Below are 45,829 nucleotides of genomic sequence, written 5' to 3' on the forward strand. Positions count from 1 at the left end.
TCAAAAAGTACACTTTATGAGACAATTTCCATAACGCAAAAGAAAAGCCAGCCACACAGGAAACTATGTAGTAACCTGTGTGGCTGGCTTTTTATCCCTTATTTTATTGTATGGTCCGATAGCGCTGATTTCTGCTTCGTGGTTTGTCTGGCAAAGTGAGTTCCAACTGACCAGCTTCAACCAATGGCACTATATACCGATTATAGATATACGTGAACGTACTTATATTCATGTAGTCTTTAAGTTCTGCTCTTGTACGTGGCGTTCGGCAAAAATCCAACAGAGAAGCTTTTACCGATTCCGGTGTATTCTCCGCTGTATTTTCCTGTTGCTCCTGCGTGTTATAGAACGTCACGACAAATTCATTTCGGCGATTTTCAAAAACAGGCTCTGGCAATCCACTGAGCTTCATCTCTCTTCGCATCGTCGGTATCCCTGAGTAACGATTTTCGGCCCGAGTCAATGCTTCGGTCATCGTCGCTAAAGCAGGATTTCGGAGGTCTGGTTTAGCCACCCCCAATTGGTCTACGGTCATCCGCCCATATAAATTTCCCGGACTGTGAACCTCCAACCGATTTCGATACATAACCACTTGTATCGGAGTCCCCTCTGTATAGATACTATAGTCTCGATGGATTACCGCATTTAGAATTGCTTCTCGGATTGCTGCTACGGGATATTCATCAATATCCCTGCGCTCGCCAGTTTGCTTATCGATGACCGTTTTGGTCTTCATATTTCGTTTGCAAAAAGCTATTGCTTCACGGACCTGCTCGGCTAAGGTTCCCTCAATTCGCTTATTATCACTAAATCGAATATCGTGGTCATCCGTATCGCCAATATTCTCCCCAGGAACTACCACTGCCGTGATACAAAGCTGCGGCATAAATCCCTGCGGATAGATTCCCATATTCATAACAGCAGCCAAAGTTGGCTTACCATCACGCAGAATATCCATTAATTCATAGGCCCGTGCATCAGTCAGTTGAGCAAACCCAGGACGCTCTGCCTTTTTTTCCTGCATGTAAGAATTCAGCATTCGTGCATCTAAATCCTCGATAATTGCCCGTTCAACAGGACGCTCGTCATCATGAAGATGTTTACGAAATGCTTCGTAACTATACAGTTCATACTCCGTCATTACCATATCGGCATCGCCCACGCGGGTGTAAGCTCCCTTTAGACGCCCTGCCCCTTTGTAATAACAAGGACGTTCTGATAACTCCAAACCGGGAATTTCTGCCGAACACACATCAAAACCGTTTACCTCCGCTACCGTAAAAACGGCCCGTACAGGCGGAACCATCTGATTACACTGTTCCACTACTTTTTTCTGCAAATCCTGCAAGTCATATACTCCCGATAACTTAAATCCTTCTTTTTCATCTATCCCAAAAAAGAGAATACCGCCGCCATCTTGATTGGAAAAGCTAGACAATGTATCATAAAGCCGTTTGGGACAACCGCCATGAGCTGTTTTGATTTCTAAATCCTGTCTTTCTGTCTTTTTTTCTAAAATCCACTTTGTTAATTCAACAAGTTCTTCGGTTATCATTTCGCTTTCCCTCCTTTTCACTTTAAATAATAGCGCAATAACTAAACAAGTTCAAGTTTTTGTTACGTTATTTGTTAACTTATTTCCATTTCGCGAACTCTTCGATAGAATGTCGCTTTACTTATTTGACATATTTGCAAAATCTCTTCACATGTGATTTTGTTGTTACGCCATTTGATGACTAGTTGTTGGAAGTTTTTCGGCATCTTCGCTTCTGGGCGGCCAAAACGGATTCCTTTGGCTTTCGCCACAGCGATGCCCTGAGCCTGCCGTTTGCGGATGTTATCGCGCTCAGATTCTGCCACGAAGGACAGCACTTGCAAGACGAGATCTGAAATGAACGTCCCCAGCAGGTCTTTATATCGGCGAGTATCCAAAAGCGGCATATCGATGACACAGATGTCAATCTGGCGTTCTTCGGTCAGATAGCGCCATTGTTTCTGAATCTCCCGATAATTACGGCCCAGCCGGTCAATGCTAAGGATATAGAGTAAATCTCCCGGCATCAGCTGATGTAGCAGCTTTTGATAGTTTTGACGATGGAAATCCTTCCCCGACTGCTTGTCGATGTAGATCTTATCCTTCGCAATGTTCAATTCTTCCATCGCCTTCATTTGCCTTGATTCATTCTGGTCTATGCTAGACACCCGAATGTACCCATATTTTTTCATAGTATTCCTCCTATCGATCGAGAAAAATATCCCTCTATAGGAATACATGAAGTGACCGGTCAAAAAGCAACCAATCCCAAAAATTTTAACAAAAAACGAGCCCGTTCTCATCCTTAGAGAGCGGGCTCGCATTTCATACGTTATATATTGGATTATTTACCAGCCAAAGCTTTGTAGCCTTCATAGCGGGTCTTCGCATCGTTCTGCGTCTTCTCGAAGAGAGCCTCTGCTGCCTCTGGGAAGGAGCGCTTGAGGTTGATGTAGCGGTTCTCGCCCATGAGGAATTCCTGGAACTTGTCGAAGTCCGGCTCTTTAGAGTCGAGGCTGAACGGATTCTTATCCGTGCCGACGAGCTGCGGGTTGTAGCGGTAGTTTGCCCAGTAGCCGCACTCGACAGCGAGTTTTGCCTCGAGCTGGCTGCAGCCCATGCCTTTGCGGATGCCGTGGTTGATGCACGGTGCATAGGCAATGATAAGGGACGGGCCTGGATATGCCTCAGCTTCGGTGATTGCTTTGAGAAGCTGATTCTGGTCAGCGCCCATAGCGACCTGTGCGACATAGACATAGCCATAGGTACGAGCCATCATGCCGAGGTCTTTTTTCTTCGTCTTCTTACCAGCTGCTGCGAACTGAGCGATAGCTGCGGCCGGCGTAGCTTTCGATGCCTGGCCGCCCGTGTTGGAGTAAACCTCGGTATCGAATACGAATACGTTGACGTCTTCGCCCGATGCGAGGACATGGTCGACACCGCCGTAGCCGATATCGTAAGCCCAGCCGTCGCCGCCGAAAATCCACTGCGAACGTTTGACGAAGTAGTCTTTGTTCTCATAGAGCTTGTTCAGCAGCTCATCGCTGCCTTTTTCTGCTTCGAGCAGATCTGCGAGCTTATCAGCGCGCTCACGCGTACCGTTGCCGTTGTTGAGGTTCTCGACCCAGTCGGTCAGAGCGGCCTGCAGGTCCGCGCTGCCCTTGCCAGCCTCAACGGCTGCCTTGGCATCAGCTGCCAGGCTGTCGCGGACCGATTTCGTGCCGAGGAACATACCGAGGCCGAACTCTGCATTATCCTCGAACAGGGAGTTTGCCCAAGCCGGGCCATGGCCCTTGTGGTTCTTCGTGTACGGCATAGCCGGAGCACTGCCGCCCCAGATGGAGGAGCAGCCTGTAGCGTTAGCTACCATCATGCGATCGCCGAAGAGCTGCGTCAGAAGTTTTGCATACGGCGTCTCGCCGCAGCCAGCGCAAGCACCGGAGAATTCGAACAGCGGCTGTTCGAACTGGGAGCCGAGAACCGTTTCTTTCTTCATCGGGTTCTTCTTCGGTGCAACCTTCGCTGCATCGACACCATAATCGAAGTATACCTGCTGCGCCTTGAGCTCATCGTCAAGCGGCTTCATATCGAGCGCCTTGACCGGGCAGACCTGCGCACAGTTGCCGCAGCCGAGGCAGTCCATCGTGGATACTGCCACCGTGAAGTTGTAGTCCTTGATGGCTTTCGTCTTCTTGGACGGGAATCCTTCCGGAGCTGCTGCGAGCTCTTCTTCCGTTGTCAGTACCGGACGGATCGTAGCATGCGGGCAGACATAGGAGCACTTGTTGCAGCCAATGCACTTTTCCGCATCCCATACCGGAACGCTGATCGCCGTGCCGCGTTTCTCATAGGCCGTGCCACCGAGCGGGAACGTGCCGTCAGCCATCTCGCCAGCGAATTTGGAAACCGGCAGCTTGTCGCCTTCCTGACGATTCATGACATCCTGAATCTCCGTGATGAAGGCCGGAGCGTTCTTCTTCTCTACTGCCTCATCCTCGGCATTCGCCCAGTCTGCCGGTACGTCTACGCGATGCAGGGCCTCAATACCTTTGTCGATGGCACCATTGTTCATATCGACAATCTTCTGGCCCTTCTTGCCGTAGGATTTAACGACAGCATCCTTGAGGTAGTCCACAGCCGTATCGATAGGAATGATGTTTGCAATCTTGAAGAATGCAGACTGCATAACCATGTTGAAACGGCCGCCAAGGCCAAGTTCTTTCGCGATATCTACGGCGTTGACCGTGTAGAACTCGATGTTGTTCTTGGCAATGAAACGTTTCATGTAAGCCGGCAGATGTTTCGTGAGCTCTTCATCCGACCAAGTTGTGTTCAGCAGGAACTTGCCGCCCTTCTTGAGGCCTGCCAGCAGATCGTATTTATAGACATAGGACTGCTGTGAGCAGGAAATGAAGTCTGCCTTGTTGATGAGATACGGGCTGTTGATTGGCTGCTTGCCGAAGCGCAGATGGCTCATCGTGATACCGCCGGATTTCTTGGAGTCATAGGCAAAGTATGCCTGGGCATACATATCGGTCTTGTCGCCGATGATCTTGATGGCACTCTTGTTGGCGCCAACCGTACCGTCAGAACCGAGACCCCAGAACTTGCAAGCCGTCGTGCCTGCCGGCGTCAGGTCAACATCGCTCATGACCGGTGCGAGGCTCGTGTTCGTGACATCGTCCTCGATACCGATGGTAAAGCCATCTTTCGGCGCATCTTTCTTGAGTTCCTCGAATACCGCAAAAATCTGATCCGGCGTCGTATCTTTGCCGCCGAGACCGAAACGGCCGCCGATGATAATCGGATTCATGTCGGAGTTGTAGAACGCAGCCTTGACATCGAGGTAGAGCGGCTCGCCCAGCGAACCCGGCTCTTTCGTATGGTCGAGGACAGCAACTTTCTTGACCGTCTTCGGCAGGAACTGGAAGAAGTGCTTGAGGGAGAACGGACGATAGAGATGAACGTTCATGAGACCGACTTTCTCACCGTTCTGGTTGAGGTAGTCGACCGTCTCCTGGACTGCCTGGCAAACCGAACCCATAGCGATGATGATGCGGTCTGCATCCTCGGCACCATAGTAGTCGAAGAGATGATGCTCACGGCCCGTGATTTTTGCCATGTCAGCCATGGCTTCTTCGACGAGATCCGGCAGCGCCTGATAGTATTCATTGGAAGCTTCGCGGCTCTGGAAGTATACATCCGGGTTCGTTGCCGTACCGCGGATAACCGGATGATCCGGGTTCAAAGCACGGCGGCGGAATTCTTTCACCGCATCCCAATCGAGAATCTTCGAGAGGTCCTCGTAGTCGACCATTTCGATTTTCTGGATTTCATGGGACGTGCGGAAGCCGTCGAAGAAGTTGATGAACGGAACGCGGCCCTTGATGGCAACGAGATGTGCCACGGCCGAAAGGTCCATGACCTCCTGTACGCTTGCCTCAGCCAGCATAGCGCAGCCCGTCTGGCGGGCTGCCATGACATCCTGGTGGTCGCCAAAGATGTTCAGCGAGTTAGCGGCCAGTGCACGTGCCGATACATGGAACACGCCCGGCAGCAGCTCACCGGCTACTTTATAAAGATTTGGAATCATCAGCAGGAAGCCCTGGGATGCCGTATAGGTAGTCGTCAGCGCACCAGCTTGCAGGGAACCGTGAACGGCACCTGCTGCGCCAGCCTCGGACTGCAACTCGATGACACGGACCGTCTGACCGAAAAGGTTTTTCTTGCCTTTGGCCGCATCCTCGTCCACATGCTCAGCCATCGGAGAAGACGGCGTAATCGGATAGATTGCCGCAACGTCCGTGAAAGCATAGGAGATGTAGGCGGCAGCCTGGTTGCCGTCCATCGTTTTCATCTGTTTGCTCATGTTTTGTTTGCTCCCCTCTATTAATATAGAATTGCAATATATAGCTAGGATAACGCGAAAATCGCGTCGTGGTCAGTAATCTATGTTACTGAAGATAATAACATAATAAATTTTGCGTATATCCCCACGTAAATAACATTATATATCGTAAATGGACAAATGTAAATATTATGTTACATGTTTACAAATAGCAAAAAACGGATGAGATATACACCTCATCCGTCAGGCTTCGTCTGTCACCTTCCCCCAGAGGAAAGGCTTTTATACATTTTCTTTGCTGTGCCGATATCCATAGGCGAAGTAAATCAAAACACCTACAGCACTCCACACCCAGAAACGCTCCCAGGTCATGGAGGAAAGATTGTACATGATGTAGGCGCAGCTTGCAATAGCCAGCGTCCCCATGACGTAGATAGCCGGGCAGCGGAACGGCCGCTTGATGTCCGGATATTTCCGGCGCATAACCATGACACCGATTGACGAAACGATAAAGGCAAAGAGCGTTCCGACGCTGCACATCTCAGCGACTACATTGATGGGCGTAAAGCCACTGATAAGCATGACCGCCAGGCCAACAATGACCGTGATGCGATGCGGTGTGGCGTATTTCGGATGAACCTTGCAAACGCTCTTGGGAATCAAGCCGTCACGGCTCATCGCATAGAACGCACGGGTCTGGGCATACATCATGACGAGCAGCACCGTAGTAAGCCCGGCAATAGCACCGGTACCCACTACAGCCGAACCGAACCGGTACCCAAGTTCCCGGAGCACGAAAGCCACGGGCTCCGCGTTGTCAAGTTCGGTATAGGAAACATTTCCCGTCATAACTGCTGTTACCCCGATATACAAAAGCGTGCAGATCAAAAGCGAGGCGATGATGCCGGTCGGCATATCATGTGCCGGGTTCTTGGTCTCTTCCGCCGCTGTTGCAATCGAATCGACACCGAGATACGCAAAGATGATTACGGCAGCTCCAGCCGATACACCAGAAAAGCCGAAGGGCATAAAGGGTTCCCAATTGGCAGGATTCACCGTAGGCGCAGCCAGGAACAAGAAAATAAAGATTGCCAGCAGCTTGACCCCAACGAGAATCTTGTTGACCGTAACACTTTCCCTCACGCCGCGCACGAGCAAAAACGTTAAAAAGCCCGTGATGAGCACGGCAGGCAAATTCACGATGCCCCCTTCAGCCGGCACCATCGTATACTGCGCGGGCAGGGTAATCCCGGCCGACTTCAAAAGGCCCACGACATAAGCCGACCAGCCGCCAGCCACCGCACTTGCACCCACCGAATATTCCAGCACGAGGTTCCACCCTACTAGCCATGCCAGGAATTCGCCAACGGACGTATAAGCATAGGCATAGGCACTGCCCGCCACGGGAATCATCGATGCCAATTCCGAATAGGCCATGCTGACGAAGCCACAAGCAAGACTCGCCAGCAAAAAAGAAAGCATCAGTGCCGGTCCGGCATATTTGGCCGCCGCAACGCCTGTGAGCACGAAGATTCCCGTTCCCACAATAACACCAATACCTAAAAGCGTAACATCAAGTGAGCCCAAAGCCCGCTTCAGATGGGATTTTGACGCATCACTTTGATACTCGGCAATGCTTTTTGTGCGAAAAATTCCCACACAATCACTCCTCAAATTGTTTTCTCTGGATAAACATACTGTTGTATTATACCACACTAAAGGACAGAAGCAAATATAAATTTTGTAATGCTGTAAGCAGGATTCCACTATAGCACGTCGAATAAATAAGCATTGATAGGGACCAATAGGCAATTGTGGGATAAAGCAAGGAGTGTGGCGACCTATGATCAAGAACATGGCTATCTATGTCATCCTCAAAGTCGAGTACGGAAAAGGGCAGGAAAACGTCTACACAAGTATCCTCAACGTATCGTCCAGCAAAAGCACTGCCCAGACTTTCAAGGAACACTATGAAGAAGAATTTGCCGATGAAATTGAACATGAACACGATGGCCGCTTCGTCTCCATCCATCTGCATAAAGCCTTGATTCAATTAGATGATGAAATTATTGCACCAGATATGTTTATCCGCTTTATTGGCGACAAGAATGTACGTGACTATTGATTATGCAGATGAAAAAAGACCAGCTCACTGAGCTGGTCTTTTGTATTGTCGTTATAATGGTCGGGATGACAGGATTCGAACCTGCGGCCTCTTCGTCCCGAACGAAGCGCGCTACCAAACTGTGCCACATCCCGACAACAGAAACTATTATAACGCAGTCTCTGAATTAATGCAAGTCTTTTTTTCCTTTTTTTGATAAAACCACAAAAAAATTATTGGAATGATGATGAGCGTAAACACGGTCGAGGTCAAAAGACCACCGATGATAACCCAAGCCATGGACACGCGTGTCTCCGAACCTGCGGTCATAGCCAATGCCGTCGGCAACATGCCAACCATCATCGTGATGGTGGTCATAAAGATTGGCTTGAGTCTCACCCGCCCTGCTTCAATAATGGCTTCTAATGCAGTTCTCCCACGGTCCATCAAGGTCAGCGTGTAATCAATCAGCAAGGTGCCATTCTTTGCCACGATACCATCCATGACCAAGATGCCAATCATCGAATAGAGGTTCAACGTATTATGGGTGATGAATAGCATCAGAATCGAGCCGATGATGCCAAGCGGCAAGGAAAACATGCGGATGAACGGCGTGATAACCGACTCATAAAGCACCGCCAGCAGCATATAGATGAGCACCAAAGCCAGGAACAGCGCACTCAAAAGATCGGAAAAGGTATCGTTCATCCGGGTTGCCTGCCCCTTGAATTGATACGTAACCGTATCGCCAAGGCTGGCCTTCTTCATGGCTTTTTTTACATCACGCATCACATCGCCAATTGGCCGGCCGCTGATGTTGGCACCAATAGCGATAGCCCGCTGCTTATCCACCCGGCGTATGGACACCGGCCCACGGCCGTTCTTTATCTCAGCCACATCACCCAGATAAATGAGCTTGCCACCAGCAGAAATCGGCACATGCGCAACATCGGACGGCTTATAGCCATCCGCTCCTTTAAAACGGACTTTGATATTGGTATCCAGCCCACTATTGGCCGCGTCATTTTTCAGCTCGCCAGCCGACAATCCCGAAATCGCCGACGCAAAAGCCGTATCGACGTCAGCCAGCGAAGTACCATAGGTCTTCAGTTTTTGACGATCAACGGTCAATTGCAGCTCGGGCATGCCTTCCGTATAGGAGCTGTTAATATCCGTAACCCCTTTGACATCGGATTTCAAGATATTCATAACGCGCTCAGCAGCTGCGTTTAATTCCTCCGTATTGTTGCCGCGAAGTTCAATCTGCAGGGCGCCACCGCCATTCCGGGCACCACCGCCGCCTGAGATTCCCGCTACATTACTCTGCGTCTCCGCCACACGGATGTCGGCCTCCTTGATGCCCCCCGCAAAACGGCGGACTTCATTAGCTACCTCCCATACGGAACGAGACCGATCTTTGCGGTCATAGAGTTGGACTTTGATACGGCCTTCGTAGGCGGTAGAGCCACCCGCCTGGGTCATGTAGTTCTTGACCTCCGGGATTTCCGCCAGTTTCCCCTCCAGTTTTTTGGCGATGCGGTTGGTCTCCTCCGCCGAAGAACCAATCTGCCCCTGGATGTTGATGGTAAAACTCGATTCATCCGTCTGTGGCATATACTCAGAACCCACCAGTCCCAAAGGAACCATCGAGACCACTCCGATAAAAATCACCGTAATGATGCCGATTAATTTCTTTTGATGGCCCAGACTCCAGCGCAGGATCTTCTCATAATATTCCACCGCATTGTTTTCCAACCGATCCATGTAATCCCACAGCTTCGTCTTTTGCGGATGATAGCCATGTTTATAAAGCCTTGATGCCAGCATCGGCGTCAAAGTAAACGAAACAAACAGCGAGAAAAATCCAGCAAAGACAATGGTCAGGCCAAACTGACGGAAATATTGACCGGTCATGCCTTCCATGAACGCGATTGGCATGAAAACCGCAGCATCGCAAAGCGTTATGGCGATTGCCGCCATACCGATTTCATTTCGTCCCTTTTCCGCCGCGAGTTTTGGTTCCTCGCCCATCTTCAAATGGCGTGTGATATTTTCGAGCACGACGATGGAGTCATCGACCAAGATACCAACGCAAAGCGTCATACCCATCAACGACATCATATTGAAGGTAAATCCCGCAATATACATGACGAAGAACGTGGCAATCAGCGAAGTAGGAATCGCCACCATAACTGCCGCCGTAGAACGCCAGCCGCGCAAAAACAAAAACAACACCAAGCCCGTCGTTATGAGGCCTTCCACCAAAGTTCCCAATGTATTATGAAGGGAATCCTCCACATAATCGGCATCGTTGGAAACCACCACAAACTGATAATCTGGATAATTCTTCCGCATTTTTTCCACGGCTTTTAGGATATTGCCTGCAGTCTCCACCACATTGGCATCACTGTTTTTATACACCAGCACATTTATGGCATCCTCGCCATTGAGGCGGCCATAGCGGGCAATCCGCGCATCCTGTTCCCGGACAGTTGCCACTGCCGTCAGCGGAATCAGCTTGCCTTCGGTATTCTGCACCTGTACTTTTTCGATGTCCTTGGCCGTCTTGTATTGGGCAATAACGCGGACATCGGATTTCGTCGTCTCCGTGTAAACTGAGCCGGATGGCAGCAACTGGTTTTCATTGCGTATTGCCGAGCTGATCTTGCTGAGGGTCAGCTTATACGCGGCCATCTTGTCGCGGTCAACTTCGACCGCCACCTCTTTGTCCCGGCCACCATGGAGCTCGATTTCCGAAACACCACCGGCCTGCTGCAGGACTTCTTGAAAAGTATTGTCCGTCATGGAATAAGTATCCGCTAAGCTATGCTGGCTGATGACCGCCAGTTCCACGATCGGCTTGGCATTGATATCGCGCTTGATGACGACCGGCGAATCCGCCTCATCGGGCAATTTGTTTTTGATGGCCTCGACTTTCTTGGTCGCATCGATCGCTGCCGTATCGGCATTTGCATCAAAATTCAACTCCAGCATGATGCGTGCCCGCTCATAACTAGCTGTTGACGTGATCTTCTTGACATTTGACACCGAGGACAACGCGTCTTCTACTGGTTTAACGATCTCCTGTTCCACAGAATCCGCACTGGCTCCCGGATATTTTACCGACACCGTAACATAAGGCGTGTTGAGTGCCGGCAGCAGCTCGACACCAATGCGATAATAGCTGTACAGTCCCAGCACCACAAAGAACATGACGATCATCGAAATGCCAACGGGTCGGTTAATCGAAAAACGTGTCAGATTCATGCTGCTGCCTCCGCCTCATCCTGCTCCGCTACATCGACCTTCGTACCGGTCTGGAGTTTGTCCTGATTGGACAGGATAACCGTATCGCCATCTTCCAAGCCATCGAGGATCTCTTCATCTTCATCATTCATAAGGCCAATTTTAACCTCCCGCTCTTCGACCGTACCATCGTCACGCAGTACAAAAAGCGTCTGTCTGCCATTTTTCGAAAGCACCGCTGCCTTTGGAACGAACAGAGTATCCCGCCGCTGAAGAATATCAACCGCCGTATGGGCAAAGAGTCCGGCTTTAATGGCATCCTTGCTCTCATCAAGTTCAATGCGCACCTGATACGTCTTGGAACTGTCATCCATCGCAGGGCTCACATAAACAATCCGTCCGACATAGTCCTGCCCCATCGCATCAATCGTCACATTGACGTCCATGCCCGGTTCCAATATCGCCGCATCGCTTTCCGAAAGGGTACAGTCGACATTGATATGGCTGTTGTCCACAAGAGAAAGCACCTTCGTGCCCGCCGATACGATTGCTCCGACTTCGGCGTTCCGATAGCCGATGATACCATCCCGCGGCGCTCGCAAAATCATATCCTCCCGCTGTTTGCGCAAGGCGTCCGTGGCATGCCGCTGTTTTTCGGCCGTATATTCTTTGGACTGAACGCTGGCTGCATCGCCTCCCTGCACCTGATTGGCCAATACATCAAAAGCAGCTTTACTGGCCATGTACTCCTGCTCCACCGAATCGAGTTTATCCTGCGAAATAGCGCCAATCGAAAAGAGATACTGATTGCGCTGATAACGTGCCAGTTCCAGCTCATAGGCATTTTTCGCCTTGATGTAGTTTGCATCGTAGGAAGCAGCTGCCTCGCGGGCATCTGCCTGCGCCGCATTGGCTGCCGCCGCATTCTGATTGATGGAAATATCCAAATCCGCCGTATCTTGAACCAGAAGCACCTGACCAGCCTTGACCACATCTCCCAATTTGACATGGATTGCTGTAATGCGTCCCGTGTATTTTGGCGCCAGCGGAATATTGGCATCGGCTACCGTCTGCCCCGACAGGGCGATATGCCGCATCATATCCTGGCGCACCACCTTCTGAACTTTAACGAGCGGATTGCCATGCCGCATCACCTTTTTCGTATCCCTGGCATTGCCAAAATAAACATAAAGTGCAACGAATAGTACCACCAAACAGACCACAGCCGTGATGAGCTGCTGCTTTTTACTCATATCCTGAAACTTATGACGCATGGTCCTTCACCTTACCTTATCATGATAGCTTTATTTTAACACGCCGAGCAGGTAATTGCATACATTTGCAGAATATTTTGGTATAGTATATTTTCCGAGTTGAAAGCGAGGCAATATCCATGAAAGCAGTTGAAATCAAGAAGAACATCTATTGGGTTGGTGCCATCGACTGGTCCATGCGCAGTTTTCACGGCTACGAGACCGGCCGAGGCACGACCTATAACGCTTACCTGATTCTCGATGACAAAATCACTCTGATTGACACCGTAAAGGAGCAGTTCGCAGCCGAACTGCTCGAACGGATTTCCTCGGTCATAGAGCCTGCGAACATTGACTATATTATTTCCAATCATGCTGAGCCAGACCATTCTGGATCCCTCGGCATTCTTTCCCAGCACTGTCCCAAGGCCAAGATTATCACCACTCTGCCCAACGGCTTGAAAGGACTCAAGGCCCGCTATGGAGAACTCGCCTACGAAGGCATAAAAGCTGGCGATTCTCTTTCCATCGGAGCACGCAGCCTGCAATTCGTACCGACCCCCATGCTTCACTGGCCAGACAGCATGGTCACCTATTGCCCCGAGGAAAAAATCCTATTCAGCAGCGACGCCTTTGGTCAGCACCTTGCCTCCAGCCAACGCTTCGATGAAGAAAACGACCTTTCCACCGTTCTCTACGAAGCCAAGAAATATTATGCCAATATCCTCATGCTCTACGGACGACAGGCACAAACAGCACTCCAAGCACTAAACGGACTCGACATCGAGCAGCTGGCCACCGGACATGGCATTATCTGGCGTAAGCACATCTCCCCCATCATGGCCTGCTATCAAAAATGGTCCCGCTGTGAAGTCAAGGATCGGGCCGTTGTCGTCTTTGACAGCATGTGGCATTCCACCGAAGCCATTGCCCGCACCATCGCCGAAGCTTTCGAAACGCGCGGTATCCCTTGTTCCTTCTACGACATCAAGAAAACTCCTCTTTCGGATATCATCACGGACATCTTCACCAGCAAATACCTGGCCGTCGGCTCCCCGACCATCAACAATCAGATGATGCCGACCATCGCCAGCTTCCTGTGTTATCTCAAGGGACTTGCCCCGAAAAATCACGCTGGCTTCGCCTTTGGTTCCTATGGCTGGGGCGGACAAAGCATCGCTCAAGTAGAAGCCGAGCTCAAAGCCGCTGGCATCGAAATCATCCTCCCCAGCATCCGCATCGCCAATATCCCCACTGCAGAACAGCTGGCAAAAATTACCGAAACCATCCAAACCATCGAATAGACGAAAAGAGGACTGTCACCAGTCCTCTTTTTCATGTTTTAATTACCTTGAAGTTCTTCAGGAGTTCCCTCTTCTCAGCTGCTGACATAGCCGAACGCTTATTTTCCCCCTCGACCATTTTCAGATAGGATTTCTTCTTCTTCGCCTTATGCTCGTGCTTGTGTGAAGGCTTGGGCAGATTCTCCCCCTTGCCGTGCTCCAATAGCTCCAGCATATTAATCTGCTCCAGAAAATCCTTGAGATACCCTCTTAATCTTGCCTTGCGGATAGCCCTGGCTAATGCGACGACCGCTTCATCCTGAAGTTCCAAAAGGCTGCCGCGCGCCAAGAGCGAAGGCTCCAAAAGCTGTCCTAATCCGATGCGATTCAGATAAGCAGACAAGTTCCCCCGAGTATACGCCAGCCTCATCCTCTCCTGAAGACGAATGGCAGCCCGTACAAGAATTCCATCAAGGCGTTCATCAAAACCATCATGCTTCATGAACACACCTCCGCTGCGAAAACTTGCGCATACCTAACTACCTTATAGTTCGCTATCCTCAGGAAAAAATCCTGCTAACATATTTTAGATAATTATTCTTTTTAAATCATATTGAGTGGCTTTGCTTTCCCCTTGACCTTCGTCTTGAGCGTGACAATAAAGGTCGTACCTTTGCCTAACTCACTTTCAATCCGAATATCCCCCTGGTGGAGGTTGACAATCTCTTGAGCAATCGCCAGTCCCAGGCCATTCCCTCCCATTTCACGGGAGCGAGCCTTATCCACGCGGTAGAAGCGGTCAAAGACCTTTTCCTGATCTTCCGGCGATATTCCGATTCCCGTATCAGCTACCGCCAAGCTTACCTTGCCCTTCTCCGCCTTGCGGAACTCGACGGTTACCGTCCCGCCCTCCGGCGTATACTTCACGGCATTGTCCACCAAAATCAGAACCAGCTGGCGAATCTTTTGCTCATCGGCATGAATTACCGCCTTAGGCAAACGCTCCGCCACGAGGGTAATCTTTTTCTGTTCTGCCAGCGGTGCCATGAGCCTTGCTGTCTGTGCTACCACAGCACCAAAATCAAACTTCGACGGCTTGAGTTTCAAGGCCTTATTATCGCTGCGGGCAACCACTAAAAGGTCCCCGACAAGCTTCGTCATTTTCTTGACTTCATCCCGTACATCCTCAATGACCTGTTTGAGGAACGGCGACTTTATGGATGGATCATTCTGCAAAAGTTCTGCCGACGCCATGACAACCGCGAGTGGCGTACGCAGCTCATGGCTGGCATCGGCGGCAAACTGACGCTGTTTCTCATAGGCAGCTTTCAGCGGAACCATCGCCTTGCCCGAAAGGATATGACCGACAATCGTAGCGACAATCAGTGCCAGCAAACCAAGTCCAGCCATGATTGTCGTAGCTTTTTCCATACCATTGTAGAGCGCGGTGACATCTTTTCCGACATAAACCGTCTGTGAGGTCATTCCCGGCTGCTCAATCTTCTGCATGGTCATCATAATTTTCGTCTTATGACCATTTTCCCGCGGTTTCGTGACGACCGCCACTTCCCCCTCCGCAGAATTCCACTGATTCATGACATCCAAGATAAAGGGTTCAATGCGAAAAGATGCCCGGGCAAAATTCAACAACCGCCCATCGTCATCGAACACGTAAAAGAACAAGCGGTCATTCGTACTCTTATAGGCCACCGTATCATCGATGACCAATTCCGGATGCTGATTGAGGTATTTCTGGGCTTCGGCAACATTATCAGCAGTATCCCAAAGCTCCCTTGCCTGTTCCGAGCGAATGGACCATTCCATCGATTGGTGCATGGCAAAAATCAGCACAGCCAAAAAAATAATCATGACCAGCGAATACAGCATCGTCAGTTTTCGCCGGCTCTTACCAAAAAGGTTCTCTGTCATTACTTATGGGCCTCCAACTTATACCCAACGCCACGAACCGTCTTGATAATCGTATCTCCATCACCAAGGTCAAGCTTTTTGCGCAAAATCTTCATATACGAATCAATATTGTTGGAGCTGACATCCGATTCCAACCCCCAAATGCGGTCAAGAATGATATCACGCGGAACGACAATACCGATGTTCTGAGCCAACAGATCGAAAATCTGGAACTCACGCGGCGACAACTGAATGACGTCGTCCTTTTTTTTGAGGACCTTGGCCGTGCGGTTCAAGGTAAAATCGCCGACCTCGACCACATCCTGCTGGATTTTCTGTGTACTGCGGCGGCCCAAAGCGCGCAGACGCGCCAGCAGCTCGGCAAATTCAAACGGCTTCACCAAATAATCATCCGCACCAGCATCAAGTCCAGTCACACGATCTTCTACCGAATCGCGCGCCGTCAGCATCAGGATTGCCTTCTCATAGCCTTCGTGACGCAGGCGGCTGCAAGCTTCCACGCCAGTCACCCCCGGCATCATCCAATCCAGCACTAGGATATCATAGTCACTGTACTTGGCATATTCATAAATATCGCTGCCATTCGTTACCCACTCTACCTGGATATCATTCTGCTCCAGCATGTATTGAATCAGCTTTCCCAGCCGCTTATCATCCTCAGCTAAAAGTACGCGCATGTTAAATGCCTCCCGAAAATTTTATCTTATCTACTATTATATCCTGCTTTTCTTGAAATTCCTATGAAAAAGAACGGATTTCCGAAGAAATCCGTTCGAGATGAACCAATATGTACTTACAATATCGTATTCTGTACCTTACTCACGGCCAAGACGGTCTCTGAGGATGACGTCATGAGAACCGCCCTCGACAATACTCGTAGCCGATACCAGCGTGAGTTTTGCCTTATCACGGAATTCCGGGAGGCTCAGCGAACCGCAGTTGCACATCGTGCTGCGAATCTTGGCGAGCGTCGTCTGAACGTTATCCTTGAGCGGACCAGCATACGGTACATAGGAGTCAACGCCTTCCTCGAAGGAAAGTTTGCGAGCGCCGCCGAGGTCATAACGCATCCAGTTGCGGGCACGATTGGAACCCTCGCCCCAATACTCTTTATAGTAGGTGCCGTTGACTTTGACTTTGTCCGTCGGGCTCTCGTCGAAGCGGGAGAAATAACGGCCAAGCATCAAGAAGTCAGCGCCCATTGCCAGGGCCAAAGTCATATGATAGTCATGGACGATACCGCCATCCGAGCAGATTGGGATATAAATGCCCGTCTCTTCATAGTATTTATCGCGCTCACGGCAGACATCAATCAGTGCCGTAGCCTGACCACGGCCGATACCTTTCGTCTCACGCGTGATGCAGATGGAGCCGCCACCGATACCGACTTTGATGAAGTCTGCACCAGCCTCAGCCAAGAAGCGGAAGCCTTCGCCATCAACAACGTTGCCAGCACCGACTTTGACATCTTCGCCAAAGTTTTCATGGATGTATTTCAGCGTGATACGCTGCCACTCCGAGAAGCCTTCCGAAGAATCAATGCAAAGTACATCAGCACCAGCCTTCAGGAGAGCGGGAACGCGCTCGGCATAATCGCGCGTGTTGATACCAGCACCAACTATGTAGCGTTTATTTTTGTCGATGAGCTGCAGTTCATGCTCCTTATCGCTGGTGTAATCCTTGCGGAATACCATGTAGCGGAGGTGCTGATTTTTATCAACGATTGGCAGCATGTTGAGTTTGTTTTCCCAAATCATGTCATTTGCCTGGCTGATCGTTGTTACTTCCTCTGCTTTTGCATAAACCAGTTTATCAAACGGGGTCATGAATTCTTTTGCCTGCGTGTCCAAAGACATGCGGGAAACGCGATAGTCACGGCTCGTAACGATACCCAGCAGTTTACCGTCCGGCGTACCATCCTCAGTAACGGCCATCGTAGAATGACTCGTTCTCTGCAGGAGATCCAAAATCTCACCCAGCGTCGTCGTCGGCTTGATATTCGAATCGGAGCTTACAAAACCGGATTTATAGTTTTTGACGCGAGCCACCATTGCTGCTTCTTCTTCAATCGTCTGCGAACCATAAATGAAGGATACGCCACCCTCCTGAGCAAGTGCGATTGCCATTTTGTCGTTCGAAACCGCCTGCATGATAGCAGAAGTCATCGGGATGTTCATGGAGATTTTCGGCTCCTCACCCTTTTTGAACTTTACCAGCGGAGTCTTGAGCGATACATTGTTCGGAATGCATTTGTCCGAAGAATATCCCGGAACAAGCAAATACTCGCCAAAAGTGTGTGATGGTTCTTTGAAATAGAATGCCAACGTAACCCCTTCTTTCTTGATACCTTTGAATCTACCTAAAGCAATAGTACACTGTGCCTGTGTATATTGTTATATATGTTAATATAATTGCGAATCTGTGTCAATCTCAAAACTGCAGTTCGCTTTACAATATTACAACCTTGTAGCAAAACGAAAAATAGCAGCCAACGATGCGTTTCATCCATTGACTGCTATTCGTCTCTATTTACTTTTTTCGTCTTCATTTGGTTACCTTTTGGGTGCTCTTACGGGCCCATCGGACTCCCCTCCTTAATCAAGCTCGTGTACACATTAGGAAACTGACCCTCCGTTGGCTAGCTATTACCTTTTCAGAATAATCAGTTCCTTTATTTGGTTCTATTATAGCGCGCTGTTTTAAGAAAGTCAATAATTTTCTGATTTTATTAATAACGTATTTTTTTAAGTAACAAAAAAGGACTTAGCGAAACGCTAAGTCCTGTCATATTCAATGGTGGAGACGAGGAGAATCGAACTCCTGACCCCCTGCTTGCAAGGCAGGTGCTCTCCCAGCTGAGCTACGCCCCCATTGCGATAAACTGAAAACCTTGTTATGGTGGAGACAAGGAGGATCGAACTCCTGACCTCTTGCATGCCATGCAAGCGCTCTCCCAGCTGAGCTATGCCCCCAGGCTGTCCAGTTATTCATCAGCTTACTGCTGTCAACAGGTAATATTATAAGGGGTTGGCACCATGATGTCAACCCCTTATTTTTAAAATTTACCTACAATTAAATTTTCGCAAACTCCAATTTGGCCCGTGTATCATACATGCGTTCATAATAGGTCTGATAATCCCCGCTGATGATTCCCATCCACCAGTCGCGATTATCCAGATACCATTTTACGGTTTTCTTGATTCCATCCTCGAATTTCGTCGTTGGTTCCCAACCTAACTCCTCGCGAATCTTGGTCGGGTCGATGGCATAGCGGCGGTCATGGCCCTTGCGGTCCGTAACATATTCGATGTTTTCTTCGCCCTTCCCCAGTTCCTTCAGGATGGTTTTGACGACATCAATATTCGAGCGCTCATTATGTCCGCCGATATTGTAGACCTCACCGACTTTTCCCTTCTGCAGGATGAGGTCGATAGCCGCACAGTGGTCTTCCACGTAAAGCCAATCGCGGACGTTGAGGCCATCACCATAAACCGGCAGCTTCTTGTCCGACAACGCATTGATGATCATCAGCGGAATGAGCTTCTCCGGAAAATGGAACGGCCCATAGTTATTCGAGCAACGGGAGATTGTCACCGGAATCTTGTAGGTGCGATGGTATGCTTGAACCAGCAAATCAGCACCAGCCTTCGAAGAAGAATACGGACTCGACGTATGAAGCGGCGTCGTCTCCGTAAAAAACAAATCGGGACGATCCAGCGGCAAATCGCCATAAACTTCATCCGTCGATACCTGATGATAGCGGTCAACCCCATACTTGCGGCAGGCATCCAACAACACACTCGTGCCGATGATGTTGGTCTGCAAGAAGATTTCCGGATTTTCGATTGACCGGTCAACATGGGATTCGGCAGCAAAGTTCACGACGATATCCGGTTTTTCCGTTTCAAACATCTTGTAAACCTGCGTGCGATCCGCAATGTCTCCACGAATAAACTTGAAGTTTTCCTTCGTCAGTGCCTTTTCCAGCGTCTCCAGATTCCCGGCATACGTGAGCTTATCAAAGCAGATAATCTTATCCGCCGGATGCTTCTTGAGCATATAATACACAAAGTTTGAACCGATAAAACCGGCTCCACCAGTTATCACGATATTCATATCATTACCTCTTTCCTATCAACCCTCATACACAAAGTTGAGGTGATTTGCCGCTCTTTCCTTGAGCGTTGGTGCCTTCTGATCCTTATCCGACAAAATGACCGGCTCGATGGGCCACTCGACCCCAATCTCCGGGTCGTTCCAGCGAATATTGCCATCACATTCCGGGGCATAATAATTGTCAGCCTTGTACTGCACTTCTACGTCATCGGTCAAGGTAATGAACCCATGGGCAAATCCGCGCGGGATAAAGAGCTGTTTCTTGTTCTCAGCCGAAAGCTCCACCCCTACCCATTTTCCATACTGTGGCGAGCCCTTGCGGATATCAACGGCCACATCAAAAATTTTGCCACGCGTGCAGCGAAGGAGCTTTGCCTGGCATTTCGGATTCAGCTGGTAATGAAGACCACGAAGCGTTCCCTTCTGCGCCGAGAAGGATTGGTTGTCCTGCAGGAATTCCACCTGGATGCCTGCCTCTTCCATTTTACGCTGTGACCAGCTCTCCATAAACCAGCCGCGTTCGTCCCCAAACACTTGCGGTTCCAGCACAAATACGCCTTTTAATTTTGTTTCGGTTGCTTTCACGATTCATTCACTCTTTCAACATATTAATCAAATATTTTCCGTATTCATTTTTCAGCAACGGCTGTGCCAATTTTTCCACCTGCGCCGCATCAATATAACCCATGCGATAGGAAATTTCCTCCAGGCAGGCAATCTTCAAGCCTTGGCGCGCCTGAATCGTACGCACGAAGGCGCCGGCATCCAGCAGCGATTCATGCGTGCCGGTATCAAGCCAAGCATAGCCGCGGCGCATCTTTTCCACCTGCAGCGTCCCACGTTCCAGATAGACCTTGTTGACGTCAGTAATCTCCAATTCCCCACGAGCTGACGGCCGGATGGTCTTGGCGATGTCGACAATATCCTTGTCGTAAAAATACAGTCCCGTAACTGCATAGTTCGATTTGGGCGCTTTTGGTTTTTCCTCAAGGCTCAAAGCTTTTCCTTCCGCATCAAATTCCACTACGCCGTAGCGTTCCGGGTCCGATACATAGTAAGCAAACACCGTCGCCCCCTCATCAAGGGTAGCTGCCCGCTGCATAGCTTGCGCGAGATCTGAACCGTAGAAGATATTATCGCCCAGAATCAACGCACACGCTTCTCCGCCTATAAACTGCTCACCAATCAAAAAAGCCTGCGCCAGTCCATCGGGACTTGGCTGAACCGCATAGGAAATCTGGATTCCCAGCTGACTGCCATCCCCTAACAACTGCTGAAACAGTCCCTGATCCTCCGGCGTCGTAATAATCAGGATGTCGTTAATCCCCGCCAACATCAAAGTGCTCAGCGGATAATATATCATTGGCTTATCGTATACCGGCATCAGCTGCTTGGAAACAACTTTCGTGAGCGGATAGAGCCGGGTGCCCGAACCGCCTGCCAGTATTATTCCCTTTTTTATCAAAAGAAAATCACCTCCGAAATTCATTGCATCTTTAATATTATACAACAAACCGAGGTGATTTTCCTTCTTTTGTATAAAGTTGTTACTTAAATTCGACAAACTCATCGATGCGGGCGCCGCCCTTTATCATGGGCTCGACAAAACTCCGCCAGACGTTGAGTACAATAACCCTTGGATGTTCCTTATCCTCCAAGGCCCGCTGCAAAGCTTCCGCAAATTCCTCCTGCGTAGATACGCTTTCGGCTTCAATCCCGAAGCTTCGCGCATAAGCGGCATAATCCATCGGATAGTCAAACTCACAGGCGATATAGCGCTCCTTGTACATGACCTTTTGCAACTGGCGGATCATGCCCAGGCTCGTGTTATTCACGATCAGGGAAATAATCGGCAGCTGCAATCTCGCAATGGTGTAATACTCATTGCCAGTCATCTTGATGCCGCCATCGCCGGCTACATGGATAACCCGCCTGCTGTCACCATAGGCAAGCTGAGCGCCCATCGCCGCAGGCAGGCCAAAGCCCATCGTTCCCAAGCCGCCAGAAGTCAACCAGGTCCGCGGTTCCTCAACGCGAAGATGAAGCGCCGCCCACATCTGATGCTGCCCGACATCGGTGGCATAGGCATAGCGTTTGCCTCTCGTACTGACCGCTACTTGATGCATCGCCCAAGGAACCGTCAGACGGTTCAAATGATAATCGTATTCGTAGGATTCCTTCCACTGGCGGATTTTCTTCCACCACTCTTCAAGATTTCCGCCCGGCTCATGCCGCATGAGCAAAGCCAGTATCGTTTTCATATCACCAGCCAACCCTAAAGTATTGCGCACATTCTTGTCAATCTCCGCCGGATCGATATCGATGTGAATGAACTTCGTATCCTGCGTATACTTTTTAAGATTTCCCGTCTGACGATCGCCAAAGCGGCTGCCGATCGCCACGACCAAATCAGCGGCTGCAATCGCATGATTGGCGGCTTTTTCACCATGCATGCCCGCAAACCCTAAAGACTGCGGATGCGAACTCGGAATTGCCCCCAAGCCCATCAACGTATGTACCACGGGCAAGTGGAATTTTTCCACGAAAGCCGTAACCTCTGCCGATGCTCCCGCAGAAATGACTCCGCCCCCCACGATAACCACCGGATGTTTCGCGTGAAGGATTTCCCTGGCTGCCTCAGCAGCACAAATCAGGAAATCCGCATCCGGCTTACCGCACCGCTTTTCCTCCGGCCCAGGTTCCGCATAACTCACCTCGGCAAAGAACAAATCCCGCGGAACATCTATCAGCACTGGTCCCGGACGCCCTTGGCGGGCCAGCTTAAAGGCTTCGCGAATGGTCGGCACCAAATGGCGGGCATCCTTTACCTTGTAATTGTGCTTTGTGATTGGCATGGTAACATCCAAAATATCCGTTTCCTGAAAGGCATCCTTACCGAGTAAAGTCGTGTCAACCTGCCCAGTAATCGCCACTAAGGGAATCGAATCCATGAAGGCCGTGGCGATTCCCGTTACAAGATTCGTCGCACCGGGCCCTGACGTAGCAATGCATACACCGACTTTACCTGTTGCCCTTGCGTACCCATCCGCGGCATGAGCCGCATTCTGCTCATGGGTTACCAACACCTGATGAATCTCTTTGTCCTCATAAAACGCATCGTATAGCGGCAAAATCATACCGCCGGGGTATCCGAAAACCGTGGTGACGCCCTGCTCCTTGAGGCAGGCCGCTACTGCTTGTGCACCTTTCAAACAATCGCCTCCTAACAGCCTACCCCCAGTGAGGAAGACTTAAATCCGCTCGCAGATTACCCGTGTAATCTCTTCGGTATTCGCCTTCGAAAATCCTTCTTTCCAGAGATCCGGCGTACGATAACCATCGACAAGAGCCTTGTCCACCGCCGACTCTATAGCTCTGGCAGCCTCTTCCTCATGCAGGGAATAACGCAGCAGCATGGCCGCCGACAGGATCGTTCCCATCGGATTGGCAATCCCCTTGCCGGCAATATCGGGAGCACTGCCATGAATCGGCTCATAAAGGCTCGTGCAGGTACCAATGGATGCCGACGGCATCATGCCAATCGAGCCGCCGACAACCGCCGCTTCATCGGAAAGGATATCGCCAAACAGATTTCCGGTCACAATTACATCGAATTGCGTTGGCCGGATAGCCAGCTGCATCGCACAATTATCGACATAGAGATTATTGAGTTCCACATCTCCATACTCTTCGGCCACCTTAGCTACCGTACGGCGCCAGAGACGTGACGTAGCCAGCACATTTGCCTTATCGACTGACGTGACTTTGCCGCGGCGCAATTTCGCGGTCTCGAATGCGAGCTTGGCAATGCGTTCCACCTCTGGGACGGAGTAATTCTCAAGGTCCCAGGCGCGCTCGGCACCGTCGTGCTGCTCCGATTCACATTTTTCTCCGAAATAGATACCGCCCACCAGTTCACGCACAATAACAAGATCTACGCCCTTTACCAGCTCCGGTTTGAGTGGGGAATAATCGACCAGCGCATCGGCCACTTTAACGGGGCGCAGGTTCGCATAGAGATCCAAATTCTTGCGCAGCCCAAGGATTGCCTTCTCCGGGCGAAGCGCGGGATCGACATTATCCCATTTATCGCCGCCCACAGCTCCGAACAGGACCGCGTCCGAAGCCTTGCAGGCATCAATCGTTTCCTGCGGCAGCGGCGTACCGAATTTATCATACGCCGTGCCGCCGGCATCGTGATAATCAAAGGAAAGCCCCAAGCCAAAGTTCTCGTCCGCTTTTTTTAGAACTTCTACGGCCGAATCGGTGATTTCTTTCCCTATGCCGTCCCCTGGAATTACCGTAATCTTATAAGCCATAGTTATTTCTTCTCCTTTATGTAATCGATAAGTCCTCCCGCTTTCGCAATGTCCTGAATAAACCCAGGCAGTGGATTGGCGTGGAAAACATCACCGGTTGTGACATTTTCAATCGCACCAGTTGCGGTATCCACCCGCAGTTGATCGTCGGCACTGATTTTTTCCACATCATCACCGATTTCCAAAAGCGGCAGCCCAATATTGATGCCGTTGCGGTAAAAGATGCGGGCAAAATTAGCCGCAATAACTACCGGCACCCCAGAGGCTTTGATTGCTACTGGTGCATGCTCACGAGAAGAACCACAGCCAAAGTTCTTGCCACCCACCATGATGTCGCCAGCTTTTACATTCTGGGAAAAGCTTTCATCAATATCTACCATACAATGGCTGGCCAACTCCTTCGGATCAAACGAATTCAGATAACGAGCCGGAATGATGACATCGGTATCAATATTGTCGCCATAGCGCCATACTTTACCTTCTAATTTCATATCATTTTACCTCCTCTGGCGTTGCGATGCGTCCCAAGACGGCACTAGCTGCTGCTACATGCGGTCCTGCCAGATAAACTTCACTGTCGACATGTCCCATGCGGCCACGGAAGTTGCGATTCGTCGTCGAAACACATTTCTCGCCAGCCGCCATGATTCCCATATAGCCGCCGAGACATGGACCGCAGGTCGGCGTCGATACCGAACAACCAGCATCAATAAAAGCGTCAATATAACCCCGCTTCATGGATTCTTTATAAACAGCCGGACTGCCAGGGATAATGATACAGCGCACCCAGTCTGCCACTTTATGTCCTTTGAGGATTTCGGCCGCAATCTGCATGTCCTCCAAGCGCCCATTGGTGCAGGAACCAATGATTACCTGGTCAATGGCGATTGGTGCTTCGATATCCTCCACCCGTTTCGTATTCCCCGGAAGATGCGGAAATGCCACCACTGGTTTCAATTCGTCAAGATTGATTTCTACCGTCTGACAATACTGCGCATCAGCATCAGCCTCTACTGGCTCATACGGCTTTTTGACACGCCCCTCCACATACTCCTTACAAACTTCGTCAAAGGGGAATATGCCGTTTTTGCCACCGGCTTCAATCGCCATATTGGCGATTGTCAGGCGATCGGTCATCGTGAGTTCTGCCACCCCTGGGCCAGTAAATTCCAGCGATTTATAACGGGCACCATCTACGCCAATCCTACCAATTAACGTGAGGATAACGTCTTTGCCGTTGATATTTTTAGGTTTTTTGCCCGTTAAATTGACTTTGATTGCCTCGGGAACTTTAAACCAAGCCTCCCCCGTTGCCATCGCTGCTCCCAAATCCGTGGAGCCGACACCAGTAGCGAAGCCATTTACAGCGCCGTACGTGCAAGTATGTGAATCTGCACCGATCGTCAGCATGCCCGGCCCGACAATGCCCTTTTCCGGCAGGATAACATGCTCGATGCCAACGCGTCCCTGCTCGAAGTAATTGACGATATTCCATTTTTGGGCAAAATCGCGGACAGCTTTCGCCAGTTCTGCCGATTTGATGTCCTTCGCTGGCTGGAAATGATCCGGAACCAGTGCGATTTTCTCGTTGTCAAAAACCGGGCGACCGATTTCCTCAAATTTCTTGATAGACGGTGGTGCCGTTATATCATTGGCCAGTACCATATCCAGCTTACAAGTAATCAGCTGACCGGCCTTAACGGACTCCAATCCTGCATGACGGGCCAGGATTTTCTCACTCATATTCATGCCCATGTTATTGCCCTCCTAGTCATATATCCTAAAGAAAGCCTTCCCCTTCGGGGGAAGGCTTGTAAATTGTTCGATTGCGTCAATTAGTCTTTCGACAGATCTGCCCCATCGCGAAGCCACGGCATCATCTGACGAAGCTCAGCACCGACCTTTTCAATCGGATGTTCTGCATGGAGACGACGCTGAGCCATGAAGTTTGCACGGCCTGCTGCCCGATTCTCAAGCAGCCAGTTGCGGGCAAACGTACCATCCTGGATTTCCTTGAGGACTTTTTTCATCTCTTTCTTCGTCTCTTCCGTGATGATGCGCGGGCCTACCATATAGTCGCCATATTCAGCTGTATCGGAGATGGATTTGCGCATTTTCGTGAAACCGCCCTCATAGCAGAGATCAACGATGAGTTTCATCTCATGGAAACACTCGAAGTAAGCCATCTCTGGCGGATAACCTGCCTCAACGAGGACTTCATAGCCCGTCTGCATCAGCTGGCAAACACCGCCACAAAGAACTGCCTGCTCACCGAAGAGATCTTCCTCCGTCTCATCGCGGAAGGTGGTCTGCAGGACACCAGAGCGCGTAGCACCAAGGCCTTTGGCATAAGCCAGGGCAATATCAAAGCACTTGCCCGAAGCATCCTGATGAACAGCGAATACTGCCGGAACACCGGAACCTTCCGTATACGTGCGGCGTACGAGATGGCCCGGACCTTTCGGAGCGACCATGAATACATCGACATTAGCCGGCGGAACGATCTGCTGGTAATGAATGTTGAAACCATGAGCAAACGCCAGAGCACTGCCATCTTTGAGGTTCGGAGCGATTTCATTCTTATAGACATCGGACTGTTTCTCATCCGGAATCAGGACCATCGTGATGTCAGCCTCTTTGACTGCATCCGCGACATTTTTGACCGTCAGGCCATGTTCTTCGGCAACTTTCTTGGACTTGGAGCCCTCATAAAGACCGACTACAACGTCGACGCCGCTCTCTTTGAGGTTCAAGGCATGTGCATGACCCTGGCTGCCATAGCCAATGACTGCAACCTTTTTGCCGTTCAGAACTTCCCAGTTGACATCCTGATCATAATAAGTTTTTGCCATAATACTCTCTCTCCTCACAATGTTCATAAATGGTATGCTCACCGCGTTCCAATGCAATAAGGCCGGTACGGATGACCTCAGCGATGCCATAAGGCTCAACAAGCTTCAAAAAAGCCGAAACCTTATCATCGCTCCCCGTTATCTCAAAGACCAGCGTCGACGAATCCACATCGACTACATGAGCCCGAAAGAGCTCCGCCATCTTCAAGACATCGAGCCTGTTGGTATCCTCCGCTTTCACCTTGATAAGCGTCATTCCGCGGCACACAGCGTTCTTTTCATCCAGACGCTGAACCGCCTGCACGACCGGCATCTTCTCGAGCTGTTTTATCATCTGCTCCACAAGATTTTCGTCCCCCTGCACCACAACCGTGATGCGGGAAAACTCCGGGCGTTCGGTCACCCCCACTGACAAGCTGTCAATGTTGAATTCCCGTCTGGAAAACATACTTACAACCCGAACCAGTACACCGGTCTGATTTTCGACAAATACAGACAAAACATGTTTCATAGCAATTGCTCCTCTCCATATTGCCTAAAACCAAAGTCGTTGCTGCTTCTTTAAAATGTAATGTTGTAAAGCATGTATACATTATTACGCCGATAGACGGTTTTGTCAATAGAATTTTGTAACATTTTTGTATTTTGTCGATGTTTTTTAATATTATATTCCTCTATGCAAGCACAAACCTTAGGATATCCATTTAAAAATCAGCATATCTGTCCACCTAAAAAGGAAGCCAGGTTATATTCCTTGCTTTTTTCTGAATCCTCAAATGGTTTGCTATCTTTTTATGTTTTTCTTCCTGCTAGTTTTTCCGATTCGTTTGTGATACGATAGGTCGAACGTATAATTTCACTACTAAGAAAGGAAATATCTGTCGTGAAACCAGCACTAATCCTTGACCATACCGATATCATCCGCGAAATCCTCTCACCATTGCTCAGCTGGTATAAAGGCCAAGAAAAAACACGCCAGCTCCCCTGGCGGGAAGAGCCCACACCTTACCACACCTGGATTTCCGAAATCATGCTGCAGCAAACCCGAGCTATCGCGGTCATTCCCTATTACCACCGTTTTCTGGAGGAATTTCCGACAATTACCGCATTAGCCAATGCGGATGATGAAGTCCTGATGAAACTCTGGCAGGGACTCGGTTACTATTCGCGAGCACGAAATCTAAAAAAAGCTGCCCAAGTCATCGTGCAGGAACACCAGGGACAGCTTCCCCAAGACAAAAAACAACTGCTAGCCCTCCCAGGCATTGGACGCTACACCGCCAATGCCATTGCCTCCATCGCCTTTGGGATGCCACTTCCTGCCATTGACGGCAACGTACTCCGCGTCATCGCGCGTGTCATCACTTGTCGCGAGGACATCATGTCCGCCCGTACACGAACAGCCTTCGAACAACTGCTGGCTCCCCATTATCCAACCGGTGACGATGCGGGGGCACTCAATCAGGCCTTCATGGACCTCGGCGCTACCATCTGCCTCCCCCATGGAACACCGCATTGTGCCCACTGTCCCCTAGCCCAGCTCTGCCTGGCAAAGGAAACCGGCACGCAGCAGGATTTCCCGCAAAAAGCTGCAACTAAGGCCAAAAAACGCGAAGCTCATACCATATTACTGCTAAAACTGGGCAACCGCATCGCCCTGCACAAGCGTCCTAACCAAGGACTCCTCGCAGGACTATGGGAATTTCCGAATTTGACGGGTCAAGTTGACCAGTCAAAAGTCAACGAATATCTAAAACAACATCATCTGACCGCAACGCGAATGGAAGAACTTCCTCCCGCTAAGCATGTCTTTTCTCATGTCACCTGGCAGCTTACCGGCTGGAAAATCCAACTGGCCGCTTCCGCACTTCTTGTAACGGAAACAACGGACGCCTTTACCTGGGCAACACCAGAAGAAATTGCCAGCCAATTCAGTATCCCCACAGCCTTTGCCCACTACATTTCCTATATAAAATAACGAATTTTGCAGGAGAATCCTTTTACGTGGCGAAAGATAAACGTTAAAAGAATTACTCTAAGGATATTTCAACGTAGGTGTAAACGATGCATTTTACGAACAAGTACAGAGAGGTGTTTAGAAATGATGAAAATTTTTTCTTCGGGTATGAAAAAGGCCGAGGCTGCCAGCCCGGCAGCTTCCCGTGTAACTCCCACAGCACCTGTTGTCTCCACACAACAGGACATCAAAGTTGCCTATTTGGGCAAGAGTGAACTCACTGCGGTCCGTCTCAAGGATCTAGCCGATGTTGCCGAAGGCTGTGCCCTTATCATGGGATTTGTTTCCCCTGACCTCAATCTTTCCGATGTGGCTCAGGCGATCAAACGCGAAGTTCCCACCACGACCAAGGTCATCTTGATGACAACGTCCGGCGAACTTTGCCGCCCCCAGGGCAGCTCCTCCCTGTACTGCACAGCTCCTGACGGCCGCGCAAAAGTCCTATTACAGTCTTTCTCGAACCGAATGATTGAAGATGCTCATATCATGAGCATCCCACTTCCCAGCGAGGATCTTCGCGGCGGTGAAGTCAAGCTGACTGTCAACGAGCGCGTTGCTGCCATCCGACGCGAAATCGACAAATTGCCAGTTCCTTTCCGCCTAAGTGTGGCACATACCTTTGCCATGATTTATATCGATGGCGCTTCAGCCTGTGAAACTTTCGTCCTGCAAGCGCTGTTCGAGTCGGGCAAATATCCGATTCCGTTCATTGGCGGCAGTTCAGCCGGTGATATGACCTTTACTCATACTTACATCTACGATAACAAACAATGTCTGGAAAATCATGCCGTCATCACGCTCATCCGCCTCAAGAAGCCTTACCGTTACGGTATCTTCAAATCCCAGGCGGTCGAGCGCACTGGCGATGTATTCACCGTTGGCAGTGCCAATACCGCCCTTCGCTACGTGGAAACCATCGAAGGACCAACCGGCGAACCGATTTCCTTTATCGAGGCACTCAAAGACCACTTTAAGGTCAGCAGCACCGCTGACCTCCAGACAAAACTGCAGGGATATACCTTCGCCACCGATATTAATGGCGATGATTTTGTCCGTACGATTTCCGGTATCGATGATGTCAACGATCGTATCAGTTTCTTCTGTGACGTAGTTACCGGCGAGAAACTTTACCTGCTCAAACGTCAGTCCCTCGAAACAACACTTAGCCGCGATATTCGCAGTTACACCAATGGCAAGCCGAAAGCACTCGGCGCAATCCTCAACGACTGTATCCTGCGTCGTCTCGGCTATCCAGAAGAAGTCAAGCATATGGATTTCTTTAGCGACGTACCTGTCGCTGGTTTCTCAAGCTTTGGTGAAATCATGGGACTTCATGTCAACGAAACCCTGACAGCCATCTGCTTCTATCACGTCCCCGAAGGACAGCCTTTCTCCGATAGCTACGTCGACAATTTTGCCCGCAGCTATGCCAACTGCAATTCCTTCTTCTTTAAACGCGTCATCGACCGACAGAAACATACCGAGGTACTCAAAGACAACCTCATCAATATGTTCAAGGATTACCAGTCAAAGATGCCGGGCATCGTTCAAACTATCATGCGCATGTCGGGGGATGTTGACCTCATTCAAGAAGCCATCCAACAGCTTTCCAAAGGCATTGACGAGCAGAATGGCCTCTTCAATCAGCTTACCGACCGCAACCGCGAAATTACACCAAAACTCGACATGCTCTCCCAGAGCACGCAGAAAATCGACGATGTCATGAAGATGATCAACGAGATTGCCGCCCAAACAAACCTGCTCGCCCTCAACGCCGCCATCGAGGCTGCACGCGCTGGCGAAGCCGGCCGCGGATTCTCCGTCGTCGCCCAAGAGGTTCGCAAGCTCTCCGAAAACACCCAGACGAGCCTGCACACCTCTGATGAGGCCATCAAAGTCCTGTTGCACGATGTCGCTGAAATTGACAACATCCTTTCCGCCAACAAAGACTTCGAAGATAAGATCAATGAATTTGACAAACACTTCGCAGCGGAAATGAAAAATCTCCACAAGAGCCTCAACGAAGGCGTCGCTCATATCCAAAAATCCACGCAGTCGATTCAAGCCCTCGAGGCCATCAACGAACGTACAGCGGCAGAAATGGAAAAACTCACGACGATTATCCACAACATCGAAATGGGAATCTAACCCCCTTATAGCATAAAGAAGGCCCGATGGTGCTAATGCGCCATCGGGCCTTCTTATCTTTTCGATTAAATGCGTTCCACAGCCAATTCAGCCAGTTGCTGCTCCAAACGAGCTAGTTTCGGCTTCTGACGAAGCTGTTCGGGATCATAGGTAATGAGCAGCGATCCTGTTAGTGGCGTTATCTCCGCCGTTTTGACACCGGTAAAGGATTGTAGATAATCCTCCAAGGGCTTTTGCCACTGGGGATTGGCGGCTAACATACCGCTGCGCAGACGAATCCGTCCAGGGACATAAAACGGCACTTGGAAGCTGGCCGCTATGCGCAGCAGCGGGTCCGCTTCCTTCGCCCCTGCTTTATTGCAGCCAGCCAAGCGGCAGGCATCAGCCTGCATCTTTTTATGATGCTGCCAACCATGCCAAAACGACAAAACTGCCCAGGCAATGCCAAAGCCGACATGTAACCGCTTACCAACCAAAAGCGTAGCCAAGGTTCCTACGGAAGCTACAGTCATTGGAATTCCCAGCGGCAAATTCTTAACTCCATACGGCATAACCATCCCCCTATCCATCAAGCAGCTCGGCGATTCCGGGCAAAAAAGCCCGTCTTGTTCTGATTGAGTATCCGGCAGCTGTTGAGCACTACGGCCAACGTCGCCGTATTATGAATCACAGCCGCCCAAAGCGGACTAATTTTCCCTAAAGCTCCCAATAACATCGCCGACGAATTGACCAAAATAGTCGCCATAAAGTTTTGATGAACCAAATCCATCGTACGACGGCCCAGCTGCAGCGTCTCAATCAAGCGCTCCGGATCTTCCGAATGGATTGTCACAGCCGACGACTCTGCCGCAATATCCGTTTGGCGGCCGCCCAGCGAGACGCCCACATCAGCAAAAGCCAACGCGGGGGCATCGTTGATGCCATCGCCTACCATCATTACCGTACCACGCTGTTTGAGCTTGTTCACGTAATGGCTCTTATCCTCTGGCAGAATTTCCGCATGGTAGGAGTCAATATCCATATTGTGGGCAACTTCAGCCGCTACCGCCTTGCTGTCACCTGTCAGCATGACGATTTCATCCACACCATGGCGACGCATCTGATTGAGGGTCTTCTTCATCTTCGCCCGGACTGGGTCCTCGATGCCGATGACACCCAAAAGCGCAGTATCTCGCGCCACATACAAGAGATTCTTGCACTCGATGCCATCCAACAGGGATTCCTCAATGGCAATGCCATTTTCCTGCAGGAATTTCCGACTGCCCACTCGAATCGTACCGCCCTTATACCCTTCAAAGTCTGGTACTTCTGCCAGCATGCCCCGCGCCACAATGGTCTTTGAGGACTTATGCTGCGGCGAGGTCCATTCCTGTTCCTGCACATATTTCTGAATGGCTACCGCCAAAGGATGCACCGAATGCTGTTCGGCAGACGAAGCCAAGAGGATCATTTCCTTCTCTTCTACGCCCTTGGCAGTTTTCGTAAAGGCAATCTGCGGAATGCCGACAGTAAGCGTACCGGTCTTATCAAGCACCACCGTATCCGTCTCGGCCAGTGCCTCGATATAGTTGCCCCCCTTAACGAGGATACCACGCTTCGCCGCAGCGCCGATAGCTGCCGACATAGCCGTAGCCGTCGAAAGTTTCAAGCCACAGGAGAAGTCGATAAACAAGAGGTTCAACACTCGTTGCCAATCACGGGTGGCACCATAGACGATACCTGCCCCAATGAAGGAAATCGGCACCAGGAAGTTGGCCATCTTATCGGCAAAGTTCTGCACCGGTGCCTTGCGGTTCTGCGCCTCTTCCACCAGATGAACGATATGTGCGAGCGACGTATCCTCGCCCACCTTTTCGACCTTGATGACAAGCTCACCAGCTTCCACCACGCTGCCGGCATAAACCGGCGACTCGGCATGTTTCATGGCAGGATTTGACTCACCGGTGATGGATGCCTGATTGACAGCAGCATCACCAGAAATCACCCGGCCATCCACCACGATTTTCTCTCCCGTATGCGCCGCAATCGTATCACCGACCTTGACCTGTTCCACGGGAACTTTTTTCTCGGCATCGCCCTCCACCAGCCATACATAGCGCTGGTCCAGGGACAGCAATCCGGAAATATGGGTACGCGCCTTTTCGGCGGCATAGCTGGTAAGCATTTCCGCACCATTGGAAAGCGCCAACAGCGTCAGACTCGATTCCGGCTTACCGGCCAGCACTGAGGCGATAACGGCCGTAGCCGTCAGCGTATCCGCATTGGGCTGACGATCTTTTACGACGCCCTGCACGCCATTCTGGATAAACTTACGGGCAATCCCGAGCACGAGCAGGCTGCGCAATACTTTAGCACCAGCAAACAGTCCCGGCGATGTGCGCTTCAAAATTTCCATTCCAGCAAAACCAGCCAGGGAAATCAATGCATCCCGGCGATATTCCTCCAGCCGCTGCGCCGGCGTAATAGCCGCTTCCTGCAATCGTTTTACCGTGGCAATCATCAATTGCTGAAGATCGTGCAGCTGATAAGGCGGCATCTGCCGCTTGTACCAGATCTGCACTCTGCGCTCCGTCACCGACACCGCCACTACATAGCGGTTGCAACGTATCAAAGCCGCTAGTTTTGCCCGCTCTTCGCGATTTAACGCTGCCTGCAAACAAAAATAACAATTTCCGTATATCATACGGTCCGCCATCCTCTCATCAAAGTAACCGCCCACCAGAGCATCTGGGAACCAGACGGGTACTGACCTGTCAACAGCATCTTGCGCAAGCCCCGCAATAAGAACAGCATCGACGCCAGCGAACTCATATCAAACCAGCCACAGGTGTGATCCTTAATCCACTGACTGAATGCGCGCGCCGTGTTGCGAATGCTGCGCGTAATGCTTCCTGCATACGCTTCGCGGGTCATTTCTGAGCTATCGCTCTCCTGCTGGCAACATTTCGGAAAAAGATGCTGCTCCAGCCATTTGGCCAATTTATCCATATAGACCTCATCCTGCGGAGCAAAAGTCAGCAGAATGCTGCCGCTAACGGCATTTACCTGCACGGATTTTACATAGCTGAGTTTTGCCAGCTTCTCTTCCAGCAATTTGCCCAGTTCTGCCGAAAAAGCAGCCCGATAACGACGACGTCCCGGCAAGGACGAAATCAGCTGCAACCCATCAATGGGGGCACATTTTACTGTTTTATGAGCTTTAAGACTCACCCTAGCCGGTCCTTTCCGATGCATTTTCGGACCACCACCGGCCACCATTTGGCGGATACTTTTGCCAATGGCCGCCCCCATCATAAATCCTGATACGTATGACATTCGTTATTTCCTCCTCGCGTGCGTCATGATGTATTCCTCCACTTTGCGCAATTCAGCGTTGCAGCGGAGCTTGTCTGGCGTATAAACAATGAGAATCGAACCCGATACCGTATTCGTCGTTACCGCATCTATCTCGGCAAAGGCCGTCAGCTGGCTCTTTACCTGTTGCGCTAAAGCTTCATCGCCAATCATATTGTTTGAATATAACCGTACCCGTCCCGGCAAATACGATGCGATTTCCACGGAACGAATAAATAAATCCAGTTTATTCGTTGGGATTTGCATTTTTCCCAGCAAACTCAAAACAATTTCCTCCCTAATCATGCAAAAAGACTGCCGCAAAAAACAGAGCGGCAGTCTCCTTTCTCGTCCTAAAACGAATTATTATTTGCTAGCTTTTTTTGCTTCCTGAGCTGCGATCAGATCCTCGAGCTCTTCCTTCTGACGCTGAAGTTCAGCGACCGGAAGTTCTGCAGCCGGTGCAGCCTGCTGCATAGCAGCCATCTGCGCCTCGCGCTCCTGCATAAAACGATAACCGAAGATACCTGCAACAGCACCTACAGCCAAACCAAGCCAAAAATCAGTTTTCTGGAACATAAAAATCCATCCTCCTCAAAATCAACAATCATAAACAGGCATTACCTGCTTATTTTCGTGTATACGGGCATCCTGTTCTCCATTCTGCCGTTGGAGAATGAAATTAATAATCTAGAAGAATTATCAATTTCATCCTCTATAGTAGCAAAACAACGTTTCTTTGTCAACGCCGATACCCTTTAAGTTTTATTATAGGTATATAATTATAAAATTGTCAATATATTTACCTTTATTATTGACAATTGTCTATTTTATGCAGCCGATAATAAGAAACAACACCAAGCCAATTCCCGCACCGACAATCGAGCCGTTCATGCGAATCCATAAAAGATCTGGCTCCACTTTGTCATAGACCAAATGATTCAGTTGCTCATCCGTAAGCCGGGACAAGACCTGTTTGACAATAACACCGACGAGCGTTTGCGCATGCAGTGCGGTACGCGCAATGAGGTCATAGAGAAAATGACCAACGGAACGGCGAAGCCCTTCATCTGACTCTACCAGCTGCAGCATGCGCCGGTATTCGCCGCGCAGGATTTCTTCAAGCCGCGTTCTAAGGGCCGGCATATGCTCCGTGAGCGGATCGACATGACGCGCCTTATCCTCAGCAAAATGGTGGTGCAAATGCGCAAGCGTCCGAAAAACGGCCTCCTCGATTGGCAAGTCCTTAACCAATCGATCTTTGAGTTCATGGACCAGCTGATGAAAGCTCGGCTCCTGATTGAGTTCGGCGGCCTTCGCATAAAACAGTGCCAGCATCTCCTGCTGCAATTCCGAATCCTTCGTGGCTAGATCATCGAGCATCACCAAGATTTGTTGCTGCACGAGCTTAGCAGCCTCTTCGTAATTGACCAAATCGACTGCCTTAGCCAGCCCCATTAAGAAAGCTCCCAGGGAATTATCCTGCACTTTCTCCTCACCATAATGCTCGAACATATCCGCCAAGGCACGGCAAGTTTCCTCTGTTGCCGCCCTTGCCCGAAGGTATAGCGCCACGCGGCTCAAAAACTCCTTATCCTTGCCGGTCTGCCGCAGCCAACCGCCCCAAAGCGAAAAGAACGGCTCTGGCTCCAGCGACTCCAGCGTGCCACGAAATCTATTGGCGATCACCTTCGCCTGCACCCGTGCATCCTGCTGCAACAGAAAATCCCGGGCATAGTGGACCAGCTGCAGGACGAGACGATTCTCGGTTTCCGGTTCCGCCAGCCATCCGAGCAGCATCGGCAAAAGATGAAGCCGCTCCAAATGGCGGAATACCTTGCGCTTGGAAAAGAACTCCTTCTGCACCATCGTCACCGACGCCTCAATAAACGACTGCCGGCGGCGCGGCAAAATAGCGGTATGATAAGGAAAACCCAGCGGCTTGCGGAAAATGGCTGTCACGGCAAACCAATCGGCAATGCCGCCCACCAGGGCTGCTTCCGCACAGAATAGGAACCCATCGGCCAGCATTTTGTCCGGATAATTCAAATGCAAGGCTAATGCGAAAAAGAATACCAGCAAGGCGAAAAACAGTGTCTTGTCGGCTTTATTCCAATCGGCCCATCTCATAGCCCCCACATCCTTTCCCACAACGTGACGACAAGATAAAGCCCCATGCCAACCAAAGAACCGACCAAGGAACCATTAATGCGAATCATCTGCAAGTCATCTTGTACTTTTGCCTCGACGAAGGCCACGAGTTCGTCATCCGAGAATTCCTCGAGCCGCTCGCGGATAATCCCCGGAATCAAATCATGATGTTTCGTCAGCTCGTCTTCGACAAACTGCTTGACCAAGCGATCAAAGCGGCGCTGCCACGGTTCCGAACGGGAAAAGTCATCCATACGGGCATCGAGAAAAGCATGTACTTGTGGCAGCCAAAACGGCGCATCGCCCTTGAGATTTGCCTCCAGCCAACGCGCCAGCCCCCCTTCGATATCGAGGCGCTCGAGCAACTGCTCCTTGCGATCCTGCAGGATGGCACGCAGCCGCACATCCTGACTCAATGCCCGCAGCATGGTTTCCAGTCCAGCTTTCACGCTGGCATAACTTTCCGTTGGTTCAGCCAGCATCGCCTTCAACTGCTGCTGCATACGCGCCAGCAGCAGCTCAAGAATCCGCTCATCGTTAATCCCCAGCGAGGCAAGCACAAAGGCCCTGCCCGCCGAATCCTTTTCATACTGCTGACGCAGACTCGTGATGCGCGCCAGCAATACCTGCTGCAACGGTTCCGAAGATAGCAGCCGCTGGCTGATGGCCAGTAAGCTTGCCAGTATCCGCTCCGAATGCTCCTCTTCCGCCAGCGTACCAAGGATATCCGACACGATATCCTCTAGCGCAAACGTCTGGAGCCCCTCGCGAATTGCCGGCGATAGTTCTGCCGCCACAGCAGTGGTATCCAAATCATCCACTGCCCGAAGCAATACGGTCTCGACCACTTCATGTACACGCTCACGCCCACCGCGATGCTCGAGATACTCGACGAGCAAACGCGCGGTATCCTGCTCCTCAATGACGCACATGATATTCTGGGTACTCAAGAGATCCTCGCTGGCAAACGTCACGATAGCTTCCATAATGCGCGATCGGTTGCGGCGCAGGATATCCGTACGATACGATATGCCCAATGGTTTATGAAAAATTGCCGTCACGGCAAACCAGTCGGCCAAACCGCCAATCGTCGCGGCCAGGAATCCGTGATGCAAAAGACCTGGCAAAAAGCCAGTGCCGCCGGCTGCCATCGTTCCGATGAAACCGGCGGCACTAATGCCTAAAGCCAGATTGGCTTTATTTTTTGTCTGCAAAGGTCACACCTCAGATTCTTTCCGTAAGTTCCTGCAAATAGGCCTTAAACGGTGCCCCTAAATCCTCGCGGCGCAGCGCAAATTCCACCGTTGCTTTGAGGAACCCAAGCTTATCACCCACATCGTAGCGCTTGCCTTCAAAGTCATAGGCATAGACGGCATCCTCACGGGCCAAAACTTTGAGCGCATCCGTCAACTGAACTTCGCCGCCTTTACCCGGCTCGGTCTTTTCAAGGATGTCGAAAATCTGTGGCTTGATGATATAGCGGCCCAACACAGCCATGCGGCTGGGTGCCTCTTCCCGCGCAGGTTTTTCCACCATGTCCGTTACCTTCATCAGTCGCTCATTGTCCGTCTTTGTACCAGCAACGATACCGTAGGCAGAAACCTTTTCCTCTGGTACATTTTGGCAGCCAAGCACAGACCCGCCTGTAGACTCATAGATATCCATAAGCTGCCGCAGTGCCGGCTTTTCCGGGTTATAAACCACATCATCCCCCAGCAATACGGCAAAAGGCTCATCACCCATAAACGATTTCGCGCAGAGAATCGCATCCCCCAACCCGCGCATATAACGCTGACGGATATAGTGAATATTGATATCGGCAGTTTCCTGAACTTTTTCCAGAAGATCCAGTTTTCCTTTTTTCAGCAGCTCTGCCTCCAATGCCGGTGCACCATCGAAATGGTCTTCTATTGCACGCTTGCCATGACCGCTGATAATCAAAATATCTTCAATGCCACTGGCCATCGCTTCTTCTACAATATACTGAATCGTCGGCTTATCTACAATTGGCAGCATTTCCTTCGGCGTCGCCTTAGTAGCCGGCAAAAAACGCGTACCATAACCTGCCGCCGGAATAACAGCCTTCTTTATCTTCTGCATAGTATAAATCCCCTTGTTTGTAAAATGTCCTAAGTATATATATTATACATAAATAGAAAAATTCCTGCTACCCGCAACCAACAAGCACAAAAAACCAACGAACGCCTGGATACGCATTCGTTGGTTTATCGTTTTATCCGATATAGGTAACTTCGTTGCCCTTAATGGGAATCTCCCGGCGATTTGGCAGACCGTCTTCGCTGTCTGCATACCCGATGGAAAGAGAACCAAATACCGCTTCGTCTTCATGAAGCCCGAGTTCATAGAGATATTCCATGATGACCGGATTATCCTTGAGCCAGCGCAGCTGGTTAATCCAGCAGGAACCAAGATCAAGGGCATTGGCCGCCAGCATCATATTCTCGATTGCACAAGCCGTATCCGCATAACGGTTGCCATAGTTGCGCTTATTCGCAACGATAATCAAGCAGGGTGCATTGTATTTGAACACATAATTCCCCTTCTTGGAGAGGCGAATTGCGCCACCTATATCTTCGCTGTTTTCATCGGTAATCTCCATCTTGGCAAATTCTTCCTGCACCAGTCGCACCAGGGTGTCGAGCACCGCTTTGTCACGAACTACCAGGAAATGATTCTGCTGTTTGTTCTTACCACTTGGTGCCTGTCGTCCGGCTTCGATTACCTGCCGCAGCTTTTCTTCTTCAATCGGCTCCGGTTTGAACTTCCGCGTGCTATGACGGGATGCGATACATGGCAGAGCCCCCTTCATGAGGTTTTCCTCCGACCAGGTCAGAAGGTCGATGGCATCACTGACTTTCTTATGTGATTTCTGGTGACCTTCCATCAGCAGTACATCATCGACGTCTTCGAGTTTGCTGATTACATAATCAAACCATTCCATATCCGGCTGTTTATCCATTCTATGCCCTCCATTTCATTCGGTTCTATTGTATATAATTCGTTATCAAAAGAAAAAAACCTGCCTCCAAACGGAAGCAGGCTATTATTTTTAAAGAATTTTTTCTTATTTCGCCATAAGTTTTGCTACTTTATTCGCAAACTCGACAGGATTTTCCGGCAGAATACCCTCGATGAGCAGTGCCTGCGTATAAAGGAGATCGCAGTAATCTTTGAACTCTGCACTGTCTTTACCAGCCTCATGCAAAGACTGCAGGCGCGTGAACAAATCATGATGCGGGTTGATCTCCAGAATGCGGCGTGCCTTGAACAGCGGGTTGTTCATATCCGCAAAGGTCTGTTCCATAGACAGCGACGGGCCAGCTTCATCAGCCACCAGGCAGACTGCACTGGATTTGAGACGAGCCGAAACTTTGACATCGGCGACCTTTTCTCCCAGCGCTTCTTTGATGTCCTTCATAAGATCGTCGTTCTTCTTCTGGATATCTTCGGTCTCCTTCTTGACTTCCTGGCTTTCGGCATCATCGAGATCCAGGTCACCACGGCTGATGGAATGGAACTGCTTGCCCTCGTATTCACGCAATGCCTCGATACAGAGCTCGTCCACGGGGTCTAAGAGATAGAGCACCTCAATGCCCTTATCGCGCAGCGTTTCCATCTGCGGCAACTGCTCAATCGTTGCCTTATCTTTTGCCGTTGCGTAATAGATTTTCTTCTGGCTCTCCGGCATGCGTTCCACATATTCCTTGAGAGATACCAGTTTGCCTTCTTTTGAGCTCATGAAGAGCAGCAGGTCTTTAAGATTGTTGATGGTATCCATGCCCGAGTATACGCTGCCATAGACGCCAATTTTGAGCGATTTGCCAAACTCATTCCAGAATTTCTCATAATCCTCGCGCTTATTCTTCATCTTGCGGCCCAACGCCTTGAGGATGTTCTTTTCCAAGGCCTTGCCGATGGTTTTGAGTTCACGGCTCTGCTGCAGCAGCTCACGGCTGATGTTGAGCGAAAGATCCGGCGAATCCACCAAGCCCTTCATGAAGCGCAGATAGTCCGGCAGCAAATCCTTGCACTTATCCATGATAAATACGTGACGGGAATAGAGCTGCAGTCCCGGCTCATAGTCCGTATGATAGAGGTTGAACGGTGCATGCGCAGGAATGGCCAGCAATGCCGTGTACTCAACCGAACCTTCCGCATGCGTATGGAATACTTCCATCGGTTTTTCCCACTCATGGAACTGATTCTTGAAGAACTCGTCATATTCCTCATCTTTGATTTCGGATTTATTCTTGGTCCAAAGCGGCTGCATGGAATTTAACGTGCGAAGCTCCACGCGTTTTACCTTTTCTGCCCCTTCGATTTCTTTGCCATCCTCATCCTTCGGCGTTTCCTCAAAGGTGAAGTTCATCTTGATCGGATAACGGACATAATCGGAATACTTTTTAACCAGGCTCTCCAGTTTATAAGTATCGGTGTAATTTTCCTCCGAAGCGTCCCCGAAGAATTCCTTGCCCAAGGTAATCGTAATCGTCGTACCACGCTTCTCTTTCTCGCATTCTTCGATGCTGTAAGAGCCGTCACCCGTGGACTCCCAACGCGTTCCCTGCTTTTCGCCCGCCTTACGCGTCTCAATGGTAACTTTCTCTGCTACCATGAAAGCCGAGTAGAAACCAACACCGAACTGGCCAATGAGCTCTTTATCCGTATTGCTCTCGCCATTTTCGCTGGCTTCTTTCGCTTTTTTGAGCTGTTCCATGAAAGCTTTGGTGCCAGATTTGGCAATGGTACCAATGTTTTCAATGACTTCCTCACGGCTCATACCGATACCATTATCAGAAATCGTCAACGTATGAGCATCTTTATCCGGCTCCAAGAAAATCTCGAAATTATCATCACCCTCAAGCAGGTCACGATTCGTCAAGCTCTCAAAGTGAACCTTGTCGATTGCATCCGATGCATTGGAAATGAGCTCACGCAGGAAAATCTCATGATTCGTATAGATGGAATGAATCATCAGTTCCAGGAGCTGTTTGGTCTCCGCTTGAAATTCATGGGTTTCTTTTGCCATATCTATCTGCCTTCCTTTATCAGAAATAATTTTTGAAGTTTTAGCACTCTACAAGTCCGAGTGCTAACGTACAGGTATTAGTATACGACAAAAAAAACAAAAAGTCAAAAATTGACCATTGACTCGTCAAAGTTTTTTGTATGCGATTTTCAGATTCTTATCCATATAATCTGCCAAGCTTTCCTGCTGAACCATCCCACGAACTTGCGCCTCCGTAGATGGTTTTAACTGCTGAAAGGTATTGTACGCCACACAGAATTCCTCAAACGTGCCACCAAAGCCCTGTTTCTTAGCCGCCTCAAACAATTCTTCATAAGTCACCATAATCAAGACCTCCTTATTTCGATCACTTTTCCTATATTATACTATATCTCTGTAATTTAGATGCAATCATCTTTGGGCTGTAAATTACAGTTTGCAGGGGAGTATTACCCAGTTCGTGTTCGAGGTAAGTCGCCGGCGGCGGGGGCCCCAGTACCAACGCTCCACTCGGTGACAACCCGCTACAAGAAATTTTTGCCTTTTAATTAAGAGTTGGAAAACAGTTAAACGCGCTTCGCTTGGACGAAACTGCTTTTCCAACGAGAACGCAGGCAAAAATTTCTTGCTTCACGCGGAACGTCAAGGCTACGCTTATGGTACTGGGGCCCCCGCCGCCTCGGTTAGAGCCGGCACGAATTGCTACGCCCTCGGAGGGAGTAACCCTGAGAAAATCGCCACAGACTCAGCCGCCACTAGGGGCAGTGCCATAAACGAAGCGTTTGATGTTTTCCGTGAAGAACGAAATTTTTATCCTCACCGTTCGTCGAAAAATTGCTACCGTTCAAGCGAAGCGCGTTTTGCAACTTTTTCGATGCTTAATTAAAGATAAAAATTTCGTTTAGGAAAACATCTCCCGTGGAGTGTTGGCACTGCCCCTAGCGGCGGCGAAGAGCTGCTTCGAATGAGACCTACAAACTGTAATTTTGAGAAAAAGCCCTGTTGCGCACACGCTAGCGTCAACAAGGCTTTCTCTAGAAGGATCGATTATTTATTTTTTTCATCGATTGCCTTAGCCACCGCTGCAATCTTAGCCGTTTCATCCGGAGTAGTATCTCCCGTTACGTTGACATTGCGCGTTACTTTCGCATCATAGGACTCACTGCGCATGATGTCAGCCAAATCCACCCCGGTGCTCTCTTTTACCGACTGGAAGGTCTTTGCTAATACCAATGGCACATTACCAGCGATTGGACCCACCGAGGCACCCTCTTCGCCACCGCCAATGATGGAAATCTTATCAATCGCCGTAAGCGGTTTGGCAATCTCGGCAGCCACTTGCGGAAGAATTTCAATCGCCATCTGCGCCATTGCAGCTTTGCCGTATTTCTTCATTGCCTCAGCTTTTTTATCCATAGCGGCTGCTTCTGCCTCACCTTTCGCGCGTATAGCAGCTGCCTCCGCTTCACCTTTGGCCTTGATACCAGCAGCTTCCTGCTCCATCGCATATTTTTTCGCCTCAGCCTGTGCTTTCTGGGCTTCGGCCTCTTTCTGCTGAATATACAACCGTGCCTCAGCGTCGCGCTGCTGTTTTGCCAGTTCTGCCTGTGCCTGAACCTCCACCGCATATTTATCCGCATCCGCTTTTTTCTGGATTTCCGCAGCCAATTCCTGCTCGCGGACCGCAACTTGCTTTTGCTTAAGTTCCTGCTCACGCTCGGTCTTGGCGATTTCTGCATTTACCGTAGCCGTCTGTATGGACTTCTGCTGTTCCTGATTCTGAATTTCATACGCTGCATCTGCTTCGGCGCGTTTGATATCCGACTGCTTCTGCAGTTCTGCCTTGCGAATGGCAAGATCCGTCTGGCGCTGTGCGATTTCCAACTCGGCTTTGACCTTGGCATCATTGGATTCTTTCGAAGCTGCCGCCTGAGCAATTGCCACATCACGCTCTGCCTGCGCACGGGAAATCGCCGCATCTTTTTTGATTTTCGCCGTATTATCGGCACCAAGATCTACGATAAGGCCATTGTCATCGGTAACATTCTGGATATTGCATGAGATAATATCGATTCCCAAATTACGCATATCCTTGGATGCCTTGCTGACCACCTGGTCGGAGAACGAATCGCGGTCTGTATTAATATCCTTGAGATCCAACGTACCAATGATTTCACGCATGTTACCTTCCAGGGAATCCTGCAAACTGGTCGCAATTTCCTCTGGCTTCATGTTAAGAAAATTAAGCGCCGCAATCTTACGTCCCTCGATATCCTTTGCCACGGCTACTTTCGCTACTGCGTCAACGCGAACGTTGATAAAATCATTGGTTGGCACCGACTGTCCCGTTTTGATATCAACGGAAATCTGTCCCAAATACAGATAATCGGCCCGTTCCAACGCGGGAATCTTGATACCGCCCTGACCGATGAGGAATCGCGGCTCTTTGCGCAAACCAGATAAGATAATCGCACGATTTGGCGAAGCCTTGACATACATCATCGTGATCACCACAAACATAATGCCCAACAAAATTATGACCGGAATAGCTATTAATAAAATAGTACCCATAAAAACCTCCCATAAAACTCTTTATAAAGAAAATAATCACGGCTACTATTTTGCACCTCTATTCTTTTGTACGCATTAAAGTGGCATTGGAGTTTTCTTAATTCAAAAAAATAAACTTCCTCATAAGAGGAAGTTCATCGTATTCCCTATCGAATTAACAGGCTGCCGATTCATTCAATTCATCGGCTTCGCGCATGCATCTTACAAAATAATCGGTCAAGCGGATCTCGTAGTCAGCCTTGCTCCGCGACAAAACCAAATAATCCGCTGCCGTAAGTTCTTCCTGGACACCCTCTTTGGTAAATGCCTGGAAGGAAGGAATTTCCTGCGTACCAGTAAACACCAGGATGCGATCAGCACCTACACCCTGACGGCTCGACAAGAGACGAATCGCTGCAGCGCCCGGCATGAATCCCGTGGTGCCATCCAGCATCATAACTTCTTTATCCTCCATCAGATAACTGCGAACTAACATCATCTCTGTCACCGGCCTTTCTAAATCATTCCGCGCCCATCCCCGGACGCTTCTCGTTACTTTCGATGGTTTTATTATAGCAAGGTTTAAATTGCAATAAAATCACAAAATATGCTTTAAATATTGCAAAAGATGTACTAAACTAAGAAAGAGCTTTTACTACGGAAAGGAGTAGCTGCTGTGAGCGACTATGAAAAGAAAGGATATCTGTCTACGGATTACCGCATATTCCGCCTGAAAGATTCGACCTTGAAGCCAATTCCCTTTCACTATCACGATTTCCATAAAATCATCTTATTTCTTGACGGCAACGTCGATTATGTCATAGAAGGAAAGACCTATCATCTTACTGCCCGCGATGTTGTCTTCGTTTCTGCTGGGGAAATCCATCGCCCGATATTCTTGTCTGGATCTGCGGACTACGAACGCATTGTCATCTACGTTTCCCCATCGTTTCTCGAGCGCTGGCAGCAACAGGATCCCCAGCATAATGATCTTTCGCAATGTTTTTCCCAAGCCCGCGCAACAGCCAGCGTCATGCATCAAGCTCCGGGAACTAGTCACGATTTGCTGTTCCACATGGACAAATTGGAAAAGACCGCTCATGGTGAAGGATTCGCCAATGGTCTTTTTACCGAAATACTCTTCATTGAGTTTATGATTCTCATCAACCGCCTGCTCGAAGGGCACGAACTGGCAGGTCTGGAAAATGCTTCTTATGATCAGAAAATTCAGGATGTCCTTGCCTATATCAATCAGCATCTAGCCGAAGACCTGAGTATTGATACACTGGCCACACATACCTACACCAGCAAATTTTACTTGATGCGCAAATTCAAAGCCAATACCGGCTATGCCTTGCACCAGTATATCCGCAGCAAGCGGCTGCTGCTGGCCCGCGATATGCTTCGCAGTGACATGCCCATAGCGCAAATTGCCGGAGAAGTCGGTTTTGCCGACTATTCCACATTCTCCCGTGCCTTCCGCGAAATGTTCCAATGTTCCCCGCGAGAGTATCGAAATACGCATTAAACTTCAAATTACAGTTTGCAGAGGAGTCTTACCCAGTTCGTATTCGAGGCAAGTCGCCGGCGGCGGGGGCCCCAGTACCAACGCTCCAC

General features: G+C 49.9%; 37 protein-coding genes and 3 tRNA genes. 5 read left to right on the plus strand and 35 right to left on the minus strand.

The annotated features are described in order from the left end of the window. Positions 1-103 precede the first annotated feature (103 nt). From T504_RS0109005 to T504_RS0109020, 4 genes are all read right to left on the minus strand, one after another. A complete protein-coding gene (locus T504_RS0109005; protein WP_033170753.1) occupies positions 104-1,555 on the minus strand; it encodes an ATP-binding protein in 1,452 nt (483 codons plus the stop codon). Positions 1,556-1,629: 74 nt separating this feature from the next. Further along, the gene (locus T504_RS0109010; protein ID WP_033170754.1) at positions 1,630-2,226 is read right to left on the minus strand and encodes a recombinase family protein; all 597 of its coding nucleotides are present in this window, start codon (positions 2,224-2,226) and stop codon (positions 1,630-1,632) included. 152 nt (positions 2,227-2,378) lie between these two features. After that, positions 2,379-5,903 (minus strand): pyruvate:ferredoxin (flavodoxin) oxidoreductase, encoded by a 3,525-nt coding sequence (gene nifJ, locus T504_RS0109015; RefSeq protein WP_033170755.1) that lies wholly within the window; start codon positions 5,901-5,903, stop codon positions 2,379-2,381. 261 nt (positions 5,904-6,164) lie between these two features. Further along, complete coding sequence (locus T504_RS0109020) at positions 6,165-7,541, minus strand: amino acid permease (RefSeq protein WP_033170756.1); 1,377 nt, start codon at positions 7,539-7,541, stop codon at positions 6,165-6,167. Between the two features lie 184 nt (positions 7,542-7,725). On the opposite strand from T504_RS0109020, the gene T504_RS0109025 reads away from it, so the two are divergent. Then, on the plus strand, positions 7,726-8,007 hold the full coding sequence (locus T504_RS0109025) for a hypothetical protein (RefSeq protein ID WP_033170757.1): 282 nt from the start codon (positions 7,726-7,728) through the stop codon (positions 8,005-8,007). A gap of 57 nt (positions 8,008-8,064) precedes the next feature. On the opposite strand, the gene T504_RS0109030 is transcribed toward T504_RS0109025, so the two are convergent. The 3 genes from T504_RS0109030 to T504_RS0109040 all read right to left on the minus strand — a co-directional run bounded on the left by T504_RS0109030 (position 8,065) and on the right by T504_RS0109040 (position 12,506). Then, a tRNA-Pro gene (locus tag T504_RS0109030) sits at positions 8,065-8,141 on the minus strand. A gap of 13 nt (positions 8,142-8,154) precedes the next feature. After that, complete coding sequence (locus T504_RS0109035) at positions 8,155-11,253, minus strand: efflux RND transporter permease subunit (protein ID WP_033170758.1); 3,099 nt, start codon at positions 11,251-11,253, stop codon at positions 8,155-8,157. After that, complete coding sequence (locus tag T504_RS0109040; RefSeq protein ID WP_033170759.1) at positions 11,250-12,506, minus strand: efflux RND transporter periplasmic adaptor subunit; 1,257 nt, start codon at positions 12,504-12,506, stop codon at positions 11,250-11,252. The genes T504_RS0109035 and T504_RS0109040 overlap by 4 nt, the downstream gene beginning before the upstream one ends. A gap of 119 nt (positions 12,507-12,625) precedes the next feature. Here T504_RS0109040 and T504_RS0109045 point away from each other — a divergent pair, with 119 nt between their 5' ends. Further along, positions 12,626-13,789, plus strand: coding sequence for an FprA family A-type flavoprotein (locus T504_RS0109045; protein ID WP_033170760.1), 1,164 nt, complete (start codon positions 12,626-12,628; stop codon positions 13,787-13,789). Between the two features lie 31 nt (positions 13,790-13,820). Here the strand turns inward: T504_RS0109045 and T504_RS0109050 are convergent, their stop codons facing one another. From T504_RS0109050 to ilvN, 15 genes are all read right to left on the minus strand, one after another. Continuing rightward, positions 13,821-14,270, minus strand: coding sequence for a hypothetical protein (locus T504_RS0109050; RefSeq protein ID WP_033170761.1), 450 nt, complete (start codon positions 14,268-14,270; stop codon positions 13,821-13,823). Positions 14,271-14,371: 101 nt separating this feature from the next. Continuing rightward, positions 14,372-15,697 carry a sensor histidine kinase gene (locus T504_RS0109055; RefSeq protein ID WP_033170762.1) on the minus strand — a complete coding sequence of 442 codons (1,326 nt, stop codon included), beginning with the start codon at positions 15,695-15,697 and terminating at the stop codon, positions 14,372-14,374. Then, a complete protein-coding gene (locus tag T504_RS0109060; protein ID WP_033170763.1) occupies positions 15,697-16,374 on the minus strand; it encodes a response regulator transcription factor in 678 nt (225 codons plus the stop codon). Before T504_RS0109060 ends, T504_RS0109055 begins: the two co-directional genes overlap by 1 nt. 138 nt (positions 16,375-16,512) lie before the next feature. After that, a complete protein-coding gene (locus tag T504_RS0109065) occupies positions 16,513-18,021 on the minus strand; it encodes an IMP dehydrogenase (protein ID WP_033170764.1) in 1,509 nt (502 codons plus the stop codon). A 470-nt stretch (positions 18,022-18,491) separates the two neighbouring features. Further along, positions 18,492-18,567, minus strand: a tRNA-Ala gene (locus T504_RS0109070). A gap of 26 nt (positions 18,568-18,593) precedes the next feature. Then, a tRNA-Ala gene (locus tag T504_RS0109075) sits at positions 18,594-18,669 on the minus strand. A 100-nt stretch (positions 18,670-18,769) separates the two neighbouring features. Further along, positions 18,770-19,813, minus strand: a complete 1,044-nt coding sequence (gene rfbB / locus T504_RS0109080) for a dTDP-glucose 4,6-dehydratase (protein ID WP_033170765.1) — start codon at positions 19,811-19,813, stop codon at positions 18,770-18,772. An 18-nt stretch (positions 19,814-19,831) separates the two neighbouring features. Continuing rightward, the gene (gene rfbC, locus T504_RS0109085) at positions 19,832-20,398 is read right to left on the minus strand and encodes a dTDP-4-dehydrorhamnose 3,5-epimerase (protein WP_033170766.1); all 567 of its coding nucleotides are present in this window, start codon (positions 20,396-20,398) and stop codon (positions 19,832-19,834) included. 7 nt (positions 20,399-20,405) lie between these two features. Beyond that, positions 20,406-21,278: a glucose-1-phosphate thymidylyltransferase RfbA gene (gene rfbA, locus T504_RS0109090; protein ID WP_033170786.1), complete on the minus strand. Its 873-nt coding sequence runs from the start codon at positions 21,276-21,278 to the stop codon at positions 20,406-20,408. 82 nt (positions 21,279-21,360) lie between these two features. Beyond that, the gene (ilvB, locus tag T504_RS0109095; RefSeq protein WP_033170767.1) at positions 21,361-23,025 is read right to left on the minus strand and encodes a biosynthetic-type acetolactate synthase large subunit; all 1,665 of its coding nucleotides are present in this window, start codon (positions 23,023-23,025) and stop codon (positions 21,361-21,363) included. A gap of 39 nt (positions 23,026-23,064) precedes the next feature. Continuing rightward, on the minus strand, positions 23,065-24,132 hold the full coding sequence (leuB, locus tag T504_RS0109100) for a 3-isopropylmalate dehydrogenase (protein WP_033170768.1): 1,068 nt from the start codon (positions 24,130-24,132) through the stop codon (positions 23,065-23,067). A 2-nt stretch (positions 24,133-24,134) separates the two neighbouring features. Next, entirely contained in the window at positions 24,135-24,623 is a 489-nt protein-coding gene (locus tag T504_RS0109105; protein ID WP_033170769.1) for a 3-isopropylmalate dehydratase small subunit, read from the minus strand. 1 nt (position 24,624) lies between these two features. Beyond that, complete coding sequence (gene leuC / locus T504_RS0109110) at positions 24,625-25,887, minus strand: 3-isopropylmalate dehydratase large subunit (RefSeq protein ID WP_033170770.1); 1,263 nt, start codon at positions 25,885-25,887, stop codon at positions 24,625-24,627. 80 nt (positions 25,888-25,967) lie between these two features. After that, a complete protein-coding gene (gene ilvC / locus T504_RS0109115) occupies positions 25,968-26,984 on the minus strand; it encodes a ketol-acid reductoisomerase (RefSeq protein WP_033170771.1) in 1,017 nt (338 codons plus the stop codon). Then, positions 26,965-27,495, minus strand: a complete 531-nt coding sequence (gene ilvN / locus T504_RS0109120; protein ID WP_033170772.1) for an acetolactate synthase small subunit — start codon at positions 27,493-27,495, stop codon at positions 26,965-26,967. The genes ilvC and ilvN overlap by 20 nt, the downstream gene beginning before the upstream one ends. A 372-nt stretch (positions 27,496-27,867) precedes the next feature. Between ilvN and mutY the strand changes: the two genes are divergently transcribed. Both mutY and T504_RS15040 read left to right on the plus strand, forming a co-directional pair. Then, positions 27,868-28,962, plus strand: coding sequence for an A/G-specific adenine glycosylase (gene mutY, locus T504_RS0109125; protein ID WP_156033515.1), 1,095 nt, complete (start codon positions 27,868-27,870; stop codon positions 28,960-28,962). 123 nt (positions 28,963-29,085) lie between these two features. After that, positions 29,086-31,149, plus strand: coding sequence for a methyl-accepting chemotaxis protein (locus T504_RS15040; protein WP_033170773.1), 2,064 nt, complete (start codon positions 29,086-29,088; stop codon positions 31,147-31,149). Positions 31,150-31,214: 65 nt separating this feature from the next. Here the strand turns inward: T504_RS15040 and T504_RS14445 are convergent, their stop codons facing one another. The 13 genes from T504_RS14445 to T504_RS0109195 all read right to left on the minus strand — a co-directional run bounded on the left by T504_RS14445 (position 31,215) and on the right by T504_RS0109195 (position 44,720). Next, the gene (locus T504_RS14445) at positions 31,215-31,700 is read right to left on the minus strand and encodes an HMA2 domain-containing protein (RefSeq protein WP_051635302.1); all 486 of its coding nucleotides are present in this window, start codon (positions 31,698-31,700) and stop codon (positions 31,215-31,217) included. 17 nt (positions 31,701-31,717) lie between these two features. Further along, entirely contained in the window at positions 31,718-33,832 is a 2,115-nt protein-coding gene (locus T504_RS0109140) for a heavy metal translocating P-type ATPase (RefSeq protein ID WP_033170774.1), read from the minus strand. Beyond that, entirely contained in the window at positions 33,829-34,464 is a 636-nt protein-coding gene (locus T504_RS0109145; protein ID WP_033170775.1) for an HMA2 domain-containing protein, read from the minus strand. Before T504_RS0109145 ends, T504_RS0109140 begins: the two co-directional genes overlap by 4 nt. 3 nt (positions 34,465-34,467) lie before the next feature. Then, the gene (locus T504_RS0109150) at positions 34,468-34,749 is read right to left on the minus strand and encodes an HMA2 domain-containing protein (RefSeq protein WP_156033516.1); all 282 of its coding nucleotides are present in this window, start codon (positions 34,747-34,749) and stop codon (positions 34,468-34,470) included. A 99-nt stretch (positions 34,750-34,848) separates the two neighbouring features. After that, a complete protein-coding gene (locus T504_RS0109155) occupies positions 34,849-35,061 on the minus strand; it encodes a hypothetical protein (RefSeq protein WP_033170777.1) in 213 nt (70 codons plus the stop codon). Positions 35,062-35,307: 246 nt separating this feature from the next. Beyond that, positions 35,308-36,612 carry a DUF445 domain-containing protein gene (locus T504_RS0109160; protein WP_033170778.1) on the minus strand — a complete coding sequence of 435 codons (1,305 nt, stop codon included), beginning with the start codon at positions 36,610-36,612 and terminating at the stop codon, positions 35,308-35,310. Continuing rightward, positions 36,609-37,847 (minus strand): DUF445 domain-containing protein, encoded by a 1,239-nt coding sequence (locus T504_RS0109165; RefSeq protein WP_033170779.1) that lies wholly within the window; start codon positions 37,845-37,847, stop codon positions 36,609-36,611. The genes T504_RS0109160 and T504_RS0109165 overlap by 4 nt, the downstream gene beginning before the upstream one ends. A 10-nt stretch (positions 37,848-37,857) precedes the next feature. Beyond that, positions 37,858-38,733, minus strand: coding sequence for a UTP--glucose-1-phosphate uridylyltransferase GalU (gene galU, locus T504_RS0109170; RefSeq protein ID WP_033170780.1), 876 nt, complete (start codon positions 38,731-38,733; stop codon positions 37,858-37,860). 133 nt (positions 38,734-38,866) lie between these two features. Continuing rightward, positions 38,867-39,613 carry a nitroreductase gene (locus tag T504_RS0109175; protein WP_231473888.1) on the minus strand — a complete coding sequence of 249 codons (747 nt, stop codon included), beginning with the start codon at positions 39,611-39,613 and terminating at the stop codon, positions 38,867-38,869. 105 nt (positions 39,614-39,718) lie between these two features. Beyond that, the gene (htpG, locus tag T504_RS0109180) at positions 39,719-41,683 is read right to left on the minus strand and encodes a molecular chaperone HtpG (RefSeq protein ID WP_033170781.1); all 1,965 of its coding nucleotides are present in this window, start codon (positions 41,681-41,683) and stop codon (positions 39,719-39,721) included. 126 nt (positions 41,684-41,809) lie between these two features. Next, the gene (locus T504_RS0109185) at positions 41,810-42,007 is read right to left on the minus strand and encodes a hypothetical protein (RefSeq protein WP_033170782.1); all 198 of its coding nucleotides are present in this window, start codon (positions 42,005-42,007) and stop codon (positions 41,810-41,812) included. 702 nt (positions 42,008-42,709) lie between these two features. Then, complete coding sequence (locus T504_RS0109190) at positions 42,710-44,233, minus strand: flotillin family protein (protein WP_033170783.1); 1,524 nt, start codon at positions 44,231-44,233, stop codon at positions 42,710-42,712. 154 nt (positions 44,234-44,387) lie between these two features. Beyond that, positions 44,388-44,720, minus strand: coding sequence for a diaminopimelate epimerase (locus tag T504_RS0109195; RefSeq protein WP_369793634.1), 333 nt, complete (start codon positions 44,718-44,720; stop codon positions 44,388-44,390). Positions 44,721-44,888: 168 nt separating this feature from the next. On the opposite strand from T504_RS0109195, the gene T504_RS0109200 reads away from it, so the two are divergent. Then, positions 44,889-45,740: an AraC family transcriptional regulator gene (locus T504_RS0109200; protein ID WP_033170785.1), complete on the plus strand. Its 852-nt coding sequence runs from the start codon at positions 44,889-44,891 to the stop codon at positions 45,738-45,740. Positions 45,741-45,829: the final 89 nt, after the last annotated feature.

The sequence above is a fragment of the Selenomonas sp. ND2010 genome (assembly GCF_000702005.1).
Taxonomy (GTDB): Bacteria; Bacillota; Negativicutes; order Selenomonadales; family Selenomonadaceae; genus Selenomonas_A.

Excerpts from the sequence above, each read along its gene's own strand:
- T504_RS0109005 (WP_033170753.1), bottom strand. The coding sequence starts at position 1,555 with ATGATAACCGAAGAACTTGTTGAATTAACAAAGTGGATTTTAGAAAAA.
- T504_RS0109010 (WP_033170754.1), bottom strand. The coding sequence starts at position 2,226 with ATGAAAAAATATGGGTACATTCGGGTGTCTAGCATAGACCAGAATGAA.
- nifJ (WP_033170755.1), bottom strand. The coding sequence starts at position 5,903 with ATGAGCAAACAGATGAAAACGATGGACGGCAACCAGGCTGCCGCCTAC.
- T504_RS0109025 (WP_033170757.1), top strand. The coding sequence starts at position 7,726 with ATGATCAAGAACATGGCTATCTATGTCATCCTCAAAGTCGAGTACGGA.
- T504_RS0109035 (WP_033170758.1), bottom strand. The coding sequence starts at position 11,253 with ATGAATCTGACACGTTTTTCGATTAACCGACCCGTTGGCATTTCGATG.
- T504_RS0109040 (WP_033170759.1), bottom strand. The coding sequence starts at position 12,506 with ATGCGTCATAAGTTTCAGGATATGAGTAAAAAGCAGCAGCTCATCACG.
- T504_RS0109045 (WP_033170760.1), top strand. The coding sequence starts at position 12,626 with ATGAAAGCAGTTGAAATCAAGAAGAACATCTATTGGGTTGGTGCCATC.
- T504_RS0109050 (WP_033170761.1), bottom strand. The coding sequence starts at position 14,270 with ATGAAGCATGATGGTTTTGATGAACGCCTTGATGGAATTCTTGTACGG.
- T504_RS0109055 (WP_033170762.1), bottom strand. The coding sequence starts at position 15,697 with ATGACAGAGAACCTTTTTGGTAAGAGCCGGCGAAAACTGACGATGCTG.
- T504_RS0109060 (WP_033170763.1), bottom strand. The coding sequence starts at position 16,374 with ATGCGCGTACTTTTAGCTGAGGATGATAAGCGGCTGGGAAAGCTGATT.
- rfbB (WP_033170765.1), bottom strand. The coding sequence starts at position 19,813 with ATGAATATCGTGATAACTGGTGGAGCCGGTTTTATCGGTTCAAACTTT.
- leuB (WP_033170768.1), bottom strand. The coding sequence starts at position 24,132 with ATGGCTTATAAGATTACGGTAATTCCAGGGGACGGCATAGGGAAAGAA.
- T504_RS0109105 (WP_033170769.1), bottom strand. The coding sequence starts at position 24,623 with ATGAAATTAGAAGGTAAAGTATGGCGCTATGGCGACAATATTGATACC.
- leuC (WP_033170770.1), bottom strand. The coding sequence starts at position 25,887 with ATGGGCATGAATATGAGTGAGAAAATCCTGGCCCGTCATGCAGGATTG.
- ilvC (WP_033170771.1), bottom strand. The coding sequence starts at position 26,984 with ATGGCAAAAACTTATTATGATCAGGATGTCAACTGGGAAGTTCTGAAC.
- ilvN (WP_033170772.1), bottom strand. The coding sequence starts at position 27,495 with ATGAAACATGTTTTGTCTGTATTTGTCGAAAATCAGACCGGTGTACTG.
- T504_RS15040 (WP_033170773.1), top strand. The coding sequence starts at position 29,086 with ATGATGAAAATTTTTTCTTCGGGTATGAAAAAGGCCGAGGCTGCCAGC.
- T504_RS14445 (WP_051635302.1), bottom strand. The coding sequence starts at position 31,700 with ATGCCGTATGGAGTTAAGAATTTGCCGCTGGGAATTCCAATGACTGTA.
- T504_RS0109140 (WP_033170774.1), bottom strand. The coding sequence starts at position 33,832 with ATGATATACGGAAATTGTTATTTTTGTTTGCAGGCAGCGTTAAATCGC.
- T504_RS0109145 (WP_033170775.1), bottom strand. The coding sequence starts at position 34,464 with ATGTCATACGTATCAGGATTTATGATGGGGGCGGCCATTGGCAAAAGT.
- T504_RS0109150 (WP_156033516.1), bottom strand. The coding sequence starts at position 34,749 with ATGCAAATCCCAACGAATAAACTGGATTTATTTATTCGTTCCGTGGAA.
- T504_RS0109155 (WP_033170777.1), bottom strand. The coding sequence starts at position 35,061 with ATGTTCCAGAAAACTGATTTTTGGCTTGGTTTGGCTGTAGGTGCTGTT.
- T504_RS0109160 (WP_033170778.1), bottom strand. The coding sequence starts at position 36,612 with ATGAGATGGGCCGATTGGAATAAAGCCGACAAGACACTGTTTTTCGCC.
- galU (WP_033170780.1), bottom strand. The coding sequence starts at position 38,733 with ATGCAGAAGATAAAGAAGGCTGTTATTCCGGCGGCAGGTTATGGTACG.
- T504_RS0109175 (WP_231473888.1), bottom strand. The coding sequence starts at position 39,613 with ATGGATAAACAGCCGGATATGGAATGGTTTGATTATGTAATCAGCAAA.
- htpG (WP_033170781.1), bottom strand. The coding sequence starts at position 41,683 with ATGGCAAAAGAAACCCATGAATTTCAAGCGGAGACCAAACAGCTCCTG.
- T504_RS0109185 (WP_033170782.1), bottom strand. The coding sequence starts at position 42,007 with ATGGTGACTTATGAAGAATTGTTTGAGGCGGCTAAGAAACAGGGCTTT.
- T504_RS0109190 (WP_033170783.1), bottom strand. The coding sequence starts at position 44,233 with ATGGGTACTATTTTATTAATAGCTATTCCGGTCATAATTTTGTTGGGC.